Annotated in this window: 55 protein-coding genes, 1 other RNA gene and 1 pseudogene (2 of these 57 running past the window's edge); 14 read left to right on the plus strand and 43 right to left on the minus strand. The window is 40.0% G+C overall.

Going from position 1 to position 57,671, the window contains the following annotated elements:
* The 5 genes from pheT to QM382_RS04605 all read right to left on the minus strand — a co-directional run.
* Positions 1–193, minus strand: the 5' portion of a protein-coding gene (pheT, locus tag QM382_RS04585) for a phenylalanine--tRNA ligase subunit beta (RefSeq protein ID WP_414272609.1). The gene continues 2,213 nt to the left of window position 1, outside the view; only the first 193 of its 2,406 coding nucleotides appear in the window; the start codon lies at positions 191–193; the stop codon falls past the left edge of the window.
* A gap of 130 nt (positions 194–323) precedes the next feature.
* A complete protein-coding gene (pheS, locus tag QM382_RS04590) occupies positions 324–1,370 on the minus strand; it encodes a phenylalanine--tRNA ligase subunit alpha (protein ID WP_254726395.1) in 1,047 nt (348 codons plus the stop codon).
* 276 nt (positions 1,371–1,646) lie between these two features.
* Positions 1,647–2,363 carry an LD-carboxypeptidase LdcB/DacB gene (gene ldcB, locus QM382_RS04595; protein ID WP_195183796.1) on the minus strand — a complete coding sequence of 239 codons (717 nt, stop codon included), beginning with the start codon at positions 2,361–2,363 and terminating at the stop codon, positions 1,647–1,649.
* Positions 2,364–2,374: 11 nt separating this feature from the next.
* Complete coding sequence (locus QM382_RS04600; RefSeq protein WP_195183797.1) at positions 2,375–2,836, minus strand: HIT family protein; 462 nt, start codon at positions 2,834–2,836, stop codon at positions 2,375–2,377.
* A gap of 1 nt (position 2,837) precedes the next feature.
* Positions 2,838–3,875: a M42 family metallopeptidase gene (locus QM382_RS04605; protein WP_414272610.1), complete on the minus strand. Its 1,038-nt coding sequence runs from the start codon at positions 3,873–3,875 to the stop codon at positions 2,838–2,840.
* A 132-nt stretch (positions 3,876–4,007) separates the two neighbouring features.
* Here QM382_RS04605 and QM382_RS04610 point away from each other — a divergent pair, with 132 nt between their 5' ends.
* The gene (locus tag QM382_RS04610; protein ID WP_414272611.1) at positions 4,008–4,544 is read left to right on the plus strand and encodes a DUF1307 domain-containing protein; all 537 of its coding nucleotides are present in this window, start codon (positions 4,008–4,010) and stop codon (positions 4,542–4,544) included.
* A gap of 40 nt (positions 4,545–4,584) precedes the next feature.
* Here the strand turns inward: QM382_RS04610 and brnQ are convergent, their stop codons facing one another.
* The 6 genes from brnQ to QM382_RS04640 all read right to left on the minus strand — a co-directional run bounded on the left by brnQ (position 4,585) and on the right by QM382_RS04640 (position 9,704).
* Positions 4,585–5,910 carry a branched-chain amino acid transport system II carrier protein gene (gene brnQ, locus QM382_RS04615; RefSeq protein ID WP_414272612.1) on the minus strand — a complete coding sequence of 442 codons (1,326 nt, stop codon included), beginning with the start codon at positions 5,908–5,910 and terminating at the stop codon, positions 4,585–4,587.
* Between the two features lie 163 nt (positions 5,911–6,073).
* Complete coding sequence (locus QM382_RS04620; RefSeq protein WP_414272613.1) at positions 6,074–6,355, minus strand: rhodanese-like domain-containing protein; 282 nt, start codon at positions 6,353–6,355, stop codon at positions 6,074–6,076.
* Positions 6,333–6,941, minus strand: coding sequence for a uracil-DNA glycosylase family protein (locus QM382_RS04625; RefSeq protein ID WP_414272614.1), 609 nt, complete (start codon positions 6,939–6,941; stop codon positions 6,333–6,335). Before QM382_RS04625 ends, QM382_RS04620 begins: the two co-directional genes overlap by 23 nt.
* Before the next feature lie 52 nt (positions 6,942–6,993).
* Positions 6,994–8,394: a dipeptidase PepV gene (gene pepV / locus QM382_RS04630; protein ID WP_414272615.1), complete on the minus strand. Its 1,401-nt coding sequence runs from the start codon at positions 8,392–8,394 to the stop codon at positions 6,994–6,996.
* Positions 8,395–8,403: 9 nt separating this feature from the next.
* Complete coding sequence (locus QM382_RS04635) at positions 8,404–9,009, minus strand: nitroreductase family protein (protein WP_045614292.1); 606 nt, start codon at positions 9,007–9,009, stop codon at positions 8,404–8,406.
* A gap of 194 nt (positions 9,010–9,203) precedes the next feature.
* A complete protein-coding gene (locus QM382_RS04640; protein WP_195183805.1) occupies positions 9,204–9,704 on the minus strand; it encodes a hypothetical protein in 501 nt (166 codons plus the stop codon).
* Between the two features lie 137 nt (positions 9,705–9,841).
* Here QM382_RS04640 and QM382_RS04645 point away from each other — a divergent pair.
* Positions 9,842–10,066: pseudogene (locus tag QM382_RS04645) on the plus strand (amino acid ABC transporter substrate-binding protein); the annotation flags it as partial.
* Positions 10,067–10,129: 63 nt separating this feature from the next.
* Here QM382_RS04645 and QM382_RS04650 read toward each other — a convergent pair.
* A complete protein-coding gene (locus QM382_RS04650; RefSeq protein WP_178895352.1) occupies positions 10,130–10,963 on the minus strand; it encodes a metallophosphoesterase family protein in 834 nt (277 codons plus the stop codon).
* A gap of 207 nt (positions 10,964–11,170) precedes the next feature.
* On the opposite strand from QM382_RS04650, the gene QM382_RS04655 reads away from it, so the two are divergent.
* From QM382_RS04655 to QM382_RS04665, 3 genes are read left to right on the plus strand one after another with little or no spacing between them, the layout of a single operon-like run.
* A complete protein-coding gene (locus QM382_RS04655; RefSeq protein WP_178895353.1) occupies positions 11,171–11,365 on the plus strand; it encodes a helix-turn-helix transcriptional regulator in 195 nt (64 codons plus the stop codon).
* Positions 11,366–11,379: 14 nt separating this feature from the next.
* The gene (locus tag QM382_RS04660; RefSeq protein ID WP_178895354.1) at positions 11,380–11,922 is read left to right on the plus strand and encodes a DUF3278 domain-containing protein; all 543 of its coding nucleotides are present in this window, start codon (positions 11,380–11,382) and stop codon (positions 11,920–11,922) included.
* Between the two features lie 10 nt (positions 11,923–11,932).
* Positions 11,933–12,274 (plus strand): hypothetical protein, encoded by a 342-nt coding sequence (locus QM382_RS04665; RefSeq protein ID WP_178895355.1) that lies wholly within the window; start codon positions 11,933–11,935, stop codon positions 12,272–12,274.
* A gap of 48 nt (positions 12,275–12,322) precedes the next feature.
* Here QM382_RS04665 and QM382_RS04670 read toward each other — a convergent pair whose 3' ends face one another.
* The 4 genes from QM382_RS04670 to zapA form a co-directional block, all read right to left on the minus strand.
* Positions 12,323–13,219 carry a TDT family transporter gene (locus QM382_RS04670; RefSeq protein ID WP_414272616.1) on the minus strand — a complete coding sequence of 299 codons (897 nt, stop codon included), beginning with the start codon at positions 13,217–13,219 and terminating at the stop codon, positions 12,323–12,325.
* Positions 13,220–13,415: 196 nt separating this feature from the next.
* Positions 13,416–15,752: an endonuclease MutS2 gene (locus QM382_RS04675; RefSeq protein WP_414272617.1), complete on the minus strand. Its 2,337-nt coding sequence runs from the start codon at positions 15,750–15,752 to the stop codon at positions 13,416–13,418.
* A gap of 109 nt (positions 15,753–15,861) precedes the next feature.
* Positions 15,862–16,410, minus strand: a complete 549-nt coding sequence (locus QM382_RS04680) for a CvpA family protein (protein WP_049494199.1) — start codon at positions 16,408–16,410, stop codon at positions 15,862–15,864.
* The gene (zapA, locus tag QM382_RS04685; RefSeq protein ID WP_004252047.1) at positions 16,407–16,709 is read right to left on the minus strand and encodes a cell division protein ZapA; all 303 of its coding nucleotides are present in this window, start codon (positions 16,707–16,709) and stop codon (positions 16,407–16,409) included. Before zapA ends, QM382_RS04680 begins: the two co-directional genes overlap by 4 nt.
* Before the next feature lie 86 nt (positions 16,710–16,795).
* Here zapA and rnhC point away from each other — a divergent pair, with 86 nt between their 5' ends.
* The 3 genes from rnhC to QM382_RS04700 all read left to right on the plus strand — a co-directional run bounded on the left by rnhC (position 16,796) and on the right by QM382_RS04700 (position 20,753).
* Complete coding sequence (gene rnhC, locus QM382_RS04690) at positions 16,796–17,677, plus strand: ribonuclease HIII (RefSeq protein ID WP_414272618.1); 882 nt, start codon at positions 16,796–16,798, stop codon at positions 17,675–17,677.
* Between the two features lie 4 nt (positions 17,678–17,681).
* Positions 17,682–18,296, plus strand: coding sequence for a signal peptidase I (lepB, locus tag QM382_RS04695; protein ID WP_414272619.1), 615 nt, complete (start codon positions 17,682–17,684; stop codon positions 18,294–18,296).
* 90 nt (positions 18,297–18,386) lie between these two features.
* Positions 18,387–20,753 (plus strand): ATP-dependent RecD-like DNA helicase, encoded by a 2,367-nt coding sequence (locus QM382_RS04700; RefSeq protein WP_414272620.1) that lies wholly within the window; start codon positions 18,387–18,389, stop codon positions 20,751–20,753.
* Between the two features lie 45 nt (positions 20,754–20,798).
* On the opposite strand, the gene tig is transcribed toward QM382_RS04700, so the two are convergent.
* The 16 genes from tig to QM382_RS04780 all read right to left on the minus strand — a co-directional run bounded on the left by tig (position 20,799) and on the right by QM382_RS04780 (position 35,798).
* Positions 20,799–22,082, minus strand: coding sequence for a trigger factor (gene tig / locus QM382_RS04705; protein ID WP_263393952.1), 1,284 nt, complete (start codon positions 22,080–22,082; stop codon positions 20,799–20,801).
* A 112-nt stretch (positions 22,083–22,194) separates the two neighbouring features.
* Positions 22,195–22,827, minus strand: coding sequence for a response regulator (locus QM382_RS04710; protein WP_414272621.1), 633 nt, complete (start codon positions 22,825–22,827; stop codon positions 22,195–22,197).
* 18 nt (positions 22,828–22,845) lie between these two features.
* Entirely contained in the window at positions 22,846–23,835 is a 990-nt protein-coding gene (locus tag QM382_RS04715; protein ID WP_414272622.1) for a sensor histidine kinase, read from the minus strand.
* Positions 23,832–24,530 carry a cell wall-active antibiotics response protein LiaF gene (gene liaF / locus QM382_RS04720; protein ID WP_414272623.1) on the minus strand — a complete coding sequence of 233 codons (699 nt, stop codon included), beginning with the start codon at positions 24,528–24,530 and terminating at the stop codon, positions 23,832–23,834. The genes QM382_RS04715 and liaF overlap by 4 nt, the downstream gene beginning before the upstream one ends.
* 98 nt (positions 24,531–24,628) lie before the next feature.
* Positions 24,629–25,630, minus strand: a complete 1,002-nt coding sequence (gene fni, locus QM382_RS04725) for a type 2 isopentenyl-diphosphate Delta-isomerase (RefSeq protein WP_414272624.1) — start codon at positions 25,628–25,630, stop codon at positions 24,629–24,631.
* Positions 25,608–26,621 carry a phosphomevalonate kinase gene (locus QM382_RS04730; protein WP_414272625.1) on the minus strand — a complete coding sequence of 338 codons (1,014 nt, stop codon included), beginning with the start codon at positions 26,619–26,621 and terminating at the stop codon, positions 25,608–25,610. The genes fni and QM382_RS04730 overlap by 23 nt, the downstream gene beginning before the upstream one ends.
* Positions 26,608–27,561 carry a diphosphomevalonate decarboxylase gene (gene mvaD, locus QM382_RS04735; RefSeq protein WP_414272626.1) on the minus strand — a complete coding sequence of 318 codons (954 nt, stop codon included), beginning with the start codon at positions 27,559–27,561 and terminating at the stop codon, positions 26,608–26,610. Before mvaD ends, QM382_RS04730 begins: the two co-directional genes overlap by 14 nt.
* Entirely contained in the window at positions 27,543–28,421 is an 879-nt protein-coding gene (gene mvk / locus QM382_RS04740) for a mevalonate kinase (RefSeq protein WP_247921840.1), read from the minus strand. Before mvk ends, mvaD begins: the two co-directional genes overlap by 19 nt.
* 122 nt (positions 28,422–28,543) lie before the next feature.
* A complete protein-coding gene (gene cbpF, locus QM382_RS04745; protein ID WP_414272627.1) occupies positions 28,544–29,476 on the minus strand; it encodes a choline-binding protein CbpF in 933 nt (310 codons plus the stop codon).
* A 94-nt stretch (positions 29,477–29,570) separates the two neighbouring features.
* Positions 29,571–30,260, minus strand: a complete 690-nt coding sequence (locus tag QM382_RS04750; RefSeq protein WP_247921842.1) for a DNA-binding response regulator — start codon at positions 30,258–30,260, stop codon at positions 29,571–29,573.
* A gap of 11 nt (positions 30,261–30,271) precedes the next feature.
* Positions 30,272–31,696, minus strand: coding sequence for an NADP-dependent phosphogluconate dehydrogenase (gndA, locus tag QM382_RS04755; RefSeq protein WP_414272628.1), 1,425 nt, complete (start codon positions 31,694–31,696; stop codon positions 30,272–30,274).
* 76 nt (positions 31,697–31,772) lie between these two features.
* A complete protein-coding gene (gene mapZ, locus QM382_RS04760) occupies positions 31,773–33,212 on the minus strand; it encodes a cell division site-positioning protein MapZ (RefSeq protein WP_414272629.1) in 1,440 nt (479 codons plus the stop codon).
* Positions 33,205–34,383 carry a THUMP domain-containing class I SAM-dependent RNA methyltransferase gene (locus QM382_RS04765; RefSeq protein WP_414272630.1) on the minus strand — a complete coding sequence of 393 codons (1,179 nt, stop codon included), beginning with the start codon at positions 34,381–34,383 and terminating at the stop codon, positions 33,205–33,207. Before QM382_RS04765 ends, mapZ begins: the two co-directional genes overlap by 8 nt.
* A gap of 82 nt (positions 34,384–34,465) precedes the next feature.
* Positions 34,466–34,847: RNase P RNA component class B (gene rnpB, locus QM382_RS04770), an RNA gene on the minus strand.
* An 18-nt stretch (positions 34,848–34,865) separates the two neighbouring features.
* A complete protein-coding gene (gene gpsB / locus QM382_RS04775) occupies positions 34,866–35,201 on the minus strand; it encodes a cell division regulator GpsB (RefSeq protein ID WP_414272631.1) in 336 nt (111 codons plus the stop codon).
* Between the two features lie 69 nt (positions 35,202–35,270).
* Positions 35,271–35,798, minus strand: coding sequence for a DUF1273 domain-containing protein (locus QM382_RS04780; protein ID WP_414272632.1), 528 nt, complete (start codon positions 35,796–35,798; stop codon positions 35,271–35,273).
* Positions 35,799–35,865: 67 nt separating this feature from the next.
* Here QM382_RS04780 and recU point away from each other — a divergent pair, with 67 nt between their 5' ends.
* Positions 35,866–36,462 carry a Holliday junction resolvase RecU gene (recU, locus tag QM382_RS04785; RefSeq protein WP_414272633.1) on the plus strand — a complete coding sequence of 199 codons (597 nt, stop codon included), beginning with the start codon at positions 35,866–35,868 and terminating at the stop codon, positions 36,460–36,462.
* Positions 36,459–38,573, plus strand: coding sequence for a penicillin-binding protein PBP1A (pbp1a, locus tag QM382_RS04790; protein ID WP_414272634.1), 2,115 nt, complete (start codon positions 36,459–36,461; stop codon positions 38,571–38,573). The genes recU and pbp1a overlap by 4 nt, the downstream gene beginning before the upstream one ends.
* A gap of 98 nt (positions 38,574–38,671) precedes the next feature.
* Here pbp1a and QM382_RS04795 read toward each other — a convergent pair whose 3' ends face one another.
* Complete coding sequence (locus QM382_RS04795; RefSeq protein WP_414272635.1) at positions 38,672–40,654, minus strand: peptide ABC transporter substrate-binding protein; 1,983 nt, start codon at positions 40,652–40,654, stop codon at positions 38,672–38,674.
* A 205-nt stretch (positions 40,655–40,859) separates the two neighbouring features.
* Between QM382_RS04795 and QM382_RS04800 the strand changes: the two genes are divergently transcribed.
* Entirely contained in the window at positions 40,860–41,342 is a 483-nt protein-coding gene (locus QM382_RS04800; RefSeq protein WP_414272636.1) for an S-ribosylhomocysteine lyase, read from the plus strand.
* A gap of 58 nt (positions 41,343–41,400) precedes the next feature.
* Here QM382_RS04800 and QM382_RS04805 read toward each other — a convergent pair whose 3' ends face one another.
* Together QM382_RS04805 and pflB are read right to left on the minus strand one after the other, a co-directional pair.
* Positions 41,401–43,503 (minus strand): AAA family ATPase, encoded by a 2,103-nt coding sequence (locus QM382_RS04805; RefSeq protein WP_414272637.1) that lies wholly within the window; start codon positions 43,501–43,503, stop codon positions 41,401–41,403.
* A gap of 404 nt (positions 43,504–43,907) precedes the next feature.
* Complete coding sequence (gene pflB / locus QM382_RS04810) at positions 43,908–46,223, minus strand: formate C-acetyltransferase (RefSeq protein WP_263393970.1); 2,316 nt, start codon at positions 46,221–46,223, stop codon at positions 43,908–43,910.
* A gap of 239 nt (positions 46,224–46,462) precedes the next feature.
* On the opposite strand from pflB, the gene dinB reads away from it, so the two are divergent.
* Entirely contained in the window at positions 46,463–47,524 is a 1,062-nt protein-coding gene (gene dinB, locus QM382_RS04815; protein WP_414272638.1) for a DNA polymerase IV, read from the plus strand.
* 35 nt (positions 47,525–47,559) lie between these two features.
* Here dinB and QM382_RS04820 read toward each other — a convergent pair whose 3' ends face one another.
* Complete coding sequence (locus tag QM382_RS04820) at positions 47,560–48,405, minus strand: undecaprenyl-diphosphate phosphatase (protein WP_414272639.1); 846 nt, start codon at positions 48,403–48,405, stop codon at positions 47,560–47,562.
* Positions 48,406–48,466: 61 nt separating this feature from the next.
* Complete coding sequence (locus tag QM382_RS04825) at positions 48,467–50,362, minus strand: DUF2207 family protein (RefSeq protein WP_414272640.1); 1,896 nt, start codon at positions 50,360–50,362, stop codon at positions 48,467–48,469.
* Between the two features lie 130 nt (positions 50,363–50,492).
* Between QM382_RS04825 and QM382_RS04830 the strand changes: the two genes are divergently transcribed.
* Both QM382_RS04830 and QM382_RS04835 read left to right on the plus strand, forming a co-directional pair.
* A complete protein-coding gene (locus QM382_RS04830; RefSeq protein ID WP_414272641.1) occupies positions 50,493–52,058 on the plus strand; it encodes an ABC transporter substrate-binding protein/permease in 1,566 nt (521 codons plus the stop codon).
* Positions 52,058–52,798, plus strand: coding sequence for an amino acid ABC transporter ATP-binding protein (locus tag QM382_RS04835; RefSeq protein WP_004251965.1), 741 nt, complete (start codon positions 52,058–52,060; stop codon positions 52,796–52,798). Before QM382_RS04830 ends, QM382_RS04835 begins: the two co-directional genes overlap by 1 nt.
* 84 nt (positions 52,799–52,882) lie before the next feature.
* On the opposite strand, the gene QM382_RS04840 is transcribed toward QM382_RS04835, so the two are convergent.
* The 6 genes from QM382_RS04840 to QM382_RS04865 form a co-directional block, all read right to left on the minus strand.
* The gene (locus tag QM382_RS04840; protein WP_004251963.1) at positions 52,883–53,098 is read right to left on the minus strand and encodes a hypothetical protein; all 216 of its coding nucleotides are present in this window, start codon (positions 53,096–53,098) and stop codon (positions 52,883–52,885) included.
* Positions 53,099–53,203: 105 nt separating this feature from the next.
* Entirely contained in the window at positions 53,204–54,100 is an 897-nt protein-coding gene (locus tag QM382_RS04845; protein WP_303404187.1) for an SPFH domain-containing protein, read from the minus strand.
* Between the two features lie 82 nt (positions 54,101–54,182).
* Complete coding sequence (ilvA, locus tag QM382_RS04850; protein WP_006155447.1) at positions 54,183–55,433, minus strand: threonine ammonia-lyase IlvA; 1,251 nt, start codon at positions 55,431–55,433, stop codon at positions 54,183–54,185.
* A 79-nt stretch (positions 55,434–55,512) separates the two neighbouring features.
* Positions 55,513–56,535, minus strand: coding sequence for a ketol-acid reductoisomerase (gene ilvC / locus QM382_RS04855; protein WP_303404186.1), 1,023 nt, complete (start codon positions 56,533–56,535; stop codon positions 55,513–55,515).
* A gap of 170 nt (positions 56,536–56,705) precedes the next feature.
* On the minus strand, positions 56,706–57,182 hold the full coding sequence (gene ilvN / locus QM382_RS04860; protein ID WP_214262333.1) for an acetolactate synthase small subunit: 477 nt from the start codon (positions 57,180–57,182) through the stop codon (positions 56,706–56,708).
* Positions 57,175–57,671, minus strand: the final stretch of a protein-coding gene (locus QM382_RS04865; protein ID WP_414272642.1) for an acetolactate synthase large subunit. It continues 1,204 nt past the right edge of the window; the window shows 497 of its 1,701 coding nt (coding positions 1,205–1,701); the start codon falls outside the window, past its right edge; it ends in the stop codon at positions 57,175–57,177. Before QM382_RS04865 ends, ilvN begins: the two co-directional genes overlap by 8 nt.

The following is a 57,671-nucleotide window of genomic DNA, read 5'->3' on the forward strand; positions in this document are numbered from 1 at the left end:
GGCAGACATGCAAGTGTGTTTCTGGCACATCTTCACAAGACAAGACCTCACCGACAACAATTTTTGAGAGACCAGTAGCTGGTGATTCCACACCTTCCACCTCGATCCCTGTAGTTGACATTTTCTCAGCCAACTCTTGTGATGGCACATCAATGTCCACCAATTCTTTTAACCATTTGTATGATACTAACATAATTCTGAGTATAAGATCTCAAGGAGCGAGACCTTTTCGATTCCTTTCTTTTTCTTTGAGGCAGTCCTCACCATTTCTCATTGAGAGAAAATGATTAGTACAGTATAGGACTGTGTTTCAGGTTTCAATCTTATTTAAACTGTTCTGAGAAGCGGACATCGCCTTGGTAGAATCCACGGATATCGTTGATTCCGTAACGAAGCATAGCGACACGTTCTTGACCAAGACCAAAGGCAAAACCAGAGTAAACACTTGCATCAATCCCACTCATTTCAAGGACACGTGGGTGAACCATTCCGGCACCCATAATCTCGATCCAACCTGTTTTCTTACATACATTACATCCGTCTCCGCCGCACTTGAAGCATGAAACGTCAACCTCAACAGATGGCTCTGTGAATGGGAAGTAAGATGGACGCAGACGGATCTGGCGCTCTTCACCAAACATTTTTTGTACAATCAACTGAAGAGTTCCTTGAAGATCGGCCATAGAGATGTTTTTCCCAACAACCAAACCTTCGATTTGGTGGAATTGGTGACTGTGGGTCGCATCGTCTGTATCACGACGGAATACACGTCCTGGTGAGATCATCTTCAAAGGACCTTTAGAAAAATCATGGGCGTCCATAGCACGCGCCTGAACTGGAGACGTGTGGGTACGGAGCAAGATTTCTTCTGTGATGTAGAAAGTATCCTGCATATCACGAGCTGGGTGATCTTTTGGAAGGTTCATACGTTCAAAGTTGTAGTAGTCTTGCTCTACTTCAAATCCATCCACAACTTGATAACCCATACCAATGAAGATATCTTCGATTTCTTCACTGGTTTGTGTAAGGACGTGACGGTGACCTGTCGCAACTGGACGACCTGGGAGAGTCACATCAATACTCTCACTTGCTAGTTGAGCTGCGACTTTCTTTTCTTCCAAAAGCTTAGCTGTTTCTTCAAAAGCGGCTGTTAAGACATCACGAGCTTCATTGACGTGTTTTCCGATAACAGGACGCATTTCAGCAGAGACATCTTTCATCCCTTTGAGAATTTCAGTAAGCGATCCCTTTTTCCCAAGGACTGAGACACGCAAGTCTTGCATCTCTTTTTTATTTTCAGCAGTAATCTGCTTCAAGCTAGCCAGCGTTTCTTCACGAAGCGCTTTTAATTGTTCTTCAATAGTTGACATAATTCCTCCATCAGTCGCTCGTAGATAAAAAGAAAACCACATGCCAAAAACTCCACTCGGAGCGTTGACACGCGGTACCATCCGTTTTCATCTGACAAGTCAGACCTTCATTTCTAAATCCATGCGCAAGTGAATTCACTCAACTTTCATATAGAAAGCTTGCAGTCACGGCTCTCCTCCCTGATATACTTCCCTTGAGTTACTAGTCTTGCAGATTCCTATTTAATTACTAAATATTTTATCAAATTTCAAGCATTCTTGCAAGATGTTTTGCGACTAATCAACATAGTCTCCACCTTCAAAGCCATAATACTCTTCCAGACTGAGGCCACTTGCAGAGATTTCTTTGGCTTCTTTGCCGACGTAGCGAAGGTGCCATTCCTCGGCCATATAACCCGTTTCCTTTTCCTTGCCTTTGAGATAACGGACGACAAAGCCATAGTCAGCCGCATGGTCCAAAAGCCATTGGGCAGCCTTTTCTTCAGTGACTAAGTCTCCATTTGTTCCAATTAGGTCAAAGGCAAGGCCAGTTTGGTGTTCGCTGTAACCAGGTCTTGCAGAATAGCGGTCAGCCTCAGCCTTTCCATCTTTATCTACATAGTTTTGATAAAGCTGAGTTTGAGTTTCATAACTTCTAAAACCACTGTAGTTGTCGCTAATCGGGAATCCTGCTTGTTGCATAGCTGCAATGAGTTTCAACAGTTCTGCCTTAGCGGTAGGATTTTCTCCAGGATTGTAATCTTTGGACATTGGATAATGCTTATTAGCTACAACAATCTCATCGTACTTACCTTGAATGCTGTAGTGGTCTCCTTTGTTAACCACTTCTGCTTTCTTTTGACTAGCTTCCTGAGACTTACTTCCCGCGGTTCCTTCTTGGACAGTTTTTTCTTCCGTTGAAGTCTGAGTTTCTGAAGTTGCTGGCTTTTCTTGTGAACAAGCTGCCAATGTAAAGGCTAATAATCCTGATAAGATAAGGTATCTTTTTTTCATCTGTTATCCTTTCATTTATTCATCTGGTTTAAAGTCTCAGATAATCTTGCAATCAAGTCTTCTAATTTGCTTCCCTTGACTTGATATTCTTCAGAAACCATTTCTTCCCAAGGAACCCACCAGACTGGACCACGTCCATTTAGACCGTGCCCCTTCATATCACCAGCTCGTCTTGGAAAAATATGCCAGTGAACATGAGCGTCTCCATTTCCCAACAACTCTACATTCATCTTTTCAGCAGTAAAAGCCTTAGAGACAGCTTCCTGAACCAGACTCATTTCCTCTAAAAAGCGGAATTTGACAGTTGGATGTAGATGATGCAATTCTGTGACATGTTCCTTGGCTAAGAATAGAGTGTAGCCTTCAAAATACTGGTGGTCTCCGATGACAACATAGCCAGTTTCTAATTCCTTGACAAAGTAGGGATTTTCCCCTGCCTTAATCAATTCAATTCGATCACAAATCAAGCACATCTTATTCCACCAAGTCACTCTTGAGATAAGCATCTACCATACGCTCAGTAGCCACTACAGAATCAATATGAGTACGCTCATAAGAATGACTAGACTCAATACCAGCTCCTAGAAGAGCGTGCTTAACCTCTGCTCCAGCTGACATCGCTGCAGAAGCATCCGAACCGTAAAATGGATAGATATCTAGTTTAAACGGAATGTCTTGCTCTTCAGCTAAAGCAACTAAATGTTGACGGAATTCATAGTGGTAAGGACCAGAAGCATCTTTGACACAGATAGACACTGTGTACTCGTCCGTCTGCTGGTCATCTCCCATCGCTCCCATATCCACAGCCAGATATTCGACAACTTGACTAGGGATACTTGAGTTAGCACCATGCCCAACTTCTTCAAAGACTGAAAAGGCAAAATGCGTAGTAACTGGAAGCTCAATCCCTTCTTCTTTATAGACTTTAAGGAGATTGAGGAGAATAGCTGCGCTGACCTTGTCATCCAAATGACGAGACTTGATAAAGCCTGTCTCAGTCACCACAGTTCGTGGGTCAAAACTGATAAAGTCTCCAACCTCGATACCGAGTGCACGTGTTTCTTTTTCGTTGGTTACTTTTTCATCCAAACGTACTTCCATATTGTCCTGCGTACGTTCCGCAGTTCCAGCATCCTTATAGACGTGACAAGAAGTTTGGTGGATTAAAATGGTACCTGAAATAGCCTTACCTGTACTAGCCACATGAACAGTACAGTTTTCCCCCTCAATCATGTTCCAAGGGTATCCACCGATACGATCCATTTTGAGACGACCATCTGGTTTAACAGCGCGAACGATAGCTCCCAGGGTATCCACATGGGCAGTTACATAACGTTGTTTTTCATCATTTTTACCTTTAACAGTAACGTTGACACCACCTTTGGCAGTACGGACAGGTTGATAGCCTAACTTTTCAAGTGTCTCAACTAAATAATCAGTAATCTCACGGGTAAAACCTGTTGGCGATGCGATAGCAGTTAGTTCTTTAATATATTCTACAGTTTGATTCATTTCTTCACCTCTTCTTACCATTATATCACTTTTCCCATTTTAGTATGTGTAAAAAGGAAAAACTGACATACTTTGATAATGAAAGTATGTTATGGTATAATAAAAGTAGTTCTTATGATGAAAGGAAAAAATATGAACAGATATTTCAAAATGACGCTTCTCTTAGCATTACCGTTGGCATTCTTGTTGGGATGTTCAAAACAGTCATCAACAACTTCTAACTCTTCAAAAGTAGAGTCAACTGAGGTAAAAACTACTGAGGCTGAAACAACTGAAAAGAAATCAGAACTAAAAACTGTTACTTTTGTAAATGATACTCGTACTGGCCTTAATTCTACTTTAACCTACACTGTAGATGGAGACAAAGTATTGAAACAATCGGGTCATAATGTTTATGATCCAGAAGCTCTCGACACTACTGCTGAGACTCTTAAAGCATTCATTGAGGAAACCTATAAAGGATATCAAGGCCTAAAAGGTGTTACTCATAGCATTGAAATCAAAGATGGAAAGGTCGTTCAAGATGCTGAAGTTGACTATACAGTCGCAAGTCTTGACGAACTTAGAAAAGCAAGGCCAGAAGAATACTCAGGCATTGGTAACCATATTAGCCTTACTGCTTCTAAGAAAATGTTAAAAGATCTTGGATTTACAGAAAAAACTAACTAAGAGTAATGAAAAAACCTTGGCATAAGCCAAGGTTTTTTTATTATTCCATTTCAAAAGCTTCACTTACTTGTTTGTTTGGAAGAACAAGAGAAAGTAAAATTCCGATAATCGCTGGTGCCAACCATGGCAGAGAAGCCTCCGCAAATGGTAGAGCGTTCACGATATTTGCAAGAAAGTCAATCTTAAATGTAGACCCTAATACACTGGCAACGGCAATAGCTGTGACCAGACCAACAGTCAACTGCATCCCTGGTTTTGAAAGTGGTACAAATTTGTTCACAATCACAATCATAACAATCACAATGGTGATTGGATACAAGACAACTAGTACTGGCACTGAGTACTTGATAATGGCACTCAAACCAAGGTTTGCAATAGCAAAACCAATCAAGGTAAAGACAGTTGCATAAACCTTGTAGCTGATTTGTGGGAAACGTCCGTTAAAGAATTCAGCTGTTGATACAATCAAGCCTACAGTTGTTGTGAAACAAGTCACAGTTACCATGACTGCAAGGAAAAGCTGAGCTGTCGATCCAAAGATTTCTTGCGTTGCTTGTGACAAGATATAAACTCCTGGAGTTCCTTCACTCATCACTTCAGCTGGTACTGGGAAATGATTTCCAAGGAAACCTAGGCCAATGTATAAAGCACTAAATCCTAAAGCTACAACGATTCCAACGACCCAAATAGTTGAAATGTATTCTTTCTTACTTGAAAATCCAAGCTGTTTCAAGGTTTGAACAGCGATAACACTAAAGGCAACGGAAGCAAGCGCATCAAGTGTATTATATCCCTCAAGGAAACCTGCACCAAAAGCTGAAGTTTGATAGGCACCTGATGCTGCTTGCGGTGCGTTCCCACCATATTTAAAGGCCCCAAGGATAACCAAAACAACAATCAAAATCGCAAATACTGGAGTCAAGATTCGTCCAATACGATCCAAAATCTTTGAAGGATTAAGAGCGATTAAATAGGCTGCAACAAAGTAGAGAATGGTAAAGACAATCAAACCTAAACCCTTATCTGCTTCGGCTAGGAGGGGACTAATACCGACCTCAAACGATGTTGTTGCTGTACGAGGAATGGCAAAGAATGGACCAATCGACAAGTACAAAGCTGCGAGATAAATCGTCGCAAACCAGGGTGAAATTTTCTTGGAAATCTCATAGATATAACCCTTAGGATTAAGGGTCCCGATAATCAAGGTTAGGACGGCAATCCCAACACCTGAAAATACAAATCCTGCAATGGCAGGGAGGAAGTTTTCTCCAGACTGTGCGCCTAGAGTTGGAGGGAAAATCAAGTTACCTGCTCCAAAAAATATTCCAAACAGGAGTAACCCTGTTAAAGCACCTTTTTTAGCCATAAACTCTCCTTATAAAATTAAAATACTTTCTTAGTATAACATGTTTAAAGGCATGAAAAGGCTATCAGGAAATCATTCTAAAATGTTTTCAATTTTCGGAATTTTAGAGCAAATAAATTCCCTTTAAAACCTTTCTTATTTTCGGTCTCAAAGGGAGTTTTTCTTATTCTAAAGCATCCATGCCACCTTGGACATTGATAACTTCGTAGCCCTGCTCTGCAAGGAATTGACAGGCGCGTGCTGAACGCATTCCTGATTTACAAATCACATAGTAAAGATTATCTTTATCTAGTTGTTCAAAAGTGTCAGTCAGTTGACTGAGAGGGAAATTATGAGCACCTTCTAAATGAAGAGCCTCAAATTCCTCTACTTCTCTGACGTCCAGCACAGAAAGTGACTCTTTCTGATAAAGCTGGTAAAATTCATCGAAGGAAATTTCTTTCATTTTTTTCTCCTAAAATTGTTTTAATTCTTTTTTTCAAATCAGGCACCACTTCCGACTCAAACCAAGGATTCTTAGCCATCCAGATTTGGTTGCGAGGTGATGGGTGTACCAGCGGGAAATAATCAGGCAAATAATCCTTAAACCGATGAACACGGTCCGTTACCTTTCCACTGACCTTTTCATTCAGATAATAAGCCTGAGCATACTGACCAATCAAGAGCGTTAATTGAATATCTGGCAATTCCTTCAAGAGTTTTGGATGCCATTTTTCTGCAAAACCTGGACGTGGTGGTAGGTCACCCGATTTTCCATGACCTGGAAAGTAGAAATCCATAGGCATGACTGCAAAATAACCTGAGTTATAAAAGGTATCTTCATCCACACCTAGCCACTCTCGCAAGCGGTCACCACTTTTATCCTTCCAGTAAAGTCCTGCTTCTTGAGTTTTGAGTCCAGGAGCTTGCCCAATGATATTGATACGAGCAGTCTTTGGTGCTGCAAAAAGAGGCTCGATACCCTGCTCAGTATAGCTGGCATTCTGTGGATCCGCCATGATAGCTTGCTTGATTTTTTCGATTTGAGACATCTGTTTCCCTCCAAAAAGAAGTCCAAGCATAGAATCTCAGACTTCTAGATCATTATTTGATCAATTCATAAATAGCTTCAGCGTAGATGGCTGCTGCACGGAAAAGATCGTCCAAGGCGATAAATTCATTGGCCTGGTGCATAGTATCGATAGAATCTGGGAACATAGCACCGTAGGCTACACCACGCTCTAATAGACGTCCAAAAGTTCCTCCACCGATGACTTGTTCGTGACCTTGAAGACCTGTTTGTTTTTCGTAAACATTCAACAAGGTTTGAACGAGTGGATCTTCCATTGGCACATAGTGAGGAGTGTGACCATGTTCAGAAAGGCTGACTGAAGCAACTGGCAAGCTTTCAAGAACTGACTTGATTTGCTCTGGGCTTGTTCCTTTTGGATAACGGAAGTTGAGGGCAATAGTATTGTCAGCACTTGTTTCGTCAAAGCGGAAGACACCCGCATTCATAGAAAGGGCTCCCATCTTTTCATCCACATGAGCAACCTTCAAATTCTTGCCTTCGTGGTCATTCAAGAGAATCTTACCAGCAATGTCAAGATAGTCTTTTGCAGGTCCTTCAAAAGCAAATTGGCTAAGGAAGAGGGCAAGGTAAGTCGCGCCATTGACACCTGAAGCAGGCATAGCACCATGAGCTGATTTACCAATTACAGTCACCTTGTACTGACCGTTTTCTTCTTGGATTTCTCCTCTGAGTTTGTGCTCTGCAACGAAGGCATCTAGTTTCCCTTGCAAGTCAGCTAAGTCACCTGAAACGACTGCAGTTGCTGATTCAGGTACCATGTTTTCGCGTAAACCACCTGTGAAGCTATGAAGACGCGCTGCACCAGTATTTTCACCAGCAAAGTGGAGGTATTCTGTGATATTTCCTTTTTCACCATTGATGATAGGGAATTCAGCATCTGGAGAGAATCCAAAGTCTGGTTTTGCAAGTCCTACATGTTCAAAGTAGTAGTCCATATCTGCCCAACCTGACTCTTCGTCAGTTCCTACAATGAAACGAACTTTCTTAGAAGTCGGAAGCCCAAGTTCTTTGATGATTTTCAAACCGTAGTAACATGCTGTAGTTGGTCCCTTGTCATCAGAAGCCCCACGCGCATAAAGACGACCATCTTTGATAGTTGGAGTGTAAGGGTCCGTGTCCCAACCACTACCTGCTGGCACTACGTCCATGTGAGCAAAGATTCCGAGAACTTCTTCTCCTTGACCAAACTCGAAATGACCTGCATAGTTGTCGACATTTTTTGTTGGGTAGCCATCACGGTCTGCGATTTCGAGGAATTTCTCCAAGGCTTTTACTGGACCAGGTCCAAATGGATGCTGCGCATCTGCCTTGCTGTCATCACGTTCTGAGTTGATTTCCAAAAGGCTAAACAAGTCAGCCAAGAGGTCTTCTTTACGTTTTTCTACTTCTGCTGTAAAATCAATAACTGTCATTTTTACTTCCTATCTTTTCTCGATAATTTCATCTACTGGCAAGCGGTAGCTTGGTTCCAATTTCTCATCTGTGTATCCTACTGTAATCAAAAGCTCTGGACGGAAGCGTTCTTCAATTTCCAAAACTTCATTAGCTTTTGATTTGTCAAAACCAAGGATAATGTTTGAACCAATTCCCTGGTCAGTCAATGCAAGGACCAAGTTCATCGCAACTAATCCTGCATTAAGAGCCAAGTAGTCACTGACTTGTTGTTCATTGTAACGTGCATACTCAGCTGGAAGATTTTTCATAAAGTACTGAAGTTGTTCTTCTGAGAAGTTCTTTGCTCCACCAACACGGGCAATCTTGCGAGCTCGTTTAGCTAGGTCAGTATCTGTAAACAAGGCAATGGTTACAGGGGCAGATGCTACTTGCTCAAAGTTTGAACCGTAAGCCAATTTTGCTAATTCAGCATTTCTCTCACGAACCACAACAAACTTCCAAGGCTGACTGTTGTGAGCACTCGGTGCCAAGGTTGCGATTTCAATAGCTGTACGAACATCCTTAGGATCGACAGGTTTATCAATAAAATGCTTAGTCGCATGACGTTTTTTATTTAACTCAAGAAATTTCATAAGCAAGTTCCTTTTCTATTTCTATTGCTTCCATTTTACCACATTCTGAAAGAGCTTGCAGAGATTTTTCATATGTAGAGATCTTTATCCCATCTCTTAACCAGGAATTACAAGCTTTTCGATTTAGTTGTAAGCCATAATAAAAACTTTCTGCACAAGAAAAAGTAGACGATTAGTCGCCTACTTTACTCATATTATTGCGCTGATACAATTTTACTTGCAGATTCAATCGCTTGTTTCATAGCATCACGTGCAGTCTTCAATTGTTGAAGGAAAACAGTACGTGCTTCTTCTGGCATTTCTGTATCATCAGAACCAGCGCTTGACAAGCCATCATTAAATGCCTTTCTTGAAGTTTCTAGTGAGTTAAGAGCAGGTTCCACTTGTTGTTTATAAGCATCTTTTTGAGCCTCAGGAACTTTGTCACCGATTTCTTCAACATATTTCTTATAGTTGTCAATCAACTTACCAAAAAGAGTTTTCATATCTCCAATTGTTTTAGCGTTGTCAATTTCTTCATCTGTTAGAAGAGTAACTTCAGATGTGTTTGTCTTTGAGTTATCTGTTTTTGATGAAGCTGATGTTTGTTCAGTCGTGCTTGAAACTTTACTTGCAGAATCAGAAGATTTATTTCCACAAGCTGCTAAAGTTGCAACTGATAAGAGCACAAGGCCCGCAGTGAGAAGTTTTTTCATGACTATCTCCTTTAAATAGTTTTATGATACCTATATTTTAAAATAAAATAATTTTATTGTCAAACATTTACCGAATTATTGAAGCTAAAAAACTCATTGAGTTCACTATTTTTAAAATCTATATTAAATTTATCGAAAATGTTCAAAAGATTATCCAAGACCGAGGTTTAGACTTGAACGTAGTCGACTTGGAAAGCAATGATAATCCAAATAACTACATTATCTTCTCAAGCGATGGAAAAGAAATTAAAGAACAATTTGACAAGGTCCTCAAAGAACTCTACCAAGACGGAACCCTTGAAAAACTCAGCAAAACCTATCTCGGTGGTTCCTACCTACCAGATCAATCTCAATTACAATAAGATATATTAAAAACGATTGGCTAGTCCAATCGTTTATTTAGTATCTGTTAATCAAAGCAACTCTTACAAAAAATCAAAATAATTCTTCACATCCTCCACATAGCCATGCTTTTCAATTAAACTAGCTAACAAATCTCTATTATGGCCTTGATAGTTGTCCTCTCGCCGCAATTCTTCATACATTTCGATAAAGGGAAGGCCCTTGGTCTTGGCTGATTCTAGCTCTGCTTCATAGTCATAAACAACCTTACGAAATTGGATATTGACTAATTCACCATTTTCAACCTCAAGTAAGGCATACTGGGCACGGTGATTTTTCAGCCCTACCCAGTCAAAATAAGGCATACCAATCGAACCTGGATTGATGATTTGTTGACCTTGGCTACCATAACGAAGCAATTGCTTGTGAACATGACCATAGACGGCTACATCAGTAGTTTCATCAAGTAGCTGGTCAAATTTTTCGGTATCATTTTCAACCAGCAAATCACCACCATAATTTTTCTCAGGTAAATTATGTGAAAGAGAAAAGCGCAAGCCTTCTACTTCTTTCTTGGCTACCATAGGTAGATTTCTCAACCAATCAATATGCTCTGGGTTTAGACGCTCCATCAGATACTGGGTCAATCGCATAAGCTGAATTTCTTGGGGATCCTCTAAACCATATTGCCCATCTAAAGCCTCTAACACACAATCATCCCAGTTACCTCGAACAGATGCTGTAATGGGAAGGTCTTTCAAAAGAGCCACCAAGTCATTTGCTCCCGGCCCAGGAAGAAAAATATCTCCCAGAAGCCAATATTCAGTCGCTCCCAACTTTTTAGCGTCCTCAAGCACTCCAGCTAAGGCTGTCGTGTTACCATGAATGTCTGATAAAATTGCAATCTTATGGTTCATTTTCTGCTCTTTCTTTATTGGATAGCATTCAGGGTATCCAAATCACTCTTATTTTTCTTCATTATAGCATAAAATCGTAGAAGATTTTCACATAGAAATATTATCACCAAGATTCTTTTAAAAATATGTCAAAAATAGTTGACATTTTATTTTTTAAAAGATATACTATAGTCAAATATATGTGACATAATCAAATAAGGAGGAAGCATGAATCGTGTGAAAGAATTTCGCAAGGAATTGGGCATATCCCAGCTCGAACTTGCCAAAGATATCGGTGTCTCTAGACAAACCATCAACATGATTGAGAATGACAAGTACAATCCTACCCTGGAACTCTGTCTCAATCTCGCTCATAGCCTCCAAACAGACCTCAACAGTCTCTTTTGGGAGGACGAATTTTAATAAGGAGAAGAAAAATGAAAAAAGAAACTCTCACTGAAAAACTAATCAAACGCACATACGGCATTTCTGGACCACTTGATGAACACAAACAACGTGAGGCTGACCGCATCGGAAATAAACTCTTTATGGTTCTCTTCTACCTCATGGTTTTTGGCAATCTCATTCCCTTTGTCCTCGCTTATAAATATCCCCAAGTGGTCGCTTTCGGATATCCAATCATTATTTTTCTGGTTTCTATGGCTTGTGCTATCTATGTTTCCACTCAAACTAAAAAAACAGGTATTACTACTATTGATCCTGAAATGTTGACTTGTAAAGAAAAGAAACAATTGCACTACCCTGGACTTAAGGCTGGTCTAGTCTATGGAGTTTTTATGTTCTTTGGCATGCCACTTCTCAATGTCTTAACGGATGATGGCAAGAACTATTTCACCTCTCTTTTCAATTTCGGTCATTTCACATCAATTCTTTTCGCAGCCTTCTTTTTCGGATTAATAATGCAACTTGTCGTCTGGCTTCGCATTCGAAAAGCCAAGGAAGATCAAGACGACTATTAGGAGGAATCATATGAAATCATTACAAACTTTAATTCTCAGTCATATTTTGGTCAGTATCTTTATGACCTTTTTCCTAGTTTATGGCTATATTACACGTCCTTTTCTGATCATCTTCCTGCTAGCCCTTCCTGTCTTGAACAAAGGACAAAGGTTTCAGAAAATCACATCAAAAAAAATACGCCTCTTAAACGCATCTCTCTGCTTTATCCTCGTATCTCTCCCACAACTAATTACGAATTCTATGGATTGGAGATATCTCCTATTTCTAACTATCTGTATCATTTTTAGTTTGGTCTATTTCTATACTCTTTATCAACTCTTTAAAGAAGTTAAGCAAAAAGAATGTTATTAATCGCTCTAAAAAACACCCCCCTAACACTTCTCAGTGCTAGGGGATTTGTTATTTTCTTAAATATCTCACATATTCTACTAATACGTAGATGAGGATTGTTAAACAAATGATAGTTTCTAACCAAACGAGGAGGTTAAGGGTTGGAAACTGTAGGATTCCCTGGGCCATTTTCAAGGAAGTTGCCGTGATGATGGTTGGGAAAGTTAGAGCTGAAAAGGATGGTTGAAATCCCTGTTTTAGAATTCTCGGCAAGCGACTAAGGACAAAGAAAAAGAAAGTCTGTGATGCAAGAATCATGACCAGTAAAACCCAGTTAGGAAGACCTGGGCCTCCTATCCGAACCAGTGCTGCCAACAGTAGAGAAAATGGAGCGCAATAGATCCCTTCTTGCCCTAGTAAAGGCAGTGGCAATGGATCTATTTTCAAATCTTTATAGATCAGAGGGTACAGGATAAGGGTTAAGATAAAACCAAAAATCCAAGCTCCATAGGCAATCCCAACAATGCCCACCACGGGGTAGGTCAAGCTTGCTACTGCTATTCCTACATAAAGAACAGTCCAGGTCGGTGTAGCACTAGCCCTTGGTTTAGCCTGAACGTAATTGATAGTAAAGTAAATGATTAAACCGACATCCAGTAGAAAGGCAAACCACCAGAGAACTTGCGCAATGATACTCAAGCTCATAGGTAACACGCGCAACAAATAAGTCGATAAAATCATCCCTGCCATGGGAAAGGTTGCCATTCCTGACAAAACAGGGGCTTTCTTTAATTCTTTCTTACTTTCATGCCAGTTATTGAGGTGGCTCACCAAAAAATAAAACCAAAAAATCAAGCCTGACAAACTTAAGATGTGTGATAAAAGCGGAAAAATATCCAAGATAAGATTTCCTGCTCCAGCCAATCCCAATAAGCAACCTGAAAAGGCTAAGGGGAGTTTTTTCATACCAACCTCCGAAAATGACGTTACTATCAGTATAGCATAAATAAAGCCCAGCTAGACAAGCCTTTATCATTTTTTAGGCTATAATAATATTGTCCACTTTTAAAATACTCACTAACAATAATGATTAAAATAAATTCATCAAAAAAGAACCTATCACTTGATAAGTACTCTTTTGACATTTCATTCTATAGCTTGGTTAGCCTTTAAAGGTAACGATAGTCGCTCCAGAACCACCTGCATTTTGCGGCGCATAGCCAAAGCTCTTGACTTGCTTGTTTCTTTGGAGATATTTGGTTACTCCTTCACGGATGACTCCTGTACCGATACCATGGATGATGTCCACTTGGGCCATGTTGTTGAGTAGGGCTTGGTCGATAAAGGCATCCAAGGCTTCCATAGCTTCCTCATAGCGTTTGCCACGAAGGTCTAATCGAGCCTGTGGTCCTTTACCACCTGCCCGTTTGACAACGTTGACTTGTTTTTTCTTGACTGGTACTTCTTGCTGAGCCTGAACCAAGTCAAACTCTTTTTCTTCAAGGGTCATCTTAATCAAGCCAACTTGAGCTTCCCAGCGACCATCCTTGAGTTGATTGGTCAAGGTACCTCGTTGACCATAGCTTAAAACGATGATATCATCCCCAACTTTTGGAGCTCGTTTTTTCTTAGCCTTTTGGAGGACCTTGTTTTTAGAAAGATCTACTTTTTCAGGTGCTAACTTCTTGAGTTTGGCCTTGGCTTCGATAATTTCATGTGGTTTTAGTTGAGATTTACTGTGAAGATTTTTAAGAATATCATCACTCTCAACTAGAGCCAATTCAACAATCTCCGCAGCTTGCTCACGCGCCTTATTGAGTTCTGTTTCCTTCTCACGATTGAGCTCATTGTAGAGTTTTTTAAGCGCACGGTTCATCTTGAGGTTTTCTTGCTCGACCTGGCGAATATTCTCAAGACGTTTACGGCTTTCAAGCGTCTGCTCTTCCAATTGCTCAATAATACGATTGACATCATTGTCTTGATTAATCTGCTTGCTAGCATCGCCTACAATGACATCTGACAAGCCGAGACGTTTAGCAATCTCAAAGGCGTTGCTTCGACCAGGTACGCCTTGCATAAAGCGATAGGTTGGGCGCAAGCTAGCTGTATCAAACTCCATGCTGGCATTTTGAACATAGGCAGTTTCAATTCCGTAGGCCTTGAGTTCAGGATAGTGAGTGGTTGCCATAGTCTTGACCTGACGCAAACGCAAGTCTTCTAGGATAGACATAGCAAGGGCTGCACCTTCTTGGGGGTCTGTTCCTGCTCCAAGCTCATCTAGTAACAAGAGCGAGTTTTGATTGACCTTACCAAGAATATCAACGATATTGGTCATGTGACTAGAGAAGGTTGAAAGACTTTGTTCGATGGATTGTTCGTCTCCGATATCCGCAAAGACCTCCTCAAAAATCCCCACACGACTTCCCTTATCCGCCAAAATCGGCAAACCTGACTGGGCCATCAATTGCGTCAAACCTAAGGTTTTGAGCATAATGGTCTTACCACCCGTATTGGGACCAGTAATGACGATGGCTGTTAAATCCTTACCAAAGTATACATCATTAGCAACAGCATTTTGCACCAAGGGATGACGAACATGAAGGAGTTGAATCTCCTGTCCTTCAGAGACTTGTGGCACTACTGCTCCTGTCTCTTGGATAAAGCGAACCTTAGCCCGAATCAAGTCCAAATGCCCAATAATCCATGCATCATTAGCAATTTCAGCCGCATGAGGTCGCACTCGCTCAGAGAGTTCTTGCAGGATACGCATTATTTCATAGCGCTCGTCTGCACGAAGACTGGCGATTTCCTCACTCAGCTTGACCACTTCACGCGGTTCGATATAGACAGTGTTCCCGCTGGCAGAAATATCATGAACCACACCGGCAATCTTATTACGATAGGTGTTTTTGACAGGAAGAACCTGGCGACCATTTCGACTAGCGATGATGCCTTCAGTCAACATCTGAGCCTTTTGTTTGAGAAGGTCTTGCAAGACGTCACGAACTTGGCTCTCGCTATCATGGATTTTATGACGGATTCGTGCTAGTTCCTCACTAGCAAAATTCTCAATAAATCCAGCTTCATTGATGGCCTGGAGATTGCCCTGTAGATGTGGGAAATCATGAAGTTTCTCAAACCAATTTGCCAAGTGGTCCAAGCGTACATTTTCAAGATTGTCATAGAAGTCTTTTAGTTCACGGCTGGCAAATATGACACGTTTGAGAAGGAGAAATTCCTCTATGTTGAGATCAGCACCCATCTCCAAACGTTTGCAGGTAGCCGCAATATCTTTTATTGCCGAAATGCTGAAATGAGGATGCTCAACAAAGAGTTCTTGCATCTCCTTCATTTCTGCAAAGGCCTGTCTAATTTTATCAGCTTTATCTGTTGGGACTAGCTCTTTTAACTGTTCTAGTCCTTGTTCCGTCAAAAGATGAGGTTCAAATAAAGCCTTGACCTTGTTAAATTCTAACGTTTCTAGTATTTTTGTATTCATCTTATTTCCTTAGTATAAAAGTTATGGCTTTTCTTATTTTCAACTCTTTAAATCAATCTCTTACTTTTCGAAATTGTAAACAAAAGGCTAGGAATAGTTCCCGCCCTTTTTAACCGATTATTTTAGTAACCCAAAGCTGTTTAATAAAATTAGTTGTGAATGGAATGCTTTGGATGATATGTCTAGCTACAAAGCTATTTTCAAGTGAATTTTGAACAATTTGTAATGGCACAGTCGCGAGAATCGTTAGCATCATCTGGAGGACAAACAAGGTCACACCGACTGATAGCACACCCGCGCCGATACGGTAGTATTTCCCATCAAGTATCTCACTTGGTACTAGGTTTAGAAAAAGACCAAGCAAACGGCCGATACAGTAAAAAATCGTAAAGGCTAAGAGGAAGCCGACACCTGCATAAAAAACCTTGTCTAGTTGGAAAAGTTGATTGGATGGGAAAAAGAAAGTTCCCTGTCCTTCCTGCGGATTAGCATAAGGGATTAATAAATTGAACTTCTGCCCTAAAGCTAGGTAATATTTGCTTGCAAAATAAGCAGAGACAATCGTTGCTACAAGATAATATGCTTGCAAAATAATTCCTCTGCGGTAGCCAATATAAAAGCTCCAAGCAAGGATTAATAAGAGTAGAATGGAAATCATAGGGAATCCTCAATCTTACTCTGCTCTTGTTTAGCAGCGACCACTTTATAACGGAGCGATTCTAACTCTTGCTCCTTATCATCAAACTCAATCTCACGGCTAAGCTGGGTTGACAAGCAGTTGACTGCTAAGAGAATCGCCACTGTCTCATCATCAGCTCCAGGCATTTGTTCTTTGATTGCTTCATATTTTTCCGTTGCAACTTTAGCAATCTCCTCCATGAAAAGATTATCATGCTCAGTTGTCAGCGTTAATGTTTTTTTCCCAAATGTAAACTTGAATCGATTTAAATTTGCCATAAAATTCACCTCACGATATTATACCAAATTTCACTAAGTTTGTCAGTTTTAACCAATTCTACTGCTTTTATGGTACAATAGAGACTATGGCAAGTATCACATTAACACCGAGTGAAAATGACATTCAAGCTTTTGTTCTAAAGCATGAACAAGCCCTCGCTCCAAGTAAAAATCCATATATTCGCTACTTTTTAAAGCTTCCTCAAGCCAGTGTTTCTGTCTATACATCTGGGAAAGTCCTTTTGCAGGGAGAAGCCGCTGAAAGCTATGCCAGCTTTTTTGGTTATCAAGTAACGCAAGTTACTAGCGGGCAAAATTTCCCCTTAATCGGAACAGATGAAGTCGGAAATGGTTCTTACTTCGGTGGTCTGGCTGTAGTAGCGTCATTTGTAACTCCTGATCAGCATGACTTTTTAAGAAAACTCGGAGTTGGGGATTCCAAAACACTGACTGACCAAAAGATTCGTCAGCTTGCTCCACTTCTGAAGGAAAAAATCCAACATCAAGCACTCCTACTTTCTCCGAGTAAGTATAACGAAGTCATTGGTGAGCGCTACAATGCCGTTTCCGTCAAAGTAGCTCTGCATAATCAGGCCATTTTTCTCCTTCTTCAAAAGGGAGTTCAGCCTGAAAAAATTGTTATCGATGCCTTTACCAGTTCACAAAATTATGAAAAGTATCTAAAAAATGAAGCCAACCATTTTCCCAATCCAATCACGCTAGAGGAAAAAGCTGAGGGCAAGTACCTAGCCGTCGCAGTTAGCTCTATCATTGCGCGTGATCTCTTCCTAGAAAATCTTGAAAACCTAGGACGAGAGCTGGGATACCAACTTCCGAGTGGGGCTGGTGCTGCTTCTGACAAGGTAGCCAATCAAATTTTGCAAGCTTATGGAATGAAAGGCCTCAACTTCTGCGCCAAACTTCATTTTAAAAACACTGAAAAAGCCAAGCAACTTCTAGAAAGGTAAAAGTATGAATTATTTTAAAATATTTTTAAAAGAGTGGGGAATTTTCTTCCTGATTATTGCATTAGTAGGTCTCAGCCGTCTCTTTCTCTGGAGCAATGTTCGTGTAGAAGGACACTCTATGGACCCTACTCTAGCTGATGGAGAAATTCTCTTCGTTGTCAAACATCTCCCTATCGATCGCTTTGATATAGTTGTCGCTCATGAGGATGAAGGGAATAAAGATATTGTGAAACGGGTAATCGGATTGCCAGGTGATACCATTCGTTATGAAAATGATAAGCTTTATATCAACGGACAAGAAACCGATGAACCTTATCTAGCAGAGTATCTCAAACGCTTTAAAGAGGATAAACTCCAATCTACCTATGCTGGAGATAGCTGGGATGGAAAAAAAGGTGAGTACTTCAGAAGCCTTGCTGAAAAAGCTGAGGCCTTTACCTTAGATGTTAATTTCAATACTAGTTTCACCTTCACTGTCCCAGGGGGACAATACCTCCTACTTGGTGATGACCGTCTAGTATCTAGCGATAGTCGACATGTTGGTACCTTTAAAGCAAAAGATATCATCGGAGAGGCTAAATTCCGCTTCTGGCCACTCAAACGTATTGGAACAGTTTAAGAACACTAAGAGGCCGAGAAATCTAAATCTCAGCCTCTTCTCATTCTATTCTGAATGATTTGCTCTCATTCATGAATGTAAAGGAATTATATGGAAGTTTATTTTACAGGTACGATTGAACGTATTATTTTTGAAAATATCAGCAACTTTTACCGTATTCTCCTTTTAGATATCGATGATACCAATGCCGAAAACTTTGATGATTTTGAAATCATTGTTACAGGGACCATGGCTGATGTCATTGAGGGAGAGGAATACACTTTTTGGGGGCAGATTGTTCAACACTCCAAATACGGGGAACAACTCCAAATGACTCGTTACGAACGAGCGAAGCCAACTAGTAAAGGTTTAGTCAAGTATTTTTCAAGTAGCCATTTCAAAGGGATTGGTCTCAAAACTGCCCAAAAGATTGTGGAACTCTATGGAGAAAATACCATTGATGAAATCCTGGAGCATCCTGAGAAACTCGAAACCATCTCAGGACTATCTTCTAAAAGTCGTGAGGCCTTCGTTTCTACACTTCGTCTCAACTACGGAACTGAAATGGTTTTGGCCAAGCTTGCAAACTACGGGATTCCTAATAAATTAGCTATTCAAATCCAGGATACCTATAAAGAGGAAACCATCGATATCGTTGAAAATTATCCTTATCAGTTGGTAGAAGATATCAAGGGTTTGGGCTTTACCATCGCTGACCAATTGGCGCAGGAATTGGGGATTGAAAGTCAGGCACCTGAACGCTTTCGAGCTGGCCTTGTTCATAGCCTTCTAAATGCATGTATGGAAAGTGGAGATACTTATGTTGAAGCCAGAGATCTATTAGAAAAGACTCTAACCCTACTTGAATCCTCACGACCTGTGGAATTAGAACCCAGTCAACTTGCACAAGAATTATCCAATCTCATTGAAGAAGAAAAAGTTCAGCAGGTTGATACGAAAATCTTTGACAACAGTCTCTTTTTCGCTGAAGAAGGAATTCACAATCACCTCATTCGTATTCTTGAAAAAGAAGACCCCAATAAACACGAAATAAAAACTATCCAGGAGCATATCGCAACGGTTGAGGAAGAATTAGGCATTCAATACGATACCATTCAAAAACAGGCCATCTGCGATGCTATCAAAAACAAGGTCTTTATCCTGACAGGTGGACCTGGTACGGGTAAAACCACTGTTATCAATGGGATTATTGCTGTCTATGCTCTATTAGAGGGACTGGACCTTAAAAAGAAAAGTAGTCTACCGATTCTCCTAGCTGCTCCCACTGGTCGTGCAGCGCGTCGTATGAATGAACTGACAGGCTTGCCTAGTGCAACCATTCACCGCCACTTGGGGATGACTGGAGACGACGACACTAGCCATTTGGAAGATTATCTAGATGCTGACTTTATCATCGTAGATGAGTTTTCCATGGTAGATACCTGGTTAGCCAATCAACTCTTCTCAAACATCTCCTCTAATAGTAAAATTCTCATCGTTGGAGATAGTGACCAGTTGCCATCGGTTAGCCCTGGTCAAGTTCTGGCTGACTTACTCCAGATTCCAAGTATCCCGCAGACGAGATTGGAACGAATATATCGTCAGAGCGAAGAATCAACCATTGTCACCCTTGCTAGTCAGATTCGTCAGGGAATTTTGCCTGCAGATTTCACCAAGAAAAAAGCAGACCGTTCCTACTTTGAAATCGCCAGTAATCATATCCCAGCTACCATTGAAAAAATCCTAGACGCAGCCATTAGAAGTGGTATCCCTGCTCGAGACATCCAAGTTCTTGCTCCTATGTATCGTGGTGCAGCAGGAATCGATGCCATCAATCAACTCATGCAAGAACTACTTAATCCTCTTCAAAAGGGACAAATTAGTTTTGAAGCAAGCCAATTTCAGTATCGTACGGGAGATAAGGTCATTCATCTGGTCAACGATGCAGAAGTCAATGTTTTTAACGGAGACCTAGGCTACATTACGGACCTCATCCCTGCTAAATACACCGAGTCCAAACAGGATGAAATGATGATTGATTTTGATGGAAACGAGGTTTCCTATCCTCGAAATGAATGGTACAAGATCCGTCTTGCCTATGCCATGAGTATCCATAAGTCACAAGGGAGCGAGTTTCCAGTTGTGATTCTTCCAATTACTAGTGCTAGCAAGCGCATGCTGGAGCGTAATCTCATCTACACTGCTATTACTCGGGCCAAAAGCAAACTCATCCTACTCGGTGAACTTCAAGCCTTTGACTATGCGACCAAACATATCGGAACAGCTCGTAAAACCTATCTGATTGAACGTTTCAGTGACTTAACTGAAAGTTCTGAGGAACGAAACGAGCCTGTTCTCGAAATCACAGAACCGACGGCCCCTCATCAATCTTACATCCTAACCGAAGAAAACTGGTCTAATATTCCAGCTATGATTGGGATTAGCCACGATGACCTTGATGAGTTTTTCGGAAAATAAAGCACAAAAAAACCACCGAATCTGGTGGTTTTTTATCTTTTCAGATTATTTTACTGTTGCAGTGCTTGTGATCAATTCAACAGCTTTTTTGATTGTGATATCGTGTTTCAACATGTCAGCTGAAAGCAAGCTTTGTACTTGGGCAACTTCCATGTTGTAATCTGCAGCCAATTGCTCGATTTCTTTTTGGATTTCTTCTTCAGTAGCGTCAAATCCTTCAGCTTTCGCAACTGCTTCGATAACAAGGTTTGTCTTCGTGCGTGACTCAGCTTCTGCTTCGTATTGTTTGTGAAGGTCTTCTTGAGTAGTTCCAGTGATTTGGAAATACATGTCTGGGTTGATACCTTGACGTTGCAAGTTTCCTAGGAATTCGTTTACTGAACGGTGAACTTCTTCGTGGATCATTTCTTCTGGAAGTTCTACGATTTCAGCGTTTTCTACAGCTTTATCAATTGCTGCACCTTCAACGGCATCTTTGTATGCTTCTTCTTTAGCAGCAGCCAATTCCTTGCGGTATTTTTCTTTCAATTCAGCAAGTGTTTCAACTTCTTCATCGATATCTTTTGCAAGTTCATCGTCAAGAGCTGGAACTTCTTTAGCTTTAACTTCGTGGATAGTTGTTACGAATTTAGCTTCTTTACCAGCAAGGTCTTCTGCTTGGTAGTCTTCTGGGAATGTTACGATAACGTCAACAGTTTCACCAGCTGAATGTCCAACTAATTGGTCTTCGAAACCAGGGATGAATTGACCTGAACCAAGTCCAAGTGAGAAGTTTTCACCTTTTCCGCCGTCAAATTCAACACCGTCGATAGAACCAACAAAGTCGATAACAACAGTGTCGCCGTTTTCAGCAGCACCTTCTTTGATCACCAATTCAGCCAAGTTGTTGCGTTCACGTTCGATACGCTCTTCAACATCAGCGTCAGTTACTTCTTTATCTACATCAACTGATACTTCAAGGTTTTTGTATTCACCCAATTTTACTTCAGGTTTTGTAACAACTTCAGCAGTGATAACCCAATCTTGACCTTTTTCCATAGAAGTTACGTCAATTTTTGGTTGAGCAACTACTTCAAGACCAGCTTCTTTAACAGCTGCTTCATAAGCGTCTGGCAAAAGAGCGTTCATTGCATCTTGGTAAAGTGCTTCTTCACCAAATTTTTGGTCGAAGATAGGACGTGGAAGGTGACCTTTGCGGAAACCTGGAACGTTAAGAGTTTTCTTTACTGAGTTAAATACACGGTCCAATTCTGGTTTGATTTGGTCTTGAGAGATAGTGAAAGTCAAGACACCACGGTTTGTTTCTTTGTTTTCAAATGATACAGACATTCTGTCATTTCTCCTTAAAATTTTTAATACAGTCCATTATACCATATAGTAGCGAACTTTTTCAAGTAATGGATGCGCTTTTCGTCCATGCTTCAGTTACATCCTATATCCCTTAAAATTCATCAGAAGCCACCAAATGATGTTGAAAAGCATAAACTGCTGCCTGGGTACGATCACTGACCTCAAGTTTGGCTAGGATATTGGAGACATGGGTCTTGACTGTCTTTAGGGAGATAAAGAGCTCATCTGCAATGCGCTGATTTTCATAACCCTTGGCAATCAGTTGAAGGACATCGCGTTCTCGCGCAGTTAATTCTTCGTGAAGTTCCATATGATTGCGGTGGTATTCGACCTTCTTGCTCACCTCTTGTTCAATAGCTATTTCTCCAGCTGCCACCTTTTGAACAGCATGAAACAATTCATCGGCACTTGATGTCTTGAGCATATAGCCTTTAGCCCCAGCATTTAAGACTGGCATGATTTTTTCATTGTCTAGATAAGAAGTCACAATCAAAATTTTAGCCTCCGGCCATTCTTTGAGAATAGCTAGAGTTGCATCAATTCCGTTGACTTCAGGCATAACAATATCCATGACGATCACATCTGGACGAAGCTCCAAGGCCATGGAAATCCCTTCGGCTCCATTAGTTGCTTCTCCAACAACTTCTACATCATCTTGTAGTTCAAAATAACTTTTTAATCCAAGACGCACCATTTGGTGGTCATCCACTAATAATAGTTTCATTTTATTTCCTTTTGTTAGTCAATCCAGCAAGGGTATACGAATATCCACTGCCAAACCCTGCTTCGGTGCTGTTAATAGTTGTATGCTCCCTGCCATGTCTTCCACTCGTTCTTTGATATTGCGTAGTCCATAGCTTAGTTCATCAACATCATCTAACTGAAAACCGAGACCATTGTCTACTACCTTCAACTGCAATTCAGTTTCCGTTTGATAAAGATAAACATCTAGACAAGAAGCTTGGGCATGACGGAGAGTATTACTAATCAATTCTTGGACGATACGAAAGACATGCTCCTCAATCTTTTTAGGCAATTCGTCTACCTCATATTTAAAACTGACTTTGAGTTCACTTTTTTCTTCCAATTCTTTGAGAAGCAACTGAATTCCCTCAACCAGACTCTTTTGTTCCAGTTCAATAGGGCGCAAATGCAAGAGTAGAATACGCAAATCTCTTTGGGCTGTCTCCAAAATAGCTGTGACACTCTGGAGTTGTGTCTGCATCTTCTCTTTGTCTAATCTGGAAGCTTGTTGACTGAGTCCTGATAACATCATATGGGCCGCAAAAATTTCCTGACTAACTGTGTCGTGCAAGTCACGCGCAATTCGCTTGCGCTCCTTTTCAATAACCTGCTCTTCCTTGACCAAGACTTGATTATCTGCTTTTTGAATAGCTTCTGTCAACAAAGCAAGCTTGCCTGATAAATTTTTAAAACTTGCGTCTAAGTCGGCATCCCCAAGACTTTTAATATCTTTACCAGTCAGCAGATTTTTAAGATTTGCTTGGATTCTTCTTCTTGAAATTTCGTCAACCATTGTCCAAAATAGGACTAATAAAAAGGCTAGAGCAAGACTAAACATCAAAGCTAGAAATAGGACTTTTTCTGTCTTCTCTATATCTTGGAAAAGAGAAGTCCACTCCAAATCTAAGACCTTAAAAATACTTCGAAATAGAAAAGCGACAAAGAGAACAGAGGTGAGTCCAATTAAAATATAGGGTTGTTTTTTCATCCTCTCACCACCTCAACATCTCCAACCATGGTTGTTAAGAAAATCTTAACACTCTTAGGACTCTTGAGATAGTCTCTGGTTTCTTGATGGAATTGTTCATTGCGTAAAGCACGCTTAGGCTGGTCAAAGAAGGTTAAATCTCCATACAGAGAATTGACACTAAGGCTGACTTCTACATCCACTGGTACGATAATTCTTGTCGTACCTACTAGTTTTCTCAAGATGATGACATTATCATGATTGCTCAAAATCACGTGCTCTAGATGAATGGTATCCTTCCCCATGAGACGAAAAAGATTGATATCATCAAAGCGGCAAGTCTGGTAGCTTGAGAAGTGGTGGAGATTCCCAAACCAGCGATTTTTCTCCTTCTTTACTGTCACTACTTCTTCAAAAACCAGATTGGTATCTTCTCTTTCCTGGTTCATCATAGGGTAAAGCAGAAACAGGCTGTATATCAAGGCCACAAAGATGGCTAAAATGACAAAGGGATTGAGCATGATGATAAAGAAAAATAAGATGCTCACCGCCACTAAAATAAAATTGTTCCCCTGTCTTCCAGTATAGTATCGAATCAGCAGTAAAAACAAGAGCAAGATCAGTAGAAAACGGGAAAAATGCTCTGATACCATCATAATCAGAGCTCCTGTCAATAGACAAGCTTCAATAAATAGAAAAATTTGAAATTTTCGCATGTATCCGTCCTCTCCATTTAATTGTATCACAAATCCCAAAAGTCACATCAGTCTGAGGAATGATAAAGAGATCGGGACTAAAATCCCGACCTCTTTCTTTACATTTGGTCTTTTGCTTCTTTTAATTTTCCATATAAGAGATAGTCAACCTCTTGCAAATCCTCAATTTTTTTACAATTAAGGGCACACATAATCAAGCGTAGGTCTTCCTTCCAGCTTTCAATAATGGAAATAACGACATCAACAGAGTAATTTTCAACCAGCTCTAACATAGTGCGTGATAGACCAACTGCCTTGGCTCCAAACACTAAGCATTTGATGATATCTAGTGGATTGCGAACTCCTCCACTAACCAAAAGTTCCATCTTGTCTTTCCAGTCTTGGGCATTCAGAAGAGCTTGCATGGTCGATTGACCCCAATCATTGAGGTAGTCACGTTGACCACTGCGACGGTTTTCGATATAGGCAAAGCTCGTTCCCCCACGACCAGACAAATCAACGGTTCGTATTCCCATCTCATAAGCCTTAGCAATGGTTTTCACATCCATGCCAAAGCCGACTTCTTTTAAAACAAGCGGTACAGAGATTTGCTCAACATAATCTTTCAGATTATGTTGCCATAACCTAAATTTACGCTCACCTTCTGGCATGAGCAATTCCTGCATGACATTAACATGAACTTGTAATAGAAGGGGATTCATCTCTTTTACTGTTTGTAGACCTAGTTCTACAGGTTTGTCTAAGCCAATATTGGTTCCAAGAAGGAGGTCAGGGTAACTAGTTTTGACTGAAAAAGAGACATCTGAAGGATCCTTGAGAGCAGCACTGTAAGAACCTGTTACAAATAAAATCCCACAGGCTTCAGCCACCTGAGTCAGCTTTTGATTGATTTCTCTCCCCTTATCGCTTCCACCCGTCATGGCATTGATATAAAAGGGGAAATCCCATTTTCGCCCTGCAAATTCTGTCGAAAGATCAATTTCATCTAAGTCATATAAGGGTAGCGAAGAATGAATCAGTTCAACTTCATCAAAACTATTATAAGTACTGTTTTGTTCAAGGGCATAGCGGATGTGTTCATCCTTCCGATTTGTCGTCATGTCCCATCCTTTCTTGATACAAGAGCTCAATTCCTAAATCAGCCCAGCGTTTTTTCAGTAATGTGGTCGAATCTTGGTCAAAGCTAAGTGCAATCCCACAGTCTCCACCACCAGCACCACTGCTCTTAGCAACAGCTTTCAAGTCTTGGCTGGCATTTTTTAATTGCCTGAGCGAAGGTGTGTAAATATCTGAACTCAAGCCTTCTAAAAGTTGGCTGGCTTGTTCCAGCAAGTCAATAATGGTTTCTTCTTGACCTACCTCCAAAGCCTTTACCAAGTTAGCTACTGTTTCTTTTGAAGCCTGTAAAAAGCTAGAGTTCATATTATCCTTTATTTGCTTAACCATATGACTTGATACAGCCACTTCCTTGGTCCAACCAACCAGAAAATCAAATTTCAAAGCTGGTTCAACACTCCTAATAGAAAAGCCCCAGTCACGTGCTAATACAGCCTGCAAATCTTCTTTTTCTAGCCAATCTGCCACTTTCTCACGGTCAAATGACTGATAGAGGACGAGGTTTTCTGATACGATACAGGCAATGTCCCCCATGGAGCCATTGTCCCCACGTTTAAGAAGTACAGCACTCGCCAATTTAAACAAGAGTTCTCTGTCAGCTAATCTTTCATAGAAGGCAAGCATGGCCTTGATGACCAAAACAACCACACTGCCACTAGAACCTAGGCCAAATTTCTTCCCCTCACGCTCCATTTTCCCACGAATCTCTAAAGAAAAAGGATGCAGTTCAACTCCTTGGGCAGTTAGATACTCCTCCACCAAGGCAACTGTTTCTTGAATCAAGGCATATGAAGAATCCGGTCGCAAGTCTACACTATAGGAAAACATATCTGAGTAGAGTCGATAATTATTAGACGCTTTAATCTCAGCCGTCATATAGATGGGAATAGCTTTTATTAGCGCCAACTGTCCTGGTTCTAAAATGGCATACTCCCCAGCCCAATAGAGCTTCCCACAAGTTTTAACAATCGTCATCTTGGCTCAAATCCTTTGTTTTTGAAACGATTAAGCGATAGCGTTGACCTAAAAGTTCTGATAAATGTTCCAAGTCCTCTTCCAAGCAAAGAACCTTGACATTAGGGCCCGCATCCATGGTAAAGTAGCAAGATTCTCCTTGTTCTCTAAGCTGACGAATAAAATCCATAGCCTCATAACTAGCATCTGTCAGATAAGAGAAGGATGGAGTTGCAGTTTTTGTCGTAGCATGCATAGCCAAGGCGTTTTTCTCTGTTAATTCTCCAACTTTCTTAAAGTCATTCTCCTTGAGGTAGACTAACATATCCTTGTAATCTTGTTCAGATTGACGAATCCACTCATCAAAAGTCGTAGAAGTTTCGACACAAAGTTTCATCCCATCTCGACTGGAAATTGGTTTTTTCTGGTCTTCCAAGACCAACATAATCATAGCTAGTTTCAAGTCAGTTTCAACAGGATAGATCTCTCCACTATCCTTGTCCCAGGCTGCCAAGGGGCCATAAAAACTACGAGATGAAGAACCCGATGCAAACTTAGCTTCCAAGGCCAATTCTCTGCGATTCAGCCCAAGTTGGAAAAATGCGTTACAAGCTTTGACCAAGGCAGATAAACCACTGGAACTTGAAGAAAGGCCTGCTGCTGTTGGCATATTGTTCTTAGTATCGATACGAACAAAACCTGCTCCTTCAGGACGGTAGCGGTCAATGATTTTACTCATCTTGTCATGCTCAGCTTCGTTTTGCAACTGACCATTGATGTAAAAGGCATCCGCCTTTGCATCTGTTGGTAAAGGAGAAAGTGTCGTCTCCGTATACATATTTTCTAAAGTCAGAGAGATACTGCTAGTCGCAGGAACCATCTCTTTTTCTGCTTTCTTTCCCCAATATTTAATAATAGCAATATTGGCATAGGAACGTACTGTTACAGGCTTTCGATCCATGTCTGAACAGCTCCTTTCTCTTCTAATCTTTCAGCTAAATCTTGAGCTTGGTGATAGTCGGCTACTAAGGCTATGATACAGCCACCTAAACCACCACCACTCATCTTAGCACCTAAAGCACCATGTTGAAGAGCAGTTTCAACCAAGGCATCAGCCTCAAGGCTACTAACTCCTATTTCTTTTAGATTCTCATGTGCTTTTGTTAAAATCTCTCCCAGCTTCACGGCATCTTTTGTCTTTATTGCTTCTTCTGCTTGCTGGGTCAACTCTCCAAGTGCATACAAGAAAGGTAAAGCTTCCTTACCCTTGCTCTCTACAACTTGAATAGCTTCACGAGTGTGTCCATAGACTCCTGTATCTGCAATGACCAGATAAGCCGACAAGTCCATGGCTAGTTCTTCAAAACCAACATTCTTGATAAAACGAATAGGCTGGTCACTAAGACAGGTCTTAGCATCCAATCCGCTAGGATTCATATGAGCAATCATCTCTGCCCGATTGACTAGGATTTCTAGCACATCATGTGGAAGTTCTGCTTGGTAATAACCAAATACCGCTCGAATGGCTGCAATGCTAATGGCCGCCGAAGAACCCATCCCCCGTTTTTCTGGGATAGCCGAGTCAATTTGACAACGGATGCAAGCATCTTTGATATTTAGATACTCGAGAGAAGCATAAACAGCCATGGACAAGGTGTCCTCTTCAAAAAGACGCCATGGTGTCGCTGCTGGAACCACCCGACAAGTCACTTCAACCTCTAAAAGAGGCAAAGAGATGGCTGGATAGCCATAGACTACTGCATGCTCTCCTATTAAAATAATTTTACTATGTGCCCGACCAACACCAACTTCTTTTGTCATTTAATCCTTCTATCAGACGAAAAGCGTCTTTTTCTAGATAAAATTTTAGAACTTTATTCCTTTCTATTTTATTATATTTTCACAAAAAAAGCGATTGTTTCCTTCACAATCGCTTGTTTTCATTACTGGACCCATTCACCATTATAGTTGACGTAGTAGCCACCTACTGTGGTATTTACAGCTAAGGCACCTGAACTATAGGCATAGTACCATTTACCATTAACTTGGAACCAGCCTGTCACCATAGCTCCTGACGAACGGAGGTAATACCAAGTATTATCGACATAAATCCAGCCTGTTTTCATATCACCGTTTTGATCATCTAGGTAATACCAAGTGGAGCCTTCTTGATACCAGCCTGTTGCCATAGCACCTGATGAACGGAGATAGTACCACTTATTGCCAAATTGTTTCCAACCAGTTTGCGTGATCCCAGTTTCTGGATCCAGATAGTACCAAGTTGAGTTATCATTGACCCAACCACGTGCGAGCTCCCCGACAGTCAATCTGTTGATGCGAGAATCAAAGCCACCATCCTCCTGTAAATAATACCAGTGCCCCTCATCATGAACCCAACCGGTTTTTAAGGTGTGATAACTATTCTGATCTGTAAAATAATAAACACGTTTTTCGGCTGAGCTATCATATTGTTCCCCATGATGTTTGTTGGTATTTGTAGCAGTTTTTGCTTCTAAAACTTGCTTACCAACAAATTCTTGTAGTACCCCATCTTGACCAAAGTAGAACCAATCTGGTCTAAAAGCAATATCTTGCCTTAGAGAAGAACCAATCGTAACCCCTTTGTGTGGAGCAGGTATATATTGCCAGCCGACAACCATCTCTCCAGATAAAGGATCAAAATAATAGTACTTACCATCAATCACTCGCCAGTAGGTTTCTTTGAGTTCCCCCTTCTTGTAGTAGGTTCTACCATTTTCTTGGACAAATTGCCAACCTTCTGAATCAGCATCATCCGCAAATACTGTATTTGTTGCTAACAGACCAAAGAAAAAGACTGTTAGGCTAACTTGCATCATTTTTTTCAAAAAATTCATACGTGTTTCCTCCAAAACAATTGTAGCAAAGACTAAACTACATGTCAATATATACAATCCTCAAAAAAACAGTTGCATTTCTGCAACTGCTTTTCTATTCTTGCATGGTGTAACCCACACCACGAACTGTTTTGATATAACTTTTTTGACCTTTTACGTCAAGTTTACTACGTAGATAACGGATATAAACATCCACGATATTGGTTTCGGTCGCACTTTCATACTTCCAAACACTTTCCAACAATTGCTCACGAGTTAAAACCTTCTTGCTTCCCATAAGGGTCGCTAAAAGATCATATTCCCGGCGTGTCAAAGCAATCATCTCATCACCACGATAGACAGTATGATGTTCAACATCCATATGCAGATTACGATAGGATGTTGGAACTTTCATCTGACTACAATGTTGGTCAATGAAGTCCCGACCTCGAAAAATGGCTGAAATTCGTTCGACCAAATTTTCTATAATCACTGGCTTATAGATGTATGAAACAGCAAAACGCCGGATAGTTTCAAGTTGGTTTTGTAACTCTTCTCGGTGGTCCAAAACCATGATCACTGAAGCTGGTTTTGTCCGACTCAGCTTTTCTGCAAAATCCTGGGCTGTCATATCCCCTAAATGAGCATTCAGTAAAATCAAGTCATAGTCTGTCTGAAGAGCCATGGAAAGAGCATTTTTGCCCTCTTCTACCTGATCAACTCGGTATTGCTCTTTTTGGAGTTCCAGACTTAAAAAATGAGCTAGATTTCTTTCTTTCTCAAGTAATAAAATCCGTTTCCCCATGGCTGACCTACTTATTTTTCGTCATACCAAGAGTAGTGGAATGTTCCTTCTTTGTCTTTACGTTGGTATGTGTGGGCACCAAAGTAATCACGTTGTGCTTGGATTAAGTTCGCTGGAAGGTCAGCTGAACGGTAGCTATCAAAGTAAGTGATGGCAGCTGAGAAGGTTGGTACTGGAACACCTGCTTGAACAGCAAGAGCTACGATATCACGAACTGATTGTTGGTACTTAGCTGTTACATCCAAGAAATACTCATCTAAAAGAAGGTTGGCAAGATCTGCATCACGTCTGTAAGCATCTGTAATCTTTTGTAAGAAACGTGAACGGATGATACATCCAGCGCGCCAGATAGATGCGATATCTGCAAATGGCAAGTTCCAGTTATTTTCTTTAGAAGCTACACGCAATTGCGCAAAACCTTGTGCGTAAGAAATGATTTTTGAGAAGTAAAGGGCTTGACGGATCTTTTCAATCAACTCAGCCTTGTCTCCTTCAAATTTGAAAGCAGCTGGTTTTGGAAGCACCTTGCTAGCGTGTACACGTTCTTCTTTATAAGTTGAAATGTAGCGCGCAAATACCGACTCAGTAATCAGTGACAATGGCACACCAAGATCAAGCGCTGATTGGCTAGTCCATTTACCAGTTCCTTTGTTTCCTGCAGCATCAAGGATGTAGTCTACGATTGGTCCGTCTTGACCTTCATCGTCTTTGCGTCCAAGGATATCCGCAGTGATTTCAATCAAGTAGCTGTCCAATTCACCTTTGTTCCACTCAGTGAAGATTTCAGCCATGTCTTGGGCTGAAAGACCAAGCAAGTGTTGCATCAAGTCATAGCTTTCTGCAATCAATTGCATATCCCCATACTCAATACCGTTGTGGACCATTTTCACATAGTGACCAGCTCCATCAGGACCGATGTAAGTCACACATGGTTTGCCGTCTTCTGGTGCTTTTGCAGAAATTTCTTCAAGAACATCAGCCACCAATTCATAGGCTTCTTTTTGTCCACCAGGCATGATAGAAGGACCTTCAAGGGCACCTTTTTCACCACCAGAAACACCTGTACCGATAAAGCTGATACCTGAGTTCGCCAATTCTTCATTACGACGAATGGTATCTTTGTAGAAAGTGTTTCCTCCATCGATCAAGATGTCGCCTTTATCCAAATGTGGAAGAAGGGCTTGGATGGTTGCGTCTGTACCAGGTCCTGCTTGAACCATGAGCATAATACGACGTGGTTTTTCAATTGAGTTTACGAAGCTTTCAATATCATAGCTTGGCACAAAGTTTTTATCAGGGTGGCAAGCAATCACATCTTCAGTTTTCTCTTTACTACGGTTATAGATAGCAACTGTGTATCCACGAGATTCAATATTAAGGGCAAGGTTACGACCCATTACGGCCATACCAACAACACCAAAGTTTGCTTTTGTCATGTGACACTCCTCTTATTTAATAAGTTTTATTTTATCACGTTTATCTGTGAAAAGAAAGAATTTTATAACAATTTGACTAGTAGTCTAAATCATCCGCATGGCCAGAACCATTCCCAACAAAGTATCCTGTCTTACAGTTTAGAGTGAAGAGATAAGTTCCATCTGGTTTGTAAAGATTGTAGTAACCATTGCCATTAACAATATTTACACGTTCCAAGATATATTGGTTTCCAGTGATGTATCCACGTGCACGGGATGTCTCAAGTATTCTTTCAAGGACACCATCCGCAAAGGTCCAGGCAGGATTACTACTATCACTTACAGCAGATTGATTATACGGTACTCGACTGACACTTCTTTGCAAATTAACACCTTCGCTTGACAAGCCACTATTAGTAGATGCCGCAGTATCACTTGTTGAAGTAGATGGACTGCTTTCTGTTGTTGGGCTTGACGCTTCCTGGCTTGCTGCTGTTGTTGAGGCCGTTGTTGTACTTGCTAATTGACTCTTACCAAGGCTAATTGCTTTATCTAGAAGTTTGTCAATTTCTGTATTACCAGTCTTGATATCTGTAAATTTAGCATCCGCTTTGATTTTTGCATTTGTATCCAAAACACCATCTGTAATAGCTGGAGTTTCAAATTGAGCATTCACTTCTTGGATAGCTTTTATTTGGGTTTCTAAGCTATCGTATTTTGATTTAGCCAGAGTGTGTTCTCTCGCTCCTTCAAGTTTGTCTAGAAGTTCCTTCAATTGATTTAGTTGACTAAACTGGCTATTTTTAAGAGCTGTTTTGTTTTCATCAGTATAAAACGTATCGTAAAGCGTATTAAATTGTTCATAGACTGACTGATTGCTTACCAAGCCTGAATCTGTCGCCTTCGTTTGAAGCTCTTGAGAAGAACGCGTAATCTGACGATAAACGTAATAGCCACCTCCAAAAATTAAGAGGATTACTAAAATAATAGCTGACAAAATTGCCCATTTCTTTTTATTTTGTGGTTCATCATCTGCTTGAGCAGAACGAGATAAGGGTTGAAGTTGATCTTCATTTTCCTCATAAACCACTGCAACTTCGGAGTTATCAACCTCAGCCATTTCCACAGCTTCCAATTCATCCTTAAAAGGTTGCTCGAGAACTCTCGTTTCCTCTTCTTCGGCTTCTTGAGCAACGATTTCAGTTGTATCTGTGGCTACTGCAAGAGCAATTGCTTCCTCTTCCGGACTTAACACATTTTCTTGTTCAGTAGTTTCTCTCACTTCTTGGATCATATCATCCAAGCTTTGAGTAGACTCCTCTTTTTTCGTTTGTAAATTTTCAAATTTGTCTGCTTCGATTTCTTCACGGTGTTGCTTGATATATTTATCTAAGATGGTATCATCTGGAGTCACACCTGCTTCAACTTCTTCGTTCTTACGAATGGCTTGACCAACCGTTAAATCTTTAGCTTCCTCGAATTCGAATTTAGATTCTTGCTCACCCTTATGATGACGATCGCGTCTTTTCTTACTCATCTGCATTCCTTTCTGTTTTAACATCTTGTCTTTTCACTCGTTGACCAAAATATTGATATAAATCAACTTTCAAAGTACCATTATAGAGTTTCCGTTTTTTATCAGCCTGACTACCAAATTTACTTTCAAAAGCTTCATCACTGGTCAGGATAAATTTACTCCAGGTTTTAAGTGGTGCAAATACCTCTCCCATCTCAGCATAGAGCTTAGTGACTCCAGCGTCATCGGATAAACGTTCTCCATATGGAGGATTGGATATGATGACACCATTAATCTTAGCTGAACGCAAGTCCTGCACACGCATTTGCTTAAATAGAATATCATTCGATACTCCCGCTGCCTGAGCATTTGCCTTAGCAATTTCCACCATGCGTCCATCGATATCACAACCCATAATGTCTAGCTCAATCTCACGATTAATCTTCTTGCTAGCTTCCGTACGAATCTCCTGAATCAAACGATTACTAACCCAATTCCATTCTTCGAAAGCAAAGGAACGGCGTAAGCCTGGCGCCATATTACGAGCAATCATAGCTGCCTCAATACAGAAGGTTCCAGAACCACAGGTTGGATCAATCAGAGGTTTATCTGGATACCAGTTAGACAATTGCAGTATAGCCGCTGCCATGTTTTCTTTGATTGGAGCTCCACCCTTTTCTGTTCGATACCCACGTTTGAAAAGACTAGAGCCACTTGTATCAATCAGAACTGTCGCCACATCTTTAAGAATCGAAACCTCGATTTTAAACTCTGGTCCATTCTCCATTAATGGGACGCCTTCTGGCCTTGCATAATGTTTCTGCAATTTCTTGACAACAGCCTTTTTAGAAATTGCTTGGACACTCGGTTCATTATGAAGTTTTGATTTAACACACTTAGCCTTAGAGATTGGGAAACGCGCTCCGAGCGGTAGATAGTTTTCCCAATCAAGAGCAAATACTCCCTGAAAAAGTTCTTCAAATGTTTTTGCAGGAAAAGTTCCAACAACAATCTTAATCCGATCCGCAGCACGTAGCCACAGATTGCTTTCAATAATTGTCTTCACATCTCCTTCAAAGCGAACGCGACCATTCTCAACTTGACAGTCGTAGCCTAGTGCACGCACTTCTCGACCTACCACCGCCTCTAAGCCTGCCGCAGCAGTCGCGATTAAATTAAATGTTTGTTTCATGTCAGTCTTTAAAGACCTTTCTCTTGTTCACCTTTAAAAAATGAGGTTGAGAAAATTTCTCAGCCCCAACCTATATGCAATTTTCTATAAGCCATGTTTTGTTCCAGAAGTGACTAGGACCACTTCTTTCGATAATCATCTGTCTACCACTAACAGCTAAAAGCTGCTAGCAGTCAGAGTACTACGTTCGTTTCCGCGCACTCCATGCCCCGACCAAAATTTGGGTTGCTAGCTTGAGGGGTTTACCGCGTTCCACTCTCTCTGTTTCCAGAGAGACTTCGTCACTGTGGCACTTTCAGAGCTACTAAAACATATCCGAAAACTTAGTCTATTCACTCGCCGTAACGATTTCTCGTCCCTAGGCTTATGGTTTCGCCTAGCACAAACACTACAGGCATCACAGCCTGTGCTAGCATGGACTTTCCTCATGAAAAGATAAACTCTCCACGCGATTATCCAAAAATTGCACTACTGAATGATTCTTAGAAATCTGAGTTTTCTACGATTTGTTTACCAAATACTTCTTTTTCAAGACGATTCAAGCGTTTCAAGATATCAAAGTTGGTCATAGAAGTTGTGCTTCCAAGCTCGGCAGGTTCAGAAGTTACAGATACAGGTGCCGCCTGAGGGTTTTTCGCCAATTCTTCTTTTAATTCTGCGACTTCCATGCGTAGTGATTTAACTAGTGCAGCATAAGTTTCATAGTCCTTGATAACATCATCTAAGAACTCATCTACCTCTGCTTTACTGTATCCACGTACTTCTCTTCCAAAATCCTGTTCAAAAATATCTTTTGCTGTAAAAATAATACTTGCCATGTCTCTCTCCATTCTCAGTTACTAGTATTATTATATAAAAAAAGGCAAACAAAAAGCAAGGTCAAAGCCTCAATTTTCGGAAAAATTTTCGGCTATTTCGTTTAATTCCTCAAATGTTAATCTTTTTGTCATATAGTTGTCTTTCTTTTTCATCAGTTCGTAAAAAAATCTCAGTTTTGTTTCGTTTTCTTCATCGTAAAAAAGATAGGCTCCATCTGTGTTCTCGAGTAAAAAAGTCTGATAATCTCTCAATTGGCCTTTGTGCTCATAAGTTGGATAGGCATATTTGACAAAATCGACCTGTTTAAAATCACTCAATTTGATTTGATTTGCTTCATTCCAATTTGAGCCATGTGTTTCAAAATCAAAAATAGTCGCTAGTTGGAGTCCATAGTCTTCTTTCATGTCTCTAGCCACTTCTAAGACCCAGTGTTCAAAACCCAGAGAACCCGTAAATACTAGCCATTGCAACCCTTCCTCAGCCAATCTTTCCAAATCTCTACGAATGGCTTTTTTGATAATTTTTAAGCGAATATCCTTATCATTAAATAAACCTAAATCAAAAGCTGAGTATCCCAAAACCAAGGCTGTATGCATTTTTTCACCCTTTCTGAAAACCTTTGTGGTATAATAGAGTGATGTTATTGTACCAATAAGGAGGACTATGGTCAACTATCCACATAAACTTTCATCTAAACCAAGTAAAAATTCCCTACCTAAAACTAAAAATTTCGCAAATCGAGGAATGAGCTTTGAAAAGATGATAAATGCTACCAATGACTACTATCTATCACATGGAGAAGCAGTTATTCACAAAAAGCCAACCCCAGTTCAGATTGTTCGGGTCGACTACCCTCAACGGAGTCGCGCTAAAATTGTTGAAGCCTATTTTAGACAAGCTTCAACTACTGACTACTCGGGGGTTTATGAAGGATTTTACATTGATTTTGAAGCAAAGGAAACCAGACAAAAAAATGCTTTCCCGATGAAGAACTTCCATTCTCATCAGATACAGCATATGGAACAGGTTCTTGAACAAAAGGGGATTTGCTTCGTCCTAATCCATTTTTCTTCTTATCAGGAAACATATTTATTACCGGCGATTGACCTTATCCGTTTTTATCAACAGGATATGGGGAAAAAATCAATGCCGCTTGATTATATCCGAGAGCACGGTTTTGTAATTGAACAACAAGCCTTCCCTCAAATACCTTATCTCGATATCGTCAAACAACATTTACTAGGTGGTAAAACAATATGAACAAACAACTTATCTGGCGTATCGCTAAATATCTAGGAATTGGATTTTTAGCAGCCTTTATTGCTGCAATATTGATTGGTGGGAGTGTCTTCTTTTATTATGTATCTAAAGCACCAGAACTTTCGGAAAGCAAACTAGTCGCAACAACTTCAAGTAAAATTTACGACAGTAAAAACGAATTGATTGCTGACTTAGGAGCCGAGCGTCGTGTCAATGCTCAAAGCAGTGAAGTTCCAATTGAATTGGTCAATGCAATTGTCTCTATCGAGGATCACCGTTTTTTTAACCATAGAGGAATCGATAGCATTCGAATAGCTGGAGCTTTCCTGCGAAACTTAACTAGTAGAGGTGGCCTCCAAGGTGGTTCAACCTTGACGCAACAGTTGATAAAATTAACTTACTTTTCAACTTCTTCGTCAGACCAAACAATCTCACGTAAAGCCCAAGAAGCTTGGCTAGCTATTCAGTTAGAAAGAACTGCAACCAAACAAGAAATTTTGACATATTACATCAATAAGGTATACATGTCAAATGGTAACTATGGTATGCAAACTGCAGCTCAAAGTTACTATGGTAAAGATTTAAAAGACCTATCAATTCCACAACTTGCTCTTCTAGCTGGAATGCCACAGGCTCCAAACCAATACGATCCTTATTCTCATCCTGAAGCCGCCCTTGAAAGACGAAACCTCGTTTTGTCAGAAATGCAAAGGCAAGGATACCTTACAGCCGAACAATATGAAACAGCCATCAATACTCCAATCACAGATGGACTTCAAAGTCTAAAATCTGTTAATAGCTATCCACAGTACATGGATAACTATCTTAAAGAGGTTATTGACCAAGTAGAACAAGAGACAGGTTATAATCTATTAACAACAGGTATGGAAGTCTATACCAACGTCGACCAAGACGTTCAAAAACGACTTTGGGATGTATACAACACGGATGAATATGTAAACTATCCAGATGATGAAATCCAAGCAGCTTCTACCATTATTGATGTATCAAATGGTAAAGTTATTGCTCAACTTGGTTCTCGTCACCAAGCTAGTAACGTATCTTTCGGTATTAACCAAGCTGTTGAAACTAACCGTGACTGGGGTTCTACCATGAAACCAATCACAGACTATGCCCCTGCATTAGAGTATGACATTTATGACTCTACTGCCTACATGCTCAAGGATGTACCATATAACTTCCCAGGTACTAGCACTCCAGTCTACAACTGGGATAGGGGTTATTATGGTAATATTACCCTTCAAACTGCTATCCAACAATCGCGTAATGTCCCAGCCGTTGAAACTCTCGATAGAGTTGGACTCGATAAAGCAAAAGGTTTCCTAAATGGATTAGGCATTGATTATCCAACTATGGTATACGCAAATGCAATTTCAAGTAATACGACCGAATCAGGTAAACAGTACGGTGCAAGTAGTGAAAAAATGGCTGCTGCCTATGCTGCTTTTGCTAACGGTGGTATCTATTATAAACCAATGTACATCAATAAAATTGTCTTCAGTGACGGTAGTTCAAAAGAGTTCTCTGATCAAGGTACTCGCGCTATGAAAGAAACAACTGCCTATATGATGACAGAAATGATGAAAACAGTATTATACTCTGGTACAGGTCGAGATGCTTATATTTCATGGCTTCCACAAGCAGGTAAGACTGGTACATCAAACTATACTGATGAAGAGATTGAAAACCATATTAAAACAAGTCAATTTGTTGCTCCAGACGAAATGTTTGTTGGTTATACCCGTAAATATTCAATGGCAGTCTGGACCGGTTACTCAAACCGCCTTACTCCAATAGTTGGTGATGGCTTTACTGTTGCCACTAGCATCTATCGTTCTATGATGCAATATCTAGCAGAGGACGATCACCCTGGTGATTGGACCATGCCAGAAGGACTTTATAGAAGCGGTGATTACGTCTTTAAGAATGGAGCACGTAGCAACTGGATTCCCCAAACAACTCAACAATCCTCAACAACAGCTTCCAGCTCAACAACTGAAAATCAAACTTCAGTAGCTGAAACGACTAATCCAAATACCGCTCAGAATCCAACTGCTCCAAATACAAATCAAAACCCTCAACAAAATTAAAATTCTCAAGGACAACAATAATCAATAAAAACCTAGGAAACATCTTCCTAGGTTTTTATTTACCAAAAGATGGAGTTAATCACTAACTCCATCTTCTTTTATTTTACATGGTTTGCAAGATCTTCTTGCGCTTTTTTATTAGATTCTTCTTTTTCTTTCTTCCATTTATCTTGAGCTTTTTGATATTCATCAGCAGTTACTGGTTTATCTTGAAGTTCAAGGTATTTGTACAAGAGGGCTTCACTCATACCCTTGTTACCTGAGTATGCAAATGGAAGGGTGAATGGTACCATCTTAGACAACATTGGACGTCCAGTTTGAGAAGTTGTTGGAATAATCAATGCACTATCTGTCAACCAAGCTTGGGCAGCAGCATATTTATCATAACGTTTTGAAACATCTGTGTCTTCATTGTCAGCTTCAACAACCATCTTTTCGTAATCTTCCAAACCAACTTGTTTGGCAGCGGCGTTGTTTGTACCAGAATCAAATCCTAGATAAGTCTTAGTATTTTCACCTACAGACGGTTTGATGATATCAAGGTAAGTAGATGGGTCAATATAGTCTGGTGACCAACCAACGTTATCTGAGAGATCCCAATCTTCTCCAGCAGCTGTTTCAGCAAAGTAGGTAACATTAAGAACTTCATCTTTTTGAAGTTGTTGAATGTCAATGACAACGTTGTCAGTTCCTAACGTTGCTTCAAGCGATTGTTTCAATGATTGAACACGTTGAACTTTTGTAGTATTAGTTTGGTCAACTGGCATATCCAAATGAATTGGGAATTGAACGCCTTCTGCTTGGAGAGCTGTCTTAGCTTTAGCAAATTCTGCTTTCGCTTTTTCAGGATTGTATAGACCATCTTGAGCGTCGTCTAGATTAACATCTTTCCACTCGTCACCATAGGTTACCAATTTTTCTTTAACTAAGTCACCAAAGTTTTTACCATCAGCTTGAACAAATGTTGGTGGTACGAACAAGTTACGAAGAAGTTTGCTTGCTCCACTTTCTCCATTAACTTGAGAAGCATAAGCTGTTCTATCAAAACCAAAGGCGATGGCTTGACGGAAGTCTTTGTTTAGGAGAGCTTTTTTAGTTGATGTCTTTTGCTCATCTGTAGTCTTAGAAGTGTACTTGTAAGACTGACGGTCAATATTTGTCCCAACTAAGAAAGTAGCAGAATCTTGTGGTGTATAAACGATGTTGTCTTTAAACTCTTTTTCAAGTTCAGGATATCCTGCACTTGTTGGGAAGAGACGAGCCATTGAGAAGCCGCCATCCTTAAAGGTATCTGCAAGTTTGCCTGTATCTTGACCATCCCAGAATGATAGTTTTACTTTATCAATATGAACATTGTCCTTATCCCAGTAGTTTGGATTCTTTTCAAATTCTACTGAAGATTTAGCTACCAATGATTTCAACAAGAAAGGACCGTTGTAAAGAATACTGCTTGGATCAGTTGCTTTGGCAAAGTCACTTCCTTTAGAAGTAAGGAATTCTTCATTGACTGGTGCAAGAATACCCATGGTTGTCTTAGAGTTCCAGAAGCTTTCTGGTTTATTCAAAGTGTATTGAACAGTTTGATCATCAATTGCCTTGATTCCAACTTCTGAGAAGTCTTTTACTTCACCTTTGACATAAGCGTCAAGACCTTTAATGGATTCTTGAACAAGATAAAGGGCCTCTGACTTATTATCAGCTGCATATTTAAGACCTGTTACAAAGTCTTGAGCTTTCACAGGTGCATACTCTTCACCTTCAGAAGTGTACCACTTAGCATCTTTACGGATTGTATAAGTGTAAGTCAAACCATCTTGAGATACTGACCAGTCTTCTGCCATAGATGGCACGAAGTTCCCGTAACGGTCATTCTCCATCAAACCGTCAACAACATTACTTGTGATATTAGCAACCGCAGCCTTACCTGTTGTCAGATAGTTGAGGCTATCTGGATCTGTTTCATAAACGTAAGAAAAAGTTTTCTCACCTTTTGCACTAGAGCCTGAACCTGAGCAAGCTGCCAAAACACCTGACGCTAACAGAGTCACTCCTGCTAAGGCCATTACTTTTGAAAATTTCATAATAAACTCCTTTTTAACTTTTTATACATTATAGTCCCTTTTCAGCCATGTGTCAATACAATTTTCAGAATTTTTCAAATTGATTTGAAAATTTTTTCTTCCTCTATTTCTAATATGAAAATCTTTTTAGGAAAAATTCTATTATAGCCGTTTATCAACTATATCTTTATGATATAATGAAAGAAGAAAGTTGAAAGGAAATACCATGTCAAAAGAAGTTATTGTTGAAAGTTTTGAACTAGATCATACGATTGTAAAAGCTCCTTATGTCCGCTTGATTGGAGAAGAGACTGGACCGAAAGGAGATATCATTTCTAACTTTGATATCCGCTTGGTTCAACCAAATGAGGACTCTATCCCTACTGCTGGACTTCATACTATTGAGCACCTCTTGGCTAATCTAATCCGTACTCGAATCGACGGTATGATCGATTGTTCACCATTTGGATGTCGTACAGGGTTCCATATGATTATGTGGGGACGTCATTCTAGCGCTGAAATCGCAGGTGTCATCAAGGATTCATTGAAAGAAATCGCTGAAACAACAACTTGGGAAGATGTCCCAGGAACAACTATTGAATCTTGCGGAAACTACAAGGATCACAGCCTATTTTCAGCTAAAGAATGGGCAAAATTGATTCTCCAACAAGGAATCTCAGACGATGCCTTTGAACGTCATGTCATCTAATAATAGAAAAGGAACCAGCTTTTGAACTGGTTCCTTTTTTTATTTTCAAAATCTTGATTTAGGCTTTTTCACGAATGACCAAAACACCTTCTTCCATGTCAGCTTCTAGGTGTTTAGCATCAAGATTGTCCAAGTGGAAATCTGTCACTTTATCTCGGATTTGTTGTTCAACCACCCGACGGAGTGGACGAACACCCATCACTTCATCATAACCTTCTTCAGTCATGTATTCTTTGGCTGCATCGCTCACTGCCAAGTCAATTTCTTTCTTAGAAAGAGTCTTATTGACATCAATCAACATCAAATCAACAATCTTAGAAAGATCTTCCTTGCTCAAATGTGAGAATTCGATAACAGCATTGAAACGGTTCAAGAATTCTGGACGGAAGTATGGTTTCAAACGATCCATGAGTTCTGGTTTGTCCGCATCTTCTGTCAAGTTAGCTTCATAACCAAAGCCTGCATTTGAAGTTGCGATAATCACAGTATTCTTGAAGTTGACCGTATTCCCTTGACCATCTGTCAAACGACCATCGTCCAAAACTTGGAGGAGAAGGGTGATGACTTGAGGGTCAGCCTTTTCAATTTCGTCGAGAAGGACGATTGAGTATGGATTGCGACGGACGCGTTCTGTCAAGGTATTGTTGTTGTCATCGTAACCAACATAACCTGCAGTTGTACCAATCAATTTAGATACGGCTGTACGGTCGCTATATTCTGACATATCTAAACGGATGATAGCATCTTTCGTTCCGAACATATCAAGAGCTAATTGCTTGGCCAACTCAGTCTTACCAACACCAGTAGGACCTACAAAGAGGAAGCTACCGATTGGACGGTTTCCTTCGTCAAAACCTGCACGGTTACGACGGATAGCTTTTGCTACTGCCTCAACAGCCTTGTCTTGACCAATAACTTTCGTTTGCAAACGGTGACCCATATCTTTCAATCGTTCGATATCGGTTGCACCCATTTGTGATACTGGGATTCCAGTCATCCGTTCGACAGACTCAGCTACATCATTTACAGTAGCTGTAACCTTGTGATCTTCTGTATGATTAGCAATTTGCTTTTCAAGCTCTTCGATACGGACTTTTGCATTTAGAGCTGCTTCGTAATCTTCTTTAGCCGCAGCTTCTTCTTGTTTAGTTTTTTCCGCTTGAATTTCGTGCTCAACTGCATGTACATCTGTAACTGGGTGTTGTGCTGCCAAGTGAGCAGCTGTCACATCCACAAGGTCAATAGCCTTATCCGGCAAGCTACGTTGAGGAATATATTGAACAGAGTAATCAACGGCAGCTTTCAAGACTTCATCTGGCAAAATAACATTGTGGTGTTGTTGATAAAGATCTCGAATGCCTTGAAGAATCTTGAAGGTATCTTCAGCAGATGGAGCATTAACTTTTACTTCATTAAAACGACGAGCAAGGGCTGCGTTTTTCAAGATGGTATTACGATATTCATCTTGAGTTGTTGCCCCAATTACTGTCAATTCTCCACGTGAAAGAGCTGGTTTCAAGATATCAGCAAGACCTTTAGACCCTTGACCATCACCTGTGCTACCAGCACCAAGAATTTGGTGAATTTCGTCGAAGAAAAGGATAATATTTCCAGCTTCTTTGACTTCGTTTACCAAGTTTTGAATGTTTTCTTCAAAGCTACCACGGTATTGAGTACCAGCTTCAAGTCCAGAAATATCAATCGAGATGATCTCTTTATTCTTGATTGCTGCAGGAACGTCACCATTCACGATAGCTTGGGCCAATCCTTCTACTACTGCTGTTTTACCAACACCAGCATCACCGACGAGAACTGGATTATTCTTTGTGCGACGAGAAAGAATTTCAGAAGTTTCTTGGATTTCTTTATTACGTCCAATAACCGGATCTAACTTACCTTCACGTGCTTCTGCTGTTAAGTTACGTCCAAGTTTTGCAAGAATCCCATCTTGTTTCATACCTTTACCTTGAACGTACTGAGCTTGTTCACTTCCTTCGCTTGGAAGTTGACCAGTTTGACGGTAAATAGCGAATTCTTCAGGCGTTACTTCACGGCCGTTAATCAAGTAACGACGATTTTCTGAACTGTATCCACGCATACCACCCATCAATTGGTTAAATAAATCATCCATGTTGTTAAAGTTATTAAAGTTGTTATTCATATTTCATACCTCGTTTGTTTTCAAATTTACTTAGTCAAAATAATTTGACTTTCTCTGACCTTTGTTTCAAAAAATTTAGACTAGCTATTTGCTACTCTACGTATAATTTCAGGTTTTTCTTTATCCAATACAGGTTTTGCAATTGGACTTCTAAAAATACTAATGTTAACCATAGGTTGTACCTCTTTTCTAGGTTTTACCCATACTTTGATCTTAAGATAGTATATACAATCATCTTAAAATCAATGTTTTCTAAGGACTTTCTTATCCTTATGTTCTTAGTATATCACTTTGGTCAGTTTTAGTCAACATATTTGACCAAATTTGACTATTTTTTTTTAAAAAAATTTTATAACAAAAAAACCAGTCAGAGTGACTGGTTTTTGATTTACTATTTATAAATCTTAGCTCAATGCATCATCCATTGAAAGAACTTCGTGGAAGACACGTTGTGTTAATTCAGTTTTTTGTTCTGGAGTGAGGTATTTAGTGTTTACACAGTATCCAGAGATACGTACGATTACGTCTTCACCTGACATGATCTTTTCGTAAACATCGTTCAAGTCCATAACGTTCAAGTTAACGTGTTGTCCACCGTTTTCGAAGTAACCATCAAGGATTGTTACCAAGTTATCAACTTGTTCATCACGAGTTTTACCAAGAGCGCGAGGTGATACTTGAGTTGTCAATGAGATACCATCAGCTGCATAACCAAAGTCAAGGCTAGCAAGTGAGTTCAAGTTTTGCAACCATCCACCTTTAGCTTTGTTAGATGGGTTAGCACCAGGTGAGAAGAATTCAAGTTTAGACAAGTTCACAGAACCATCTTCGTTGAGGTATACACCTTTGTGGACTGGTGAGTTACCAGTTTGTTTAGAGTAAGCAACGTTAGATGTGATTGTCAAAAGTGATACTGTAGCTTCTGCGTCTTTGTAAAGTTTGTGGCTACGTAGACGAGTTGTGTAAGCTTCGATCAACCATTCTGCCAATTCGTTTGAACGTGGGTCATCTTCACCCCAACGTGGGTATTCACCGATTGTTTCGTAATCGTAGATGTAGCCATTTTCGTCACGGATTGGTTTAACTGTAGCGTACTTGATAGCTGACAATGTATCAACAGTGTTAGCAAATCCACAGATACCGAATCCCATGTTAGCACGTTGTTTGGTTGGCAAGAAGGCCATTTGAACAGCTTCGTAGTTGTACTTATCAGTCATGTAGTGGATGATGTTCAAAGCATCTACGTAAGTGTCAGTCAACCAGTCAAGAGATTTTTCAAAGTTTGCTTTAACTGATTCGAATTCAAGAACTTCGTCGCGGATTGGTTCGATGTCAAATACTTTATAGTCTTTATGAACATCGTCGTAACCACCGTTCAAACCAGTAAGAAGAGCTTTAAGAACGTTAACGCGAGCACCGAAGTACTGGATGTTGTGACGTTGTTCTTCGTTTTCTGGGTCAAGTGGAGATACACAACATGAGATACAGCTCATTTCACCGTATCCGTCTTTAGCCATTGTTGTAACACCTTCGTATTGGATTGAAGAGTGTTTGTGGCTCATGTGCATACAGTAGTGGCGGAAGTTGTATGGCAATTTGTCAGTCCAAAGAACTGTCAAGTTTGGTTCTGGAGAGTTACCGATGTTATCAAGAGTGTTCAAGAAACGGTAGTCCATCTTAGTAACACGGTGACGACCGTCGTTACCCATACCAGCCATAGAAGTTGTGATGAAGGTTGGGTCACCTGAGTACAATTGGTCATAAGCTTTTGTACGAGCAAATTTAACTGTACGAAGTTTCATAACGAAATCATCAACAAATTCTTGGATTTCTGATTCAGTAAATGTACCACGAGCAAGGTCACGTTCTGCGTAGATATCCAATACGATTGGCACACGTCCTAGAGATGTAGCTGCACCGTTGATAACACGGCAGACAGACATGAAGGCAATGTTTACCCATTGGATAGCTTCTTTAACGTTCATCGCTGGTTTGCGAACGTCAACTCCGTAAAGATCACCCAAGCGTACAACTTGTTGCAATGCTTGATATTGAAGGTTGATTTCTTCACGAAGACGGATTGTTTCTTCATCGATTTCTTCGATTGAGTTCCAATCGTTCACTTTTTCTTGCATCAAGTAGTCTGCACCGTAAAGAGCAAGACGCGCATAAACACCGATGATACGTCCACGTGAATATGCATCTGGAAGACCAGTTACAGTGTGAGCGTGGCGAGCACGACGGATGTTTGAAGTGTAAGCACGGAAGATACCGTCGTTAACAGTTGTTACATATTTTGTGAAAATTTCGTGAACAGCTGGATCTGGTTCGTATCCATTTTCTTTCAAAGTAGTTTCAGCCATACGGATACCACCTTTTGGCATGAAGTTCAATTTGAAGAGTTCATCGTTTTGGATACCATAAATAACTTCGTTTTCTTTGTCGATGAATCCTGCAGGGATGTCAGCGATAGAAGTTGGACGAGTGTCCATTGGGAAACGAGTTTCTTCGTAGTGTGCTTTAGTTTCTTCTACGATTTTTTTGATGTGAAGTGAACGCTCTGTTGGTCCTGCAAGGAAGCTTTCATCTCCATCATAAGGTGTGTAGTTAGCTTGTACAAAGCGTGATACACTTGCTTTTTCTTTCCAGTCAACACCTTTAAAGCCTTCCCAGGCTTTGTCAAAAATGTCCTGTGCTTCAACAACTGTCTTAACAACCATGTTAATGTCCTCTTTTATCTTTCTAGTAACAGTCATCTGTTACATTCATGTATTCAGTATAACACACAGTAAACGATTTCAACAAGTGAAATCACTATTTTTCAACACTTTCTTTTATAATACAGTTGTTTTTTTTAGTACAAACTGTATTATATTTTTGAAAAATAATTAGCTATTTTCTATTTTTTCAGAAAAAAGGTATAATAAGGCTAGAAAAACTACCAAAGAAAGGCCATTTCATGCTGATATTTCCACTGATGAATGATTTATCCCGTAAAATTATCCATATTGACATGGATGCCTTTTTTGCTGCTGTAGAAATTCGTGACAATCCTAAACTTAAAGGGAAACCTGTTATTATTGGTAGCGACCCTAGGAAAACAGGTGGTCGGGGTGTTGTTTCAACCTGTAGTTATGAAGCCAGAGCATTCGGCATTCACTCAGCCATGAGTTCCAAAGAGGCTTATGAACGCTGTCCTCAAGCTATTTTCATTTCTGGAAACTACGAAAAATATACTACTGTTGGCCAACAGATTCGAGCTATTTTTAAACGATATACGGATAAAATTGAACCCATGAGTATCGACGAAGCTTATCTAGATGTAACTGAAAACAAGCTTGGTATCAAATCTGCTGTTAAAATTGCTCGTTTAATTCAGCAGGATATCTGGAATGAATTACAATTAACAGCTTCTGCTGGTGTATCATACAATAAATTTTTAGCTAAAATGGCAAGTGACTATCAAAAGCCTCGTGGTTTGACAGTCATTCTTCCTGATGAAGCTGAAGATTTTCTCAAACAAATGGATATCGCTAAATTCCACGGTGTGGGTAAGAAAACAGTTGAAAAACTCCATCAAATGGGTGTATATACGGGTACTGACCTTTTAGAGATTTCTGAAATCACTCTCATTGATCGTTTCGGAAGACTCGGCTTTGATCTATATCGTAAGGCTCGAGGTATAGATAACTCTCACGTCAAATCAAATCGTATCCGTAAGTCTATTGGTAAAGAAAAAACTTACAGTAAGATTCTAAGTCTAGATGAAGATATTAAAAAAGAGCTAACTCTCCTTTCGGAAAAAGTTGCTCTTAGTCTTCAAAAATATGAAAAAAGTGGTAAGATCGTCATTTTAAAAATCCGCTATGCTGACTTTTCTACTTTAACAAAACGAAAAACACTGAATCAACAAACACAAGACTCTGAAGAAATTGCTCAAAGTATTATCCAACTCTACGAAACACTGAGTGATAAAGACAAGGGTGTTCGCTTATTGGGAGTCACTATGACAGGATTTTAAAAACCTTGAAGGAAAATTCCTTCAAGGTTTCTTTCTTATACAAATAATCGAACAAAGCTATAAAGTAGTAAGACACTACCAAGAACAATACGGTATTTACCAAACACTGTAAAGTCGTGTTTTTTGACATAGCTGGTTAAGAAACGAATAGCAACCATGCTGACTGCAAAAGCTACTACCATGGCTACCAAGAGTAAGAAGAATTGGCCAAAAGTCAAGACTTCTCCAGCCTTGATGAATTTAAAAATCTTCAAAGCGCTGGCTCCAAACATAACTGGAATTCCTAGATAGAAGGTAAATTCTGTTACCACTGAACGACTAGTCCCGTTCAACAAACCACCGACGATAGTTGCCCCGGAACGGCTAGTCCCTGGTAGAAGGGCCAAGACTTGGAAAAGACCGATATACAATGCTGTTTTGTAAGGTAATTTATCTAACTCAGTAACTGTTGGCTCAATCGCTTGCGCTTTGTTACGTTTTTCAAGATAGATAAAGGCAACCCCATAAACAATCAGCATAATGGCTACTGAAACCATATTATGGAAGTGAGTATCAAACCAATCATCAAATTTAAAGACTAGTAGAAGAGGTAAGGTCGCAACAAAAACTTTGGACCATAATTGCCAGGTTCTACGAACTTGAACTTTATCCTTACCTGGTTTGAAGGGATTAAGCTTGTTAAAGTAGATAACCATTACGGCTAGGATCGCACCCAGTTGAATGACTACGTTAAACATAGACATGAAGGCTTCATTTTGATCTTTATACTGGATAAACTCTTCTGCTAAAATCAAGTGACCAGTACTTGAAATCGGCAACCATTCCGTAATTCCTTCAACAATACCAAAAAAGATTGATTTTAAAATTTCAAAAAAATACATAGATTACTCCTTTTTCTATCCTCCATTATATCATACTTTTAAAGCATGTGTTGAGTTTTCTTTAAAAAGCACCAACACTTCCACCACCGCCACCGCCTGAGAAACCACCACCAGAGCTACCGCTTCCGGATGATACAGAAAAGGTACTTGCTGTATTTGCGACCGAGGTATACAAATTGATTTGAGTAGCAGATGTATGAAATTGTTTATCCCACCCACAAGATACATAAAGATTCATAGCAGCATTTTCAAGTTGAATATTGTGAAGTTTCATGATTTTATTCACCTTCTTAGCGTATCCATAGAGAGTTGCATAGACCAAAAGACGATTCCAAACAACAATACTCTCTAGTTCAGCCTTATCAAGATGAGCAATATCCCGAAGCATATTTTCAAAACTTGTCCAGAGATAAACAACTTCTGCCCCTTCTTCATTTAAGACACCATCACGAGAAGGGCCTCGAGTTACTAAATGAATCAAACCGCTTGCTAGTAAACCAATTAAACCTAAGGTAAGTAAAGGAAGTGAGAAATAGCCATGTGTTTGAAAGCTATAGTAGAAAATGATAAGTCCGACAAGACCTGTTACAGCCGAACAGACTTTCATTTTTTTCACAAGATTATTTTCTTTTTCCGTTAAAGGTCGATAATAACTTGGAATTCGTAAAATTTTCACCTTGTCTCGAACACAACTTTGCATGCGTTCAAGTCGTCTCTCAAAGGAACGCTTGAGGTGCATGCCGAATTCTCGAATATGCTTCTCATCAGCTTCCTTAGCTCCATGGAACAATCCAGAAGAAACTTGATATTCAGGGAAAAGGTCTGAAAGAGCCAATTCTTTATTTGTAGAAAGAGTCATCCGCAGACACTCCTTCTCAAAATTAGACAAACCTTTTTCACTGTTAATTTTGATCCAAGGCTCTTCTTCACCTTGAAAAATGGATAAATGCCCTCGATCGACTAAATCTAACAAGGTTGCTTGGATTAGTTGTTCAAAGGTGAATTTACCAAACTTCTGCTTATTTAGAGGGCTAATTTCCTCTAAGGATGTTGAATAGATTGCTTCTGCCAAAACCATTGGAGGTAGATCCATTGGGGGTTCGTAGAGACGATGATTCTTTGGATATACCTTTTTAATAGTCGTATGCTGACGAAATTCTCTATAATAGTAGAACGTTACTAGTAACAGAGCGATAAAGAAGATTGGAAAAATCCATTTTATCATGACCTTGGCGTGCACTTTATCGGCTTTTATTTCTATCTCAACTCTTTTGAAGTTACTTAAATCATCTTCATTCAACCCTTGACTTGGAGCACTCGAGAAAGCTTCTCTCGGCCAATAGGCATGTAGTTCAATTTGACGTTTTTTAGGAAGATCCTTCATCTTCACCCAGTAGATATCATTGACTTTTTCGACACTTCCCTCATTGAGGAGTTCACCAGTATGGAAAAAGAGTTTCTCTGCTGGACTATCTGAAGTTACTCGAAATTCTAAGTCTTTGATATCCCCTGAACTATCTGTCAGTGGTTGCCAATTTAGCTCCGCGATGTCGTTATACAAAAAGAGAATATTTGACAGTTGCCAAGTAACCGTCACACGAACAGTATCTCCAGCGTTTCCCGGATTAAAAATGGTGACCTTGTAGCCATCCTCTTCTTCCTTAGTATATGAGAGGACGTCTTGAACAATCTGGCCATTTTTGGATACTAAAACAGTTGGATCATCATCAATTTCAAATCCCTTCGGCATTTTCCCTGCTTTTCCGAGTCCAATCAATTGACCATTAAAATCATCTTTAAAGTGGTAGGTGATTGTTTCTTTGAAAACCGCTGTATTATCTGCATGAATATTCAAATCACCTTTATAGGATAGAATATCGAAGTCTACTGCAAAAACTAGACGAGGTACAAATAGCAAACAGGTAAATACCAGGGCAAGAAGCCATCTCTTTTTCATCTTACATTCCCTTTCATGTTTTTTCACTATTATATCATTTTTTAGAAGTTAAGGTTTACTTGTATTGAAAATCTTACCATTTTTAGATACAATAGAGGGAGCCATTTTTAGACTAGAAATAGGAGAAAACATGAAAAAATTATGCTTATCTATCCTTGCTAGCTTAGCCCTTACTCTAGGACTAGTTAGCCAGGTCCAAGCCGATGAATATTTACGCATCGGAATGGAGGCAGCTTACGCACCATTTAACTGGACTCAAGATGACGACAGTAACGGCGCTGTAAAGATTGATGGAACAAACCAATATGCTAACGGTTACGATGTTCAAATTGCAAAAAAAATCGCTAAAGATCTGGGTAAAGAACCACTCATTGTAAAAACCAAATGGGAAGGACTCGTTCCAGCTCTGACCTCTGGCAAGATTGATCTGATTATTGCAGGTATGAGTCCAACCGCTGAACGTAAGCAAGAAATTGCCTTCTCAAGCAGTTACTATACCAGCGAACCAGTACTTTTAGTCAAAAAAGATTCAGCCTATGCAAACGCAAAAACACTAGATGATTTTAGAGATGCAAAAATCACTTCTCAACAAGGGGTTTACCTTTACGACTTGATTTCTCAAATTCCAGGCGCTAAAAAAGAAACTGCCATGGGTGATTTCGCACAAATGCGCCAAGCTCTTGAAGCTGGTGTCATTGACGCTTATGTTTCTGAACGACCAGAAGCCCTAACTGCCGAATCAGCAAATGCAAAATTCAAAATGATTCAGCCTGAACCTGGTTTTAAAACTGGGGAAGAAGATACCTCTATCGCTATCGGTCTTCGTAAGGATGACGAACGTATCAGCCAAATCAATGCTAGCATTGAAACCATCTCTAAAGATGAACAAGTTGCCCTAATGGATCGTATGATTAAAGAGCAACCTGTAGAAGCTACAACTACTGAAGAAAACAGCAGTAATTTCTTTAGACAAGTTGCTAAAATTCTAACTGAAAACTGGCAACAACTCTTGCGTGGTGCCGGAATCACACTTTTAATTTCAATTATCGGTACCATCGTCGGTCTCGTTATTGGTCTTGCTATCGGTGTTTTCCGTACTGCGCCTCAATCTGAAAATCAATTTATCTACGTCATTCAAAATATAGTTGGTTGGATTCTCAATATCTATATTGAAATTTTCCGTGGAACTCCTATGATTGTACAATCTATGGTTATCTACTATGGAACTGCCCAGGCTTTCGGAATTAACCTAGACCGTACTCTCGCTGCTATCTTTATCGTTTCTATCAATACCGGTGCCTACATGACCGAAATCGTTCGTGGTGGTATCCTAGCTGTTGACAAAGGACAATTTGAAGCAGCTACTGCACTTGGTATGACTCATAATCAAACCATGCGTAAGATTGTTTTACCTCAGGTAGTTCGGAATATCCTACCTGCTACTGGTAATGAGTTCGTCATCAACATCAAGGATACTTCTGTATTGAATGTTATCTCTGTTGTAGAACTTTACTTCTCAGGAAATACAGTAGCAACACAAACTTACCAGTACTTCCAAACCTTTACTATTATCGCAGTTATCTACTTTGTCCTCACCTTTACAGTAACACGTATCCTACGCTATATCGAAAAACGGATGGATATGGATACTTACACTACAGGTGCTAACCAAATGCAAACGGAGGATTTGAAATAATGAATCAGCCCATTCTTGAAATCAAACACCTCAAAAAATCCTATGGACAAAACGAGGTTCTAAAAGATATCTCCCTTACTATCCATAAAGGAGAAGTTATTTCTATTATCGGTAGTTCTGGTAGTGGTAAATCAACCTTCCTACGTTCGATCAACTTACTTGAAACACCAACTGAAGGTAAAATCCTTTATCACGGTGAAAATGTCCTCGAAAAAGGATATAACCTCACTCACTATCGAGAAAAACTAGGAATGGTCTTCCAGTCCTTCAACCTCTTTGAAAACCTTAACGTGCTTGAAAATACAATCGTTGCCCAAACAACTGTACTCAAACGTGATCGCTCAGAAGCAGAGAAAGTTGCTAAAGAAAACCTTGAAAAAGTTGGCATGGGAGAACGTTACTGGCAAGCCAAACCTAAACAACTTTCTGGTGGGCAAAAGCAGCGTGTTGCTATTGCTCGTGCACTTTCCATGAATCCTGATGCCATTCTCTTTGATGAGCCTACATCAGCCCTTGACCCTGAAATGGTTGGTGAAGTTCTCAAAATCATGCAAGATTTAGCTCAAGAAGGCTTGACCATGATCGTCGTAACCCACGAAATGGAATTTGCTCGCGATGTATCACACCGTGTCATCTTTATGGATAAGGGTGTCATTGCAGAAGAAGGCAAACCAGAAGATCTATTTACTAATCCCAAAGAAGAACGTACAAGAGAATTTTTACAACGCTATCTTCGATAAGAGAAAAGACTGCTATTGCAGTCTTTTTTTATATTCCAAAAAATTAAAAGGCAGATCCTTTTCGGACCTGCCTATATCCAAAGACTAATCTTCAAATTTTTCATGATTTTTATTGTAGAAATCAATTAAGCCGAGTGCTGTTTCAAAGGAAATGTTTTTAACTTTTGCACGTCCTTGAGCCAAAGCAATGATAGACATCTCACGCGCATTCGTTTCCTTAGAAATACGATACCCTGTGATCTTCTTATCACGAACCCAGCTAACAACTGCTTCTACTTTTTCAAAGTTAGACTTAGCCATGTTATTCTCCTATTTTTTTCTTTACGCAACTTCATTCTATATGTTTTTATGGTATTTGTCAATTGAAACACATATATTAATAAAGTTAATGCGTTAAGATTATAATTATTTAGCTTTCAAAGCTGATAATATATGGGTTCGAATATCTTCAACTCCATTAGGATTTGCTGGCAAGAATATTGTATTATTTCCTTGTTTATCTGCAAAATTATTCAATGTATCCAAATACTGATTGGTTAATAGGATTGACATAATTTGTTCTTCAGTTAATTCGACATTGGCTCCTTTTAACTCTTTAATAGAATCAGCAAGTCCATCAACAATTGCTTTCCGCTGCTCTGCGATCCCCACACCATGGAGGCGATCTTTTTCTGCCTCAGCTTCTGCCGCTGTAACGATCTTAATTTTATCTGCTTCAGCCAATTCTTGAGCTGCCACTCTCTTACGTTGGGCAGCATTAATTTCGTTCATTGATTGTTTGACTTCTGCATCCGGCTCAACTTTGGTAATGAGCGTCTTAACGATAATATACCCATACGTTGACATTTCTTCCGCTACTTGTTTTTGAACTTCTAATGCAATTTCATCTTTTTTCTCAAACAATTCATCCAAAGTTAACTTAGGAACAGATGAGCGCAATGCATCTTCAATATAAGATTTGATTTGAGCTTCAGGTCTCATCAATTTATAGTAAGCGTCTGTAACGTTTAACTCATTTACACGATACTGAGTTGCGACATTCATAGTCACAAAAACGTTATCTTGGGTTTTGGTTTCAACCACGATCTCACTTTGTAAAAGGCGTAGCTGCACACGAGCTGCAATTTTGTCAATGCCAAATGGTGCCCGTAGATGAATACCACTATTACTTAACTTTTGATACTTACCAAATCGTTCGATAATTGCAACAGACTGTTGACGAACGACATAAACAGAGCTCACTAACATAGCTCCTACAATAAGCATTAGAATCACTAGAACAAGTAAAACTTTTAAAAACATGGGAATCTCCCCCTTTCTTCACTTACATTATAGCACTCGTATATAGGTTAGGCAAATGATATGATAAAAATTTTATAGGATATTAAACAAGCATATTATATAGAGTTTCATTCCCATTCAAGTTAATATAAGACGGATCAAATTTCTCCATTCGGTGAATCAAGCCCGCATAATCATGCTTGTTAGCAAGAGCAATCCCGATTAAGACTGGTCCTGTTCCCTTGCTAGCACGTTTAATATACTCAAAACGTGTGATGTCGTCATTCGGTCCTAAGATATCATTTACAAACTCACGAAGAGCACCTGGACGTTGTGGGAAGTTTACCACAAAGTAATGCTTGATGCCATCATAAATCAAGGCACGCTCTTCCATCTCTGGCATACGGTTGATATCGTTATTTCCTCCAGAGATGATACAACAAATAGTCTTTCCTTTTATATAATCTGACAGTACTTCCAAGGCCGCCACACTAGCAGCACCTGCAGGCTCAGCTACAATCCCCTGTTTAGAGTAAAGATCTATCAAGGTCTCAGAGATTAAGCCTTCATCCACTCCGATAAGCGTTTCAACATTTTTACGGGTTGCTTCATAGGTCAATTGTCCAACCTTCTGCACAGCAATCCCGTCTGCAAACTTATCAATTTCTTTGAGTTTAACCGGACCTCCAGCCTCAAAGGCCGCCTTCATGGAACGAGCTCCGTTGGCTTCTACACCCAGAACTTCAATAGCCGGATTTGTTTCCTTTATATAAGTAGAAACTCCTGCAATGAGTCCTCCACCTCCTACAGGCACCAAAACAGTATCAAAATCAATGGATTCTTTTCGCGCTTCTTCTAAAATTTCATAAGCTACTGTTCCTTGACCAGCTTGAACATAGGGATCATCAAAGGGATCAATAAACGTACGATTTTCAGCAACTGTATAGTCTTGAGCTGCCTTGGCCGAAGCATCAAAGGTATCTCCTACCAATTTGATAGTTACAAAATCTCCACCAAAGAAACGAACCTGACCAATTTTCTGTTGAGGCGTTGTAATTGGCATAAAGATTGTTGCAGGAATTTTCATCTCGTTACAAGTGTAGGCAACACCTTGAGCGTGATTTCCCGCTGATGCGCACACTACACCACGTTCACGTTCTTCCTTAGTCAATTGTGAGATAGCATAATAAGCTCCACGAATTTTAAAAGAGCGGACTCGTTGAGCATTTTCTTTTTTGAGATAAATTTTCGCTCCGTATTTTTCTGATAAGTAATGATCATATTCTAGTGGTGTATTGACTACTACACCACTCAGAACCTTGTGGGCCTTCACCACATCTTTTGCACTAAGCATAATCTTCTCCTTGATTCTTTTTCAAGATAAAAAGCGGGTTAGGTACCCCCAACTCGCCTTCTATTTTTATTCTCAAAAATTAGTTGTAGATTTTGAATGCGTCATCGTCGTTTTTACCAACAAATGGCATTGCTTTACGCAATTCTGCACCAACCTTTTCAATTTCAAGGTTAGCTGCTTGTTCACGGTAAGCAGTCAATTTTGGACGACCAGCTTTGTAGTCGTTCACAAAGTCGTTGGCAAATGTACCATTTTGGATATCAGCAAGAACTGCTTTCATATTTTCTTTCACTTGTTCAGTGATGACACGTGGACCTGACACGTAGTCACCGTATTCAGCTGTGTTAGAAATTGATTGACGCATTTTCTTGAATCCACCCTCGTAGATCAAGTCAACGATGAGTTTCATTTCGTGAAGCACTTCAAAGTAAGCCAATTCTGGAGCATATCCAGCTTCAGTCAAGACTTCAAAACCAGCTTCAATAAGGGCAGTCAAACCACCACAAAGAACTGCTTGTTCACCAAACAAATCTTCTTCGGTTTCTTCTTTGTAAGTTGTTTCCAAAAGACCAACGCGTGCTGCACCAACACCTTTACACCAGTCCATAGCGATGTTTTTAGCATTTCCTGTTGCATCTTGGTAGACAGCGTAAAGTGCTGGAACACCAAAGCCTTCTTCGTAAGTACGACGTACCAAGTGTCCTGGCCCTTTAGGAGCACACATGAAGACATCTACATCTTCAGGAACTTTGATGAATTCGAAGTGGATGTTAAAACCATGCGCAAATCCAACTGCATTCCCAGCTTCCAAGTTTGGAGCAATTTCTGCTTCGTACAATTCTTGTTGGATTTCGTCTGGTGCCAAAATCATGATAACATCAGCCAATTTAGTTGCTTCTGCTACTGTATAAGTATCAAAACCATCTTCTTTTGCCTTATCAAAAGATTTACCTGGACGAACACCGATGATCACATCGTGACCTGAATCACGCAAGTTTTGAGCATGAGCATGACCTTGTGAACCATAACCGATAACAGCGATTTTTTTACCATCAAGTGCTGCTACTTTCACATCTTTTTCGTATTCCATTTGAACTGCCATAGTTTTTTTCTCTTTTCTATATTTATTGCCTGATAGGCTAGATTAACAAATTTAGGTTGGATTTTTTTACTCAATGAAAATCAAAGAGCAAACTAGGAAGCTAGCTGCAGGCTGTACTTGAGTACGGCAAAGTGACGCTAACGTAGTTTGAATTTGATTTACGAAGAGTATTAATCGCGGGTAAATCCAGTTGCACCTGTACGAGCGATATTCTTGATACCGTATGGTCGAATAACCCGAATCAAAGCTTCACTCTTTTCCGCATTTCCAGTCATCTGTACAGTAATAGAGCTCGGAGCCACATCAACAACAGTTGCACGGAAAGGCTGGATAATAGCTAAAATTTCTGCTCGCTTCTCAGCTGGTGCTGCAACCTTTACCAAGATCACTTCGCGCTCGAGGTGTGGTTTATCTGTGATATCACGGACACGAATCACATCGACCTGACGGTTAAGTTGTTTGATGATTTGCTCCACTTCATCGTGAGATGCAACATCAATGATAATGGTAATCCGTGACACATTAGGATTTTCTGTCGCCCCTACCGAGATACTCTCAATATTGACTTGGCGTCTAGATAAGACACCGGTAAAGCGATTGAGAACTCCTGACCGGTTTTGAAGTTTGGCTGTTAACATTCTACGCATTAAACTTCACCCCCAACATCTCATGATTACTCTTACCAGCTGGTACCATCGGTAAAACATGCTCTTTACGAGAAATATCTACCTCGATAAACATTGGTACATCTTCCAAGATAACTTCCAAATCCTTTTCTAAGGTTTCAGGATTATCAAATTTATAATTCTTAATTCCATAAGCTTGAGCCATCAATTGGAAATCTGGGAGGCTATCAAAGACTGACTCTGATGTTCGACCATCGTAGAAGGCTTCTTGCCATTGACGCACCATCCCAAGTGAATGGTTATTAAGCATGATGACCTTGATTGGAATCTTGTAGATGTTCAAGATCGCCAATTCCTGATTGGTCATTTGGAAACCACCATCACCGACAAAGAGCACGACCTCCTTATCTGGATTAGCAATTTTTGCTCCAATGGCTGCAGGAACTCCGAATCCCATGGTTCCTAGTCCACCTGAAGTTACGAGTTGACGCTCGTTTTGATAAGGGTAGT

The sequence above is a fragment of the Streptococcus infantis genome (assembly GCF_047465185.1).
GTDB classification, from domain to species: Bacteria; Bacillota; Bacilli; order Lactobacillales; family Streptococcaceae; genus Streptococcus; species Streptococcus infantis_O.

Coding starts and splice junctions, on each gene's coding strand:
- pheS (WP_254726395.1), bottom strand. CDS start 1,370: ATGTCAACTATTGAAGAACAATTAAAAGCGCTTCGTGAAGAAACGCTG.
- ldcB (WP_195183796.1), bottom strand. CDS start 2,363: ATGAAAAAAAGATACCTTATCTTATCAGGATTATTAGCCTTTACATTG.
- QM382_RS04600 (WP_195183797.1), bottom strand. CDS start 2,836: ATGTGCTTGATTTGTGATCGAATTGAATTGATTAAGGCAGGGGAAAAT.
- QM382_RS04605 (WP_414272610.1), bottom strand. CDS start 3,875: ATGAATCAAACTGTAGAATATATTAAAGAACTAACTGCTATCGCATCG.
- QM382_RS04610 (WP_414272611.1), top strand. CDS start 4,008: ATGAACAGATATTTCAAAATGACGCTTCTCTTAGCATTACCGTTGGCA.
- brnQ (WP_414272612.1), bottom strand. CDS start 5,910: ATGGCTAAAAAAGGTGCTTTAACAGGGTTACTCCTGTTTGGAATATTT.
- QM382_RS04620 (WP_414272613.1), bottom strand. CDS start 6,355: ATGAAAGAAATTTCCTTCGATGAATTTTACCAGCTTTATCAGAAAGAG.
- QM382_RS04625 (WP_414272614.1), bottom strand. CDS start 6,941: ATGTCTCAAATCGAAAAAATCAAGCAAGCTATCATGGCGGATCCACAG.
- pepV (WP_414272615.1), bottom strand. CDS start 8,394: ATGACAGTTATTGATTTTACAGCAGAAGTAGAAAAACGTAAAGAAGAC.
- QM382_RS04635 (WP_045614292.1), bottom strand. CDS start 9,009: ATGAAATTTCTTGAGTTAAATAAAAAACGTCATGCGACTAAGCATTTT.
- QM382_RS04640 (WP_195183805.1), bottom strand. CDS start 9,704: ATGAAAAAACTTCTCACTGCGGGCCTTGTGCTCTTATCAGTTGCAACT.
- QM382_RS04650 (WP_178895352.1), bottom strand. CDS start 10,963: ATGAACCATAAGATTGCAATTTTATCAGACATTCATGGTAACACGACA.
- QM382_RS04655 (WP_178895353.1), top strand. CDS start 11,171: ATGAATCGTGTGAAAGAATTTCGCAAGGAATTGGGCATATCCCAGCTC.
- QM382_RS04660 (WP_178895354.1), top strand. CDS start 11,380: ATGAAAAAAGAAACTCTCACTGAAAAACTAATCAAACGCACATACGGC.
- QM382_RS04665 (WP_178895355.1), top strand. CDS start 11,933: ATGAAATCATTACAAACTTTAATTCTCAGTCATATTTTGGTCAGTATC.
- QM382_RS04670 (WP_414272616.1), bottom strand. CDS start 13,219: ATGAAAAAACTCCCCTTAGCCTTTTCAGGTTGCTTATTGGGATTGGCT.
- QM382_RS04675 (WP_414272617.1), bottom strand. CDS start 15,752: ATGAATACAAAAATACTAGAAACGTTAGAATTTAACAAGGTCAAGGCT.
- QM382_RS04680 (WP_049494199.1), bottom strand. CDS start 16,410: ATGATTTCCATTCTACTCTTATTAATCCTTGCTTGGAGCTTTTATATT.
- zapA (WP_004252047.1), bottom strand. CDS start 16,709: ATGGCAAATTTAAATCGATTCAAGTTTACATTTGGGAAAAAAACATTA.
- rnhC (WP_414272618.1), top strand. CDS start 16,796: ATGGCAAGTATCACATTAACACCGAGTGAAAATGACATTCAAGCTTTT.
- lepB (WP_414272619.1), top strand. CDS start 17,682: ATGAATTATTTTAAAATATTTTTAAAAGAGTGGGGAATTTTCTTCCTG.
- QM382_RS04700 (WP_414272620.1), top strand. CDS start 18,387: ATGGAAGTTTATTTTACAGGTACGATTGAACGTATTATTTTTGAAAAT.
- tig (WP_263393952.1), bottom strand. CDS start 22,082: ATGTCTGTATCATTTGAAAACAAAGAAACAAACCGTGGTGTCTTGACT.
- QM382_RS04710 (WP_414272621.1), bottom strand. CDS start 22,827: ATGAAACTATTATTAGTGGATGACCACCAAATGGTGCGTCTTGGATTA.
- QM382_RS04715 (WP_414272622.1), bottom strand. CDS start 23,835: ATGAAAAAACAACCCTATATTTTAATTGGACTCACCTCTGTTCTCTTT.
- liaF (WP_414272623.1), bottom strand. CDS start 24,530: ATGCGAAAATTTCAAATTTTTCTATTTATTGAAGCTTGTCTATTGACA.
- fni (WP_414272624.1), bottom strand. CDS start 25,630: ATGACGACAAATCGGAAGGATGAACACATCCGCTATGCCCTTGAACAA.
- QM382_RS04730 (WP_414272625.1), bottom strand. CDS start 26,621: ATGACGATTGTTAAAACTTGTGGGAAGCTCTATTGGGCTGGGGAGTAT.
- mvaD (WP_414272626.1), bottom strand. CDS start 27,561: ATGGATCGAAAGCCTGTAACAGTACGTTCCTATGCCAATATTGCTATT.
- mvk (WP_247921840.1), bottom strand. CDS start 28,421: ATGACAAAAGAAGTTGGTGTTGGTCGGGCACATAGTAAAATTATTTTA.
- cbpF (WP_414272627.1), bottom strand. CDS start 29,476: ATGAATTTTTTGAAAAAAATGATGCAAGTTAGCCTAACAGTCTTTTTC.
- QM382_RS04750 (WP_247921842.1), bottom strand. CDS start 30,260: ATGGGGAAACGGATTTTATTACTTGAGAAAGAAAGAAATCTAGCTCAT.
- gndA (WP_414272628.1), bottom strand. CDS start 31,696: ATGACAAAAGCAAACTTTGGTGTTGTTGGTATGGCCGTAATGGGTCGT.
- mapZ (WP_414272629.1), bottom strand. CDS start 33,212: ATGAGTAAGAAAAGACGCGATCGTCATCATAAGGGTGAGCAAGAATCT.
- QM382_RS04765 (WP_414272630.1), bottom strand. CDS start 34,383: ATGAAACAAACATTTAATTTAATCGCGACTGCTGCGGCAGGCTTAGAG.
- gpsB (WP_414272631.1), bottom strand. CDS start 35,201: ATGGCAAGTATTATTTTTACAGCAAAAGATATTTTTGAACAGGATTTT.
- QM382_RS04780 (WP_414272632.1), bottom strand. CDS start 35,798: ATGCATACAGCCTTGGTTTTGGGATACTCAGCTTTTGATTTAGGTTTA.
- recU (WP_414272633.1), top strand. CDS start 35,866: ATGGTCAACTATCCACATAAACTTTCATCTAAACCAAGTAAAAATTCC.
- pbp1a (WP_414272634.1), top strand. CDS start 36,459: ATGAACAAACAACTTATCTGGCGTATCGCTAAATATCTAGGAATTGGA.
- QM382_RS04795 (WP_414272635.1), bottom strand. CDS start 40,654: ATGAAATTTTCAAAAGTAATGGCCTTAGCAGGAGTGACTCTGTTAGCG.
- QM382_RS04800 (WP_414272636.1), top strand. CDS start 40,860: ATGTCAAAAGAAGTTATTGTTGAAAGTTTTGAACTAGATCATACGATT.
- QM382_RS04805 (WP_414272637.1), bottom strand. CDS start 43,503: ATGAATAACAACTTTAATAACTTTAACAACATGGATGATTTATTTAAC.
- pflB (WP_263393970.1), bottom strand. CDS start 46,223: ATGGTTGTTAAGACAGTTGTTGAAGCACAGGACATTTTTGACAAAGCC.
- dinB (WP_414272638.1), top strand. CDS start 46,463: ATGCTGATATTTCCACTGATGAATGATTTATCCCGTAAAATTATCCAT.
- QM382_RS04820 (WP_414272639.1), bottom strand. CDS start 48,405: ATGTATTTTTTTGAAATTTTAAAATCAATCTTTTTTGGTATTGTTGAA.
- QM382_RS04825 (WP_414272640.1), bottom strand. CDS start 50,362: ATGAAAAAGAGATGGCTTCTTGCCCTGGTATTTACCTGTTTGCTATTT.
- QM382_RS04830 (WP_414272641.1), top strand. CDS start 50,493: ATGAAAAAATTATGCTTATCTATCCTTGCTAGCTTAGCCCTTACTCTA.
- QM382_RS04835 (WP_004251965.1), top strand. CDS start 52,058: ATGAATCAGCCCATTCTTGAAATCAAACACCTCAAAAAATCCTATGGA.
- QM382_RS04840 (WP_004251963.1), bottom strand. CDS start 53,098: ATGGCTAAGTCTAACTTTGAAAAAGTAGAAGCAGTTGTTAGCTGGGTT.
- QM382_RS04845 (WP_303404187.1), bottom strand. CDS start 54,100: ATGTTTTTAAAAGTTTTACTTGTTCTAGTGATTCTAATGCTTATTGTA.
- ilvA (WP_006155447.1), bottom strand. CDS start 55,433: ATGCTTAGTGCAAAAGATGTGGTGAAGGCCCACAAGGTTCTGAGTGGT.
- ilvC (WP_303404186.1), bottom strand. CDS start 56,535: ATGGCAGTTCAAATGGAATACGAAAAAGATGTGAAAGTAGCAGCACTT.
- ilvN (WP_214262333.1), bottom strand. CDS start 57,182: ATGCGTAGAATGTTAACAGCCAAACTTCAAAACCGGTCAGGAGTTCTC.